Origin of the sequence: Clostridium sp. CF012 (assembly GCF_018861755.1) — a bacterium.
In the GTDB taxonomy this organism is placed as follows: Bacteria; Bacillota; Clostridia; order Clostridiales; family Clostridiaceae; genus Clostridium_AD.
The window spans coordinates 57,672-115,342 of sequence record NZ_JAHLEF010000006.1 but is presented as its reverse complement, the minus strand read 5'-3'; the positions used below and the strand labels follow the sequence as shown (position 1 = coordinate 115,342).

General features: G+C 30.4%; 46 protein-coding genes and 1 riboswitch (2 of these 47 cut by a window edge). Of the genes, 38 read left to right on the top strand and 8 right to left on the bottom strand.

The window, feature by feature from the left end:
- Positions 1 to 217: the 5' portion of a transposase gene (locus KPL50_RS08090; RefSeq protein ID WP_216297956.1), read on the bottom strand. 707 nt of this gene lie to the left of the window's left edge; the window shows 217 of its 924 coding nt (coding positions 1-217); it begins with the start codon at positions 215 to 217; the stop codon falls past the left edge of the window.
- A gap of 297 nt (positions 218 to 514) precedes the next feature.
- On the opposite strand from KPL50_RS08090, the gene KPL50_RS08085 reads away from it, so the two are divergent.
- From KPL50_RS08085 to KPL50_RS08060, 6 genes are all read left to right on the top strand, one after another.
- Positions 515 to 2,065, top strand: coding sequence for a transposase (locus tag KPL50_RS08085; RefSeq protein WP_216297955.1), 1,551 nt, complete (start codon positions 515 to 517; stop codon positions 2,063 to 2,065).
- Positions 2,066 to 2,304: 239 nt separating this feature from the next.
- Positions 2,305 to 2,438, top strand: a riboswitch (cobalamin riboswitch).
- 157 nt (positions 2,439 to 2,595) lie between these two features.
- Complete coding sequence (locus tag KPL50_RS08080; RefSeq protein WP_216297954.1) at positions 2,596 to 3,708, top strand: histidinol-phosphate transaminase; 1,113 nt, start codon at positions 2,596 to 2,598, stop codon at positions 3,706 to 3,708.
- Positions 3,709 to 3,793: 85 nt separating this feature from the next.
- Positions 3,794 to 5,134, top strand: coding sequence for a cobyrinate a,c-diamide synthase (locus KPL50_RS08075; RefSeq protein ID WP_216297953.1), 1,341 nt, complete (start codon positions 3,794 to 3,796; stop codon positions 5,132 to 5,134).
- A 164-nt stretch (positions 5,135 to 5,298) separates the two neighbouring features.
- Positions 5,299 to 5,517: a DUF1450 domain-containing protein gene (locus tag KPL50_RS08070; RefSeq protein ID WP_216297952.1), complete on the top strand. Its 219-nt coding sequence runs from the start codon at positions 5,299 to 5,301 to the stop codon at positions 5,515 to 5,517.
- Positions 5,518 to 5,766: 249 nt separating this feature from the next.
- Positions 5,767 to 6,615, top strand: coding sequence for a DegV family protein (locus KPL50_RS08065; protein WP_216297951.1), 849 nt, complete (start codon positions 5,767 to 5,769; stop codon positions 6,613 to 6,615).
- Between the two features lie 6 nt (positions 6,616 to 6,621).
- A complete protein-coding gene (locus KPL50_RS08060) occupies positions 6,622 to 7,077 on the top strand; it encodes a PadR family transcriptional regulator (RefSeq protein ID WP_216297950.1) in 456 nt (151 codons plus the stop codon).
- Positions 7,078 to 7,230: 153 nt separating this feature from the next.
- Here the strand turns inward: KPL50_RS08060 and KPL50_RS08055 are convergent, their stop codons facing one another.
- Together KPL50_RS08055 and KPL50_RS08050 are read right to left on the bottom strand one after the other, a co-directional pair.
- Entirely contained in the window at positions 7,231 to 7,746 is a 516-nt protein-coding gene (locus tag KPL50_RS08055; protein ID WP_216297949.1) for a DUF3368 domain-containing protein, read from the bottom strand.
- Positions 7,747 to 8,040 (bottom strand): UPF0175 family protein, encoded by a 294-nt coding sequence (locus KPL50_RS08050; RefSeq protein WP_216297948.1) that lies wholly within the window; start codon positions 8,038 to 8,040, stop codon positions 7,747 to 7,749.
- A gap of 442 nt (positions 8,041 to 8,482) precedes the next feature.
- Here KPL50_RS08050 and KPL50_RS08045 point away from each other — a divergent pair, with 442 nt between their 5' ends.
- From KPL50_RS08045 to KPL50_RS08035, 3 genes are all read left to right on the top strand, one after another.
- Positions 8,483 to 8,767: a M domain protein gene (locus tag KPL50_RS08045; protein ID WP_216297947.1), complete on the top strand. Its 285-nt coding sequence runs from the start codon at positions 8,483 to 8,485 to the stop codon at positions 8,765 to 8,767.
- Positions 8,768 to 9,163: 396 nt separating this feature from the next.
- Positions 9,164 to 10,933 (top strand): ABC transporter ATP-binding protein, encoded by a 1,770-nt coding sequence (locus KPL50_RS08040; protein ID WP_216297946.1) that lies wholly within the window; start codon positions 9,164 to 9,166, stop codon positions 10,931 to 10,933.
- Positions 10,920 to 12,953 (top strand): ABC transporter ATP-binding protein, encoded by a 2,034-nt coding sequence (locus KPL50_RS08035; protein ID WP_216297945.1) that lies wholly within the window; start codon positions 10,920 to 10,922, stop codon positions 12,951 to 12,953. Before KPL50_RS08040 ends, KPL50_RS08035 begins: the two co-directional genes overlap by 14 nt.
- Before the next feature lie 299 nt (positions 12,954 to 13,252).
- Here the strand turns inward: KPL50_RS08035 and KPL50_RS08030 are convergent, their stop codons facing one another.
- From KPL50_RS08030 to KPL50_RS08010, 5 genes are all read right to left on the bottom strand, one after another.
- Positions 13,253 to 13,513 (bottom strand): DUF2442 domain-containing protein, encoded by a 261-nt coding sequence (locus KPL50_RS08030; RefSeq protein WP_216297944.1) that lies wholly within the window; start codon positions 13,511 to 13,513, stop codon positions 13,253 to 13,255.
- 13 nt (positions 13,514 to 13,526) lie between these two features.
- The gene (locus tag KPL50_RS08025; RefSeq protein ID WP_216297943.1) at positions 13,527 to 13,775 is read right to left on the bottom strand and encodes a DUF4160 domain-containing protein; all 249 of its coding nucleotides are present in this window, start codon (positions 13,773 to 13,775) and stop codon (positions 13,527 to 13,529) included.
- Between the two features lie 457 nt (positions 13,776 to 14,232).
- On the bottom strand, positions 14,233 to 14,637 hold the full coding sequence (locus KPL50_RS08020) for a hypothetical protein (RefSeq protein ID WP_216297942.1): 405 nt from the start codon (positions 14,635 to 14,637) through the stop codon (positions 14,233 to 14,235).
- A 333-nt stretch (positions 14,638 to 14,970) separates the two neighbouring features.
- A complete protein-coding gene (locus KPL50_RS08015) occupies positions 14,971 to 15,996 on the bottom strand; it encodes a PTS transporter subunit IIC (RefSeq protein ID WP_216297941.1) in 1,026 nt (341 codons plus the stop codon).
- 360 nt (positions 15,997 to 16,356) lie between these two features.
- The gene (locus KPL50_RS08010; RefSeq protein ID WP_216297940.1) at positions 16,357 to 17,043 is read right to left on the bottom strand and encodes a DUF4397 domain-containing protein; all 687 of its coding nucleotides are present in this window, start codon (positions 17,041 to 17,043) and stop codon (positions 16,357 to 16,359) included.
- 825 nt (positions 17,044 to 17,868) lie between these two features.
- Here KPL50_RS08010 and KPL50_RS08005 point away from each other — a divergent pair.
- The 29 genes from KPL50_RS08005 to KPL50_RS07865 all read left to right on the top strand — a co-directional run.
- Complete coding sequence (locus KPL50_RS08005; protein ID WP_216297939.1) at positions 17,869 to 18,861, top strand: cell wall-binding repeat-containing protein; 993 nt, start codon at positions 17,869 to 17,871, stop codon at positions 18,859 to 18,861.
- A 334-nt stretch (positions 18,862 to 19,195) separates the two neighbouring features.
- Complete coding sequence (locus KPL50_RS08000; protein WP_216297938.1) at positions 19,196 to 22,465, top strand: cell wall-binding repeat-containing protein; 3,270 nt, start codon at positions 19,196 to 19,198, stop codon at positions 22,463 to 22,465.
- Between the two features lie 440 nt (positions 22,466 to 22,905).
- Positions 22,906 to 25,167, top strand: coding sequence for a cell wall-binding repeat-containing protein (locus tag KPL50_RS07995; RefSeq protein ID WP_216297937.1), 2,262 nt, complete (start codon positions 22,906 to 22,908; stop codon positions 25,165 to 25,167).
- Positions 25,168 to 25,653: 486 nt separating this feature from the next.
- Positions 25,654 to 28,053, top strand: a complete 2,400-nt coding sequence (locus KPL50_RS07990) for a hypothetical protein (RefSeq protein ID WP_216298030.1) — start codon at positions 25,654 to 25,656, stop codon at positions 28,051 to 28,053.
- Between the two features lie 277 nt (positions 28,054 to 28,330).
- Positions 28,331 to 30,157, top strand: coding sequence for an O-antigen ligase (locus KPL50_RS07985; RefSeq protein ID WP_216297936.1), 1,827 nt, complete (start codon positions 28,331 to 28,333; stop codon positions 30,155 to 30,157).
- A 480-nt stretch (positions 30,158 to 30,637) separates the two neighbouring features.
- Positions 30,638 to 31,555: a glucose-1-phosphate thymidylyltransferase RfbA gene (gene rfbA, locus KPL50_RS07980; protein ID WP_216297935.1), complete on the top strand. Its 918-nt coding sequence runs from the start codon at positions 30,638 to 30,640 to the stop codon at positions 31,553 to 31,555.
- Positions 31,556 to 31,568: 13 nt separating this feature from the next.
- Positions 31,569 to 32,450 (top strand): dTDP-4-dehydrorhamnose reductase, encoded by an 882-nt coding sequence (gene rfbD, locus KPL50_RS07975; RefSeq protein WP_216297934.1) that lies wholly within the window; start codon positions 31,569 to 31,571, stop codon positions 32,448 to 32,450.
- Between the two features lie 79 nt (positions 32,451 to 32,529).
- Complete coding sequence (rfbB, locus tag KPL50_RS07970; RefSeq protein ID WP_216297933.1) at positions 32,530 to 33,588, top strand: dTDP-glucose 4,6-dehydratase; 1,059 nt, start codon at positions 32,530 to 32,532, stop codon at positions 33,586 to 33,588.
- Positions 33,589 to 33,612: 24 nt separating this feature from the next.
- Positions 33,613 to 34,158: a dTDP-4-dehydrorhamnose 3,5-epimerase gene (gene rfbC, locus KPL50_RS07965; RefSeq protein ID WP_216297932.1), complete on the top strand. Its 546-nt coding sequence runs from the start codon at positions 33,613 to 33,615 to the stop codon at positions 34,156 to 34,158.
- A 286-nt stretch (positions 34,159 to 34,444) separates the two neighbouring features.
- Positions 34,445 to 35,515, top strand: coding sequence for a glycosyltransferase (locus tag KPL50_RS07960; RefSeq protein ID WP_216297931.1), 1,071 nt, complete (start codon positions 34,445 to 34,447; stop codon positions 35,513 to 35,515).
- Positions 35,516 to 35,530: 15 nt separating this feature from the next.
- Positions 35,531 to 36,322 (top strand): ABC transporter permease, encoded by a 792-nt coding sequence (locus KPL50_RS07955; RefSeq protein WP_216297930.1) that lies wholly within the window; start codon positions 35,531 to 35,533, stop codon positions 36,320 to 36,322.
- 15 nt (positions 36,323 to 36,337) lie between these two features.
- On the top strand, positions 36,338 to 37,591 hold the full coding sequence (locus KPL50_RS07950) for an ABC transporter ATP-binding protein (protein WP_216297929.1): 1,254 nt from the start codon (positions 36,338 to 36,340) through the stop codon (positions 37,589 to 37,591).
- Between the two features lie 35 nt (positions 37,592 to 37,626).
- A complete protein-coding gene (locus KPL50_RS07945; protein ID WP_216297928.1) occupies positions 37,627 to 40,779 on the top strand; it encodes a glycosyltransferase in 3,153 nt (1,050 codons plus the stop codon).
- A 123-nt stretch (positions 40,780 to 40,902) separates the two neighbouring features.
- Complete coding sequence (locus KPL50_RS07940; RefSeq protein WP_216297927.1) at positions 40,903 to 41,610, top strand: IPT/TIG domain-containing protein; 708 nt, start codon at positions 40,903 to 40,905, stop codon at positions 41,608 to 41,610.
- A 127-nt stretch (positions 41,611 to 41,737) separates the two neighbouring features.
- Positions 41,738 to 43,465, top strand: a complete 1,728-nt coding sequence (locus tag KPL50_RS07935) for a lipopolysaccharide assembly protein LapB (RefSeq protein ID WP_216297926.1) — start codon at positions 41,738 to 41,740, stop codon at positions 43,463 to 43,465.
- Positions 43,466 to 43,722: 257 nt separating this feature from the next.
- Positions 43,723 to 44,820: an acyltransferase family protein gene (locus KPL50_RS07930; protein WP_216297925.1), complete on the top strand. Its 1,098-nt coding sequence runs from the start codon at positions 43,723 to 43,725 to the stop codon at positions 44,818 to 44,820.
- A 112-nt stretch (positions 44,821 to 44,932) separates the two neighbouring features.
- Positions 44,933 to 46,033 carry a DegT/DnrJ/EryC1/StrS aminotransferase family protein gene (locus KPL50_RS07925; RefSeq protein ID WP_216297924.1) on the top strand — a complete coding sequence of 367 codons (1,101 nt, stop codon included), beginning with the start codon at positions 44,933 to 44,935 and terminating at the stop codon, positions 46,031 to 46,033.
- Positions 46,034 to 46,543 carry a GNAT family N-acetyltransferase gene (locus tag KPL50_RS07920; protein WP_216297923.1) on the top strand — a complete coding sequence of 170 codons (510 nt, stop codon included), beginning with the start codon at positions 46,034 to 46,036 and terminating at the stop codon, positions 46,541 to 46,543.
- Entirely contained in the window at positions 46,530 to 46,934 is a 405-nt protein-coding gene (locus KPL50_RS07915) for an FdtA/QdtA family cupin domain-containing protein (protein WP_216297922.1), read from the top strand. The genes KPL50_RS07920 and KPL50_RS07915 overlap by 14 nt, the downstream gene beginning before the upstream one ends.
- A gap of 2 nt (positions 46,935 to 46,936) precedes the next feature.
- Positions 46,937 to 47,887, top strand: coding sequence for a glycosyltransferase family 2 protein (locus KPL50_RS07910; RefSeq protein WP_216297921.1), 951 nt, complete (start codon positions 46,937 to 46,939; stop codon positions 47,885 to 47,887).
- A gap of 72 nt (positions 47,888 to 47,959) precedes the next feature.
- Positions 47,960 to 48,346, top strand: coding sequence for a GtrA family protein (locus tag KPL50_RS07905; protein ID WP_216297920.1), 387 nt, complete (start codon positions 47,960 to 47,962; stop codon positions 48,344 to 48,346).
- A 156-nt stretch (positions 48,347 to 48,502) separates the two neighbouring features.
- Positions 48,503 to 49,627: a non-hydrolyzing UDP-N-acetylglucosamine 2-epimerase gene (wecB, locus tag KPL50_RS07900; protein WP_216297919.1), complete on the top strand. Its 1,125-nt coding sequence runs from the start codon at positions 48,503 to 48,505 to the stop codon at positions 49,625 to 49,627.
- Positions 49,628 to 49,800: 173 nt separating this feature from the next.
- Positions 49,801 to 50,790, top strand: a complete 990-nt coding sequence (locus tag KPL50_RS07895) for a glycosyltransferase family 2 protein (protein ID WP_216297918.1) — start codon at positions 49,801 to 49,803, stop codon at positions 50,788 to 50,790.
- 221 nt (positions 50,791 to 51,011) lie between these two features.
- Positions 51,012 to 52,460, top strand: coding sequence for a DUF6056 family protein (locus KPL50_RS07890; RefSeq protein ID WP_216297917.1), 1,449 nt, complete (start codon positions 51,012 to 51,014; stop codon positions 52,458 to 52,460).
- Positions 52,461 to 52,522: 62 nt separating this feature from the next.
- A complete protein-coding gene (locus KPL50_RS07885) occupies positions 52,523 to 53,428 on the top strand; it encodes a glycosyltransferase family 2 protein (protein ID WP_253200515.1) in 906 nt (301 codons plus the stop codon).
- 111 nt (positions 53,429 to 53,539) lie between these two features.
- The gene (locus tag KPL50_RS07880; protein ID WP_216297916.1) at positions 53,540 to 55,024 is read left to right on the top strand and encodes an undecaprenyl-phosphate glucose phosphotransferase; all 1,485 of its coding nucleotides are present in this window, start codon (positions 53,540 to 53,542) and stop codon (positions 55,022 to 55,024) included.
- Between the two features lie 157 nt (positions 55,025 to 55,181).
- Positions 55,182 to 55,601 carry a hypothetical protein gene (locus tag KPL50_RS07875; protein WP_216297915.1) on the top strand — a complete coding sequence of 140 codons (420 nt, stop codon included), beginning with the start codon at positions 55,182 to 55,184 and terminating at the stop codon, positions 55,599 to 55,601.
- 119 nt (positions 55,602 to 55,720) lie between these two features.
- The gene (locus tag KPL50_RS07870; RefSeq protein ID WP_216297914.1) at positions 55,721 to 56,338 is read left to right on the top strand and encodes an SLAP domain-containing protein; all 618 of its coding nucleotides are present in this window, start codon (positions 55,721 to 55,723) and stop codon (positions 56,336 to 56,338) included.
- 197 nt (positions 56,339 to 56,535) lie between these two features.
- On the top strand, positions 56,536 to 57,671 hold the 5' portion of the coding sequence (locus tag KPL50_RS07865; RefSeq protein WP_216297913.1) for an HlyD family efflux transporter periplasmic adaptor subunit. It continues 574 nt past the right edge of the window; 1,136 of the gene's 1,710 nt are visible here — the first part of the coding sequence; it begins with the start codon at positions 56,536 to 56,538; its stop codon lies beyond the right edge, outside the window.

Sequence of the window (57,671 nt, the reverse complement as noted above, 5' to 3'; positions counted from 1 at the left end):
ATATATCTGCACCATTAGCATCGACCAATAGATGTGAATGGTTATCCATAAGACAGTACCCGTAAATTTTAACATGATAGAGATCTTTATATTTCTTTACAAGGGATAAATACTTTTTCTTATCCTCATCATCCCTGAATAAATCTACTTCACTGATACTTTTACACATAATATGATATATAGCGTCATCTGATTTTAATCTTGCCTTTCTTGCCATAAAAATCACCACTCCAAACAATTTTTTTTATATTATTGCCTTTATCTGGTGAAAATAAACATAGTTTAAAAAGTTGTTAACCGTCCCCAAAGATTTTCTTAACCGTCCCCAAAGATTTTCAAGGATTTATTGATAACTGAAGCACGCACACTCGTGACTTCAGTCGTGAGTTAGTGGTTCTTTACGATAGTAAAAATATTTTCACAATTTACAAATAGAATATAAGTTCGAATTATTTTTGCTATAATAAATGCATATGTAGGACATAATAATGGTAGAAAGCGAGGTGAATATTCATTGGCAAAAAAAACAACTCCTAATTATGTTTTAACTCTTAGTTTAGATACAAATAATAGAGAGGAGATAATCTTAAATAAAAGATTTGAAATATGTAGAAAACTTTACAATGCTATTTTAGGACTAGGGTTAAAGAAATTTAATGCTTTAAGCGAATTAAAGGTATACAAAAAACTAAGAAAAGAATTAGTAGAAATCAATAAATTATATTTTAAAGATGAAGAGAGTAAAAAATCTAAAATAAATGATGAACTAAGAAAAGAAAAATACAAAGAGTTAACTGATTTATTAGGAGAATATGGCATTAATGAATATTCACTTATAAATAAAATGACACCAATGTATAAACCGTTTAATAAAAATATAGATAATAAATCTGCTCAAGCATTAGCAAGTAGGGCGTGGAAAGCTTTAGAAAAATTAATATTTAAGGATGCGCAAAAGGTTAATTTTATTAGATATGATGAATTAAAAAGTGTTGAAGGTAAATGGAATAAAAGTGGGATAACTTATAGAGACGGAATTATTAAATGGAACGGATTAAAGATTCCAGTAATTATAAAATCTAATGATTTTTATGCTCAAAAAGCTATTCAAGATAAAATTAAATATTGTAGATTATTGGGAAAATTTGCTAATGGTAAGTATAAGTACTATGTGCAATTAATAATGGAAGGTATACCACCAGTAAAGTATAATAAAGAAACTGGTGATATAAAAAGAAGTGTTGGACGTGGTAATGTTGGAATAGATATAGGAACTCAAACAATTGCAATATCTAGTAAGTATGATGTTAAATTATTAGAATTATGTCCTGAAATTAATAATATTCAGGGTATAAAAACTAAATTGTCAAGAAAATTAGATAGACAAAGACGTGTTAATAATCCTAATAATTATAATAATGATGGAACTATCAAATTTGGTATTATGATTAATAAAAAGAAAGAGAAATTAACATGGGTTAAGTCTAATAAATATATTAGAACTCAAATGGAATTAAGTGATATTCAGAGGAAACAAACTGATATTAGAAAACAATCTCATGAAAAGTTAGCAAATTATATAATTTCATTAGGTGATAGAATCCTAGTTGAAACAATGAGTTATAAAGGATTGCAAAAAAGAAGTAAAAAAAACACAATTAATGCGAGGACTGGTAAGTTTAATAAGAAAAAAAGATTTGGGAAGTCTTTAGAAAATAAGGCACCTTCTAAATTAATAGAGATAATTAATAGAAAACTTAAATATAATGAACTGGAAATATTAAAAATAAATACACATAAAGTGAAGGCCAGTATGTATAATCATTTTACTGATGAATACATAAAAAAAGAATTGAAGGATAGATGGGATGTTTCTACTGGAATTCAAAGAGACTGTTACTCTGCATTTTTAATAATGAATGTCAGCAATGATTTAGAAAGCATTAATAGGAAATTATGTTTTGGGAGTTATGATAATTTCAAGCAATTACATGATAGAGAAATAAATAGACTTAGAACATTAAAAGAAAGTGGTAATAAATTAATAGCCAGTATGGGTGTATAAATATAAATAAATATGGTTTTGAACCGAGCCATTATGCTATCGTTAATGGGCTAAATGTAGTCTTTGGTAGTAAAAGTCTTATTATAATTAGATGAGTCATAATATATTGTAAGATATAGAAGAAATACAATTCCTATAAATGAGAGTATTATGGAAGTTTAAAGAGATAAGAACCACGTGACTTCAGTCATGTGAGATTCAGATTGACAGTATGGCTTAATTATAATAAACTATAGCTAAAATAGAATAGAATTTTAGGTGCCTTTTAATAGGTGAAAAGGGAATGCGGTTTAAATCCGCAGCAGCCCCCGCTACTGTAATTGAGGATAACTCTTCAAAAGCCAGGAGACCTGCCTAAATGATGTTAACAAAGATTTCGGAGGGAAATAGCTTTTTAATATAGTTAATTTAAATATGGATTAATTAAAAAGTAGTCGCTATCTTAAGCTTACTACTTTTTTTGTGCTTTAAAAATATAGTAGATAAAGGGAGCCCGGGGACTTCTGAAAAGTTAGAAGGGAAGGTATTTAATGATACATGGTGGAGATGTTTATACTGATGGATTACTTAAGGGACGAGAGTTAGTAGATTATAGTTCTAATATAAATCCATTAGGGGTTCCTAAAAGCTTCATTGATAACATTAATGAAGCAGTAATTGCTTTGACGAGATATCCAGATATTCAATATAGGGGTGTTTTAAAAGGTTTGAAAGAATACATTGATTGCAGCTCAGAGTATTTTGTTTTAGGTAATGGAGCTGCAGAAATAATTGACTTAGTCATAGCTTGTCATAAAAGTTTACTGATTGTTGTGCCATCTTTTGTAGAGTATGAAATTGATGCTAAAAAATGGGGGTGTGATATAGAGTATTCATACTTGAAAGAGGATCTTAATTACAAGGACACATTAAAGAATGAATATGCTCAACTTTCCTATGATTATGGAGATATTTTAAATAAATTACAAAAGGTAGAAGCCATGGTTTTAGGTAATCCCAATAATCCTAATGGCAATATCATTGATAGAGGAGAGTTTCAAAAAATTCTTGAATATTGTGAGAGTAATAATAAAGTTATAATAATAGATGAGGCTTTTATTGAATTTACGGGAGACTCGCAGGACAGTTTTGTAGAGGAGGTTAAAAAGTACAAGTGCCTATTTATAATAAGAGCTTTAACCAAATTTTTTGCAATGCCCGGTATAAGGTTTGGGTATGGAATAAGTAGTAATGCCGCTTTAATAAAAAATATTAAAGAGAAACAAAACCCTTGGAACATAAATTGCTTTGCAGAAGTTGCAGCACATCATGTATTAAAGGATAGTGAATACATTGAAAGAAGCAAAGAGTGGATAAGAGATGAAAGACCTAGGTTCCTAAAAGCATTGAAAAGTATTTGTTTTATAGAAAAAGTATTTTTAACCCATGGAAATTATGTGCTTTGCAAGTTAAAAGGACTAGCCTTTGAAAGTGGACTAGACTCAGAGGAGTTATATAAGATTTGCCTAGAGCAAGGCTTTGTCATAAGAAAAGCAGATAACTTTAGAGGGCTTGATAAACAGTATATAAGGCTGGCTATTAAGGATAGGCGTAGTAATGAAAAACTGATAGCAATGCTAGAAAGTTTAAGAAATAAAGTTTAATTAAGTAGGGACAGGTAACATTTACTGCTGCTGAAACACGGGGACAGGTAACAATTATTTGAACTAAAGGATGTGGGTAGTAAAAATGAAGAGTATAGTTATAGCTTCAAATTGCAGTGGTGGAGGTAAAACCACAGTGACGCTGGGAATTATGAAAGCACTAAAAAATAGAGGATTTAAGGTACAAGGATATAAAGTAGGGCCTGATTATATAGACCCAGCTTTTCATACAAAGATAACGGGTAGTGCTTCGAGAAATTTAGATTTATATCTTATGGGTGATGCGGGAGTTAAGGCTAGCTTTTCTAGAGGAGAGGGGGACTTAGGTGTAGTTGAAGGCGTTATGGGTTTGTATGATGGAAAAGGTATAGATACATCCTATTCTACTTATCACATATCAAAGGTTTTAGACTTGCCTATTATACTTGTATTGTCACCAAAGGCTCAGGTAGCAACTCTTTGCGCAGAAATAAATGGAATAGTGAATTTTAAAGCTGCTAATATAAAGGGCGTAATACTAAACAATATAACAGAAGGTTATTTTAATTTACTTAAAGCTGCTATTAATGAAAACTGTAATTTGAAGGTATTAGGTTATCTTCCGAGAGATGAGAGATTAGACTTAAAAAGTAGGCATTTAGGGTTAATTCAAAGCAGTGAAGTAGAGGATTTAGAAGAAAAAATTGAAATATGTGCCCAGTTATTAGAAAAGCATTTGGATATGGATTTATTGTTAGATGGATTTAAAGAAAGTGAAAAGTATGTAGATAATTTTCATGTGGAGAATAAGGGAAAAAAAATAGCTGTGGCCTATGATAAAGCCTTTAGTTTTTATTATAAAGAAAATTTAGAGCTTTTAGAGGAACTGGGAGAAGTAATATACTTTAGTCCACTTGAGGATAGATCGCTGCCAAGTAATATTGATTTCCTTTATATAGGCGGAGGATACCCTGAGGTATTTATAAAGGAGTTGTCCCAAAACACATCTATGCTGGATAGTATAAAAAGAGCGCTCAACAATGGACTACGTTGTTATGCGGAATGTGGAGGATTAATGTACCTCACGCAGGGAGAAAAACCTCAAGGAGAAAATCTCAGAGAGGAAGAACAAATATCACATAATTCAGTTGGCTTTTTTAATGGATATTATACCTTAACAAAAACACTTCAGAATTTTGGATATGCAGAAATCAAGGTAGAGGTAGAAAATAATATTCTATCCAAAAACATGAGTATAAACTGTCATGAGTTTCATAAATCCATTGTTGAGCTCGAGGAAGAAAAGGTATTTAAACTTTCTAAACAGGTATATGATGGAAACCTGAAGAATTGGAAATGTGGATATATTCTAAAAAACACTATAGCAGCATATGGACATGTACACTTTTTTGGAAATTTACAATGGTTTAGGGAGATATCTAAATAGTGGCAGTAGTGAATTAATTATAGTTTCACAAGAAGTTGAATAGGAATACTTAAATTAGTTGTTAACTGTCCCCAACACTTATTCCTTTTATTCAAATTGTTTGGTACAATACCTTAGAAGATAATAATTAGAGCTAGTATAACAGGCAGAGGGAGATTGAACAAATGAAGATTAGTTTTTGTAAGCACAATGAAGGAATAGAAGAGGTTATTGAAGCCGTTAGAAATCAGTACCCAGAATGTACAGTTAGTATAAATAAATGTATAGGGGCCTGTGATAAATGCGGAAATACTTTAATTGCTAGGATAAACGGGAAATTAATTGAGGCAGAAGATTGTGAAGATTTATTAGATATTATAGGAGAGTATATGGAGTTAGAATAGGATTTTCTTTTAATAACCCACTTTAGAGTTATAGATGCTAAAGTGGGTTATTTTTATGTGCTATTTGTAGATTTAACTGGCGCATAAAATTTGCGTATATAGTTGAATTAATTGTTAACCGTCCCCACCTCTCTCTCGCTCCCACCCACCCACAAACCATAAGAAAATCTTTTTTCATATGTATCACTATTGATACATATAATCAATAGTGATATAATGACAATATAATGCGATATAGGAGGAGTTAATTTGAATAAAATAGCTTTGATTACAGACACTACAAGTGATTTAAGTAGAGAAGTCATAGAGAAATATAATATTAATGTATTACCCTTTAGGATTATCTATTCTGATAGAGAATATTTAGATAATGTAGATATTACATCACAAGAGGTTTATAGAAATATGGAAAAAGAAGTACCTACATCCTCATTGCCATCAATGAAGGACATGGAGGAGCTATTTTTAAAATTAGAAGAAGATGGATACACGCATGCTATAACAATAACACTATCCACTGGGTTATCAGGGATATTTAATGCTATAAAACTTACAAGTGAAAATCATCCGAGTATTATTACTCACTTATGTGATTCACAATCCATTGCCCTTGGTGAAGGATTAATAGTAACAGAATGTGGAAGGCTTATAGAAGAAGGAAAGAGCTTTGAAGAAGTTGTTGAAGCTATCCCATCTATTAAAAAGAGAATTCATCTATATTTTGTAGTAGGTACTTTAGAGTATTTAAAAAGAGGTGGAAGAATAGGAAAAGTTTCAGGAACTATAGCAGAGCTTTTGAACATCAAACCTATAATAGCCATTGATACTGATGGTAAGTATATTACCTGTGAAAAGGTAAGAGGTAGAAAGCAATCTCTTAATAAGCTTGTTGAACTTACAAATAATATTTTGGATAAAAAAAGATGTAAAGTTTATATAGTTCACGGTGAGGCAGAAGAAGAGTCTAAAAAAGTAATGGAGAGTATACGTCCTCATCCAAACGTTATTTCTATAGAATTTGCTGGATATATAAGCCCTGTATCAGGAGTTCATAGTGGACCAGGTTTAGTAGGAATGGTATGTATAGAGGAACCTTAAATATAGATGGCTAATATAGAGATTAAAGAAAGTGAGATAAACATTAGGGCTGAAGAAAAAAGACTTTATGAAGAATATAAGAAAAAACTTTTAGAACTTCGAAAAGTTCAAAAGGAAAAAGAAGCGGTGGGGCAAGTATTCACAAAAGGATTACTACCACTGTACGTATTATTTATTCTAAGTTTAGGCGAGACTAATGGAAATGATATATCTCATAAAATTGGCGAAAGAACAAAGAATCTTTGGGTTCCAAGTACAGGCGGAATATATCCTCTTTTAAAAAGATTAGAAAAGGAAAAATTGGTGGTTGGTGAATGGAGTAGCGCGAAGAAAGCACAGAAAATTTATAAAATCACCGAGGTCGGTAAAGGGGAATTAGAAAATAAAAAATACCTATTGCAAGATAAGATTGAAGAAGCTTTGGAGGTATTTAAGATAATTTATAGTGATTTATATAAATAACATATTATAAAATAAAGAGCTGCAGGTGAATTTAGCTTGCAGCTCTTTTGTTCTTTTATATATAATATTACTTGAATTCATTTTATTTGAAATATCTGGTTAATGACTAAATCTCTATTTGAAGATATTGGAAACGAGGTGAAAAATCTATGTTCATATTTCTCCGGCATCCAATAAGATGACATTGTATAATTTTTTAGAAATTCTATAATTATTTTCTATTAACCTATCTAAATATGGTTTTAACGTTAAAATTGCACCAGATAATTTAGCGAATTTCAAAATACCTAAAAGTCCTGTAGGTTCTAACATTAAAGCTTCTGCTAAACTTCTTGCTGATTTCTCATCAATTAATAAGTAATCTAAATTTAGTTCTTTAGCTCCTGCTATTACTTCTAATTCACCTCTATGTAATTTCCCCATAAACCTATTTACAAATAATTCGTCTTTTACATGATAAATTTTAATGAACCCTTTTTCTATGGCATCATGTAATTCTTCTGTTCCAATTCTTTTATTCTTTTGACTTTTAACAACCTCATTATAAACTGCTTCTGGAATAAGTACTTCTTCAAAAATAACCCAGAGTAAATCTAATTTACCTATTCCAGATAAACCAATAATAGGACTGGAATTACATATTACAGTGCTTAATTTCTTTATGTCCATCTAGTGACCTATCTCCTTTAACATCTTTTTTATAACTAAATCGTCTTGTTTTTTATGCTCATCAGTATATTCTCCCCAAGGGACTCCTTGTTCTTGAAGTACATCCATAAAATCTAAAAGTAATAAACCCGAAAGTTCAGCTGCTTTTTCTAATGTTACTGTCTTATTGATAAATAAATTTAGCGCAAGAGCTAGCCTAACCTTTTGGTCTATAGACTCACCAGAAATTTTATCTAAAAAAGGAATAAGCTCTTCTGGTAAAGTTACTTCAAACGTAGTTGGTTGTGTATTCACATTAACACCTCACTTTAAATCACTATTATTATATATTATATCATCTTTCTTATTTTTTAAAACAAAAATAAAACTCACACTATTATTTATAAAGTAAGAAGGAATTAAAAGAAAAATATAGAAGATATTACATATGAAATTTAATTAGAGTGTCTAAACATAATGTCATCGTTTAGGCGAGACTAGGTTGGTGAATGGAGTAGCGCGAAGAAAGCACAGAAAATTTATAAAATCACCGAGGTCGGTAAAGGGCAATTAGAAAATAAAAAATACCTATTGCAAGATAAGATTGAAGAAGCTTTGGAGGTATTTAAGATAATTTATAGTGATTTATATAAATAACATATTATAAAATAAAGAGCAGCAGGTGAATTTAGCTTGCAGCTCTTTTGTATGTTATAATTACTTTACTTGAAAATTAAAATAATGGCGGTGATTTAGAATGGATAATGAAACAAAGAAAATGTTCGAAATGTTGATGAAGAAATTAGATGCTATAGAAGAAAGCCAAAATGGTATGAAAGAAAGCCAAAATAGTATGAAAGAAAGCCAAAAGAATATGGAAATAAGGCAGGATGAAATATTTTCTGTTGTAAAGGCTATTGAGCACAGTAATACTATTATACATAAAGCAGAGATTGATAATATTACTTATAAAATTGCACATACAGAGGGAATAATTAATAAGATAGGCAATGTAATTAATGAAAGCAGAGCCGTAAAATAAATTCTATTTGCAAGGCGAAAATGCTACACTTGATCCGGACTTAGTATATGTAAAGTTTGGGTTGAAAAGCGGGATAAATAGGAAAACAATAAAAACAAAAAAACTTGGCGATAGCCATTAAGTGAAAACTACCGAAAATATTTCGGTAGTTTTCTGTACGTCCAGCATTTGTGCTTTGAAAAAAATCTTTCAAAAACATTAAAAATAAGAAGGAATTAAAAGATAAATATAGAAGATATTACATATGAAATTTAATTAGAGTGTCTAAACATAATGTCATCCTAGTCAACGGTGCCATCCAAGTGCAAGTGGCAAGTGTAAACTTGCCACTTGCCACGTGGATGGCACCAGCCCGGGAGAACCAATCATGGCACCAGTCTAGAAGAGGGGGAAAACATGAAAAAAATCAGAGAGCTTTTTAAATACACCTACGATTATAGAAAAAGGTATTTATTTGGAATTGTATTTTTAATAATAGTTGATATATGTCAGCTAATACCACCGAAATTAATAGGAGTTATAACAGACAATATTTCAAATGGTACAGCAAGTAAAGGTTTACTATTAAAATTCATATTACTTATAGTTTTGGTTGCAGCTCTTATGGCAATAGGTAGATATGTGTGGAGAATTTTCATTGTGGGTAGTTCAAGATATGTGGAATACGATATAAGAAACAAATTTTTCACCCATTTGCAAAGTTTGTCTACTAACTTTTATGATGATAATAAGACAGGAGATCTAATGGCGCTAGCCACTAATGACCTTAATGCGGTGAGAATGGCTCTAGGGCAGGGTGTAATTATGATCATAGATGCCATAGTTCTAACTATAGCAACTATTGTCATTATGCTTAGCATAAATGTACGGCTTACGCTATTATCTCTTTTGCCACTTCCTTTTGTAAGTATAGTATCACTTAAATTTGGTAAGGTAATGCACAGAAAATTCACGGTAGTTCAAGAAGCCTTCTCAAAGCTTACGGATATGGTTCAAGAAAACTTCTCAGGCATTAGAATTATTAAATCCTTTGTACAAGAAGAAAGTGAGTTTCAAAAGTTTGATGTAGAAAACACTAATAATTTTAAAGCTAATATGTCCCTTATTAGAATATGGGGATTATTCTCACCGTTAGTTGAATTTATTGCATCTCTGGGACTTGTATTATTAGTGGCCCTAGGCGGAGTATATGTAATTTACGGAAACATATCACTAGGGGAGTTTATAGCTTTTAATATGTATCTTGCCAATCTAATTTGGCCAATGATGGCTATAGGTTGGGTAATTAATCTTATTCAAAGAGGGTTTGCGTCGCTAGAGCGAATAGAAAAAATTCTAAAAGAAAAACCTGAAATTTTTGATGTGAACACTAATCCGACAGCAACACTTAAAGGCGATATTGTTATAAGTAATCTTAGCTTTAAGTATAAAACTATGGAAAAGCCAGCCTTAACTAATATTAGTTTAACTGTAAAGTCAGGACAAACATTAGGGATAGTAGGCCGCACAGGTAGTAGTAAAACCACCTTGGTGGAATTACTCCTAAGGCTTTATAACGTAGAAGATGGTAAAATTTTTATAAATAATGAAGATATAAATAGGATTCCATTAAATACATTAAGAGAAAATATAGGTTTTGTATCTCAAGACTCCTTCTTATTTTCTAATATAATATCAGAGAATATAAATTTAGCCTTTGAGGAATTAGATATGGATAAAATAACTCAAAGCACTAAAGACGCAGACATTTATGACAATATAATGGATTTCCCTATGGGCTTTGAAACCATTGTTGGAGAAAGGGGAGTAACCTTATCCGGAGGACAGAAACAAAGGACCTCTATAGCAAGGGCTCTTATTAAAAATCCAGACATATTGATTTTAGATGATTGCTTATCTGCAGTAGATGCTAAAACGGAGGTTAAAATACTTCAAAACCTAAAAAGAATAATGAAGGAAAAAACCTCTATTATAATATCTCACAGAATTTCAGCAGTGAAGGATGCAGATACAATAATAGTGATGGAAGAGGGAGAAATAATTCAAAGAGGAACTCACGCAGAGCTTACACACGAAGTTGGTATATACAAAGATATTTATGAAAAACAGCTTATAGAACAGCAAATACAATCGGTGGAGGAGGTGGAAGCTAATGGAAAACTATAATAATGAGGAAGAGAATATTACTAAGGAATATGATTCAAAGCTTATGAGGCGCCTTCTAAAATTTGCAAAACCATACAAGTGGTACATAATACTCGTGATATTTATAATGTTAATAGTAACAGCTATGGATTTAGCTCGCCCCTACCTCATAAAGAATGCTATAGATAATAATCTAATGGGTTACAATAAAGTCTACACCATTGTGTCAAAGCCTCTGAAGAATAGTATCCCTCTGGGCGATAAGTATGTAGTTCAAGGATATTATAGAGTTGGTGAACCCTCCTCTATGGTATATCATAATAACAGTTACTATATAATCCATGCAAAAGTACAAGAAAACACTGAATTTAGTATAAAAGTTGATAGGTTTACGCAAGGAGGCGCTTCCTATAAGGCAGATATTATAAAGCCTGCGGATTTGAAAATACTAAGAAAAACGGATGCCCAGGAGGTTATAAAAACTGCAGTATATATTGTAATAATAGCTATTCTGATTTTTATACTTAATTATATTCAGACATACATATTGCAGTATACGGGGCAAAAGATTGTGTTTAGCATTAGGGAAGCGGTATTTAAGCAGGTAGAGGGCTTATCATTATCCTTCTTTGATAAAAACCCAGTGGGGCGCCTTGTGACTAGGGTAACAAATGATGTGGAAACGCTAAATGAAATGTACACAGCAGTCCTTGTTAATTTATTTAAGGATTTGTTTATGCTAGTGGGAATAGTTATAGCTATGTTCATACTAGATGTCAAGTTAGCACTAATTACTGTAGGGGCACTACCCTTTGTGATATTCACGGCTTACCTGTTCAAAAAATATGACAGGGAAGCTTATAGAAAAGTAAGAGCAAGACTTGCAAGAATAAATTCATCCATATCAGAAAATATATCTGGTATGAAAACTGTTCAGGTCTTTGGAAAAGAAGAGAAAAAGTATAAGGAATTTGCAGAGGTAAATAAAGCTTATAAGCAGGCTACCATGGATCAAATAAAAGTATTTGCAATCTTTAGGCCAACCATGGATTTGTTCTCCTCATTAACCTTAGCAGTACTTTTATGGTTTGGTGGAATAAGAGCAATTGATGGAAATATAAAACTAGGAGTGCTTTTCGTTTTCATAAGTTATTTAATGCAATTTTTCCAGCCTATATTTGACTTAACAGAAAAATACGATATACTCCAATCCTCCATGGCATCCTCAGAAAGAATTTTTATGCTTATGGATAATCAGGAAAAAATTAATAATATTAAAAATCCAGTGGAAGTGGATAGACTTAAAGGGAATATAGAGTTTAAAAATGTTTGGTTTGCATATAAGGATGAAGATTGGGTATTAAAGGATGTTAGTTTCAACATACAAATTGGTGAGAAAATAGCCTTTGTTGGAGCTACAGGTGCGGGAAAAACCTCTATTATAAACCTTATAACTAGGCTATATGATATTCAAAAGGGTGAAATATTGGTGGATGGACATAATATAAAGCATATGAGAAAAGAAGAGCTACGTGAGAACATAGCTACAGTGCTTCAGGATGTATTTCTCTTTGCGGGGGACATAAAAGGCAACGTACGTCTAAATAATCAAAACATTTCTGATGAGGATATAATAAAAGCTTGTAGATATGTGAATGCTGATAAGTTCATTGAAAGATTGCCCGAGAAATATTCTGCCCCTGTTAATGAAAGAGGTTCAACTTTTTCACAAGGTCAAAGGCAGCTAATAGCCTTTGCAAGAGCTATAGCTTTTGATCCACCCATATTAGTATTAGATGAAGCTACTTCTAATATAGATACTGAAACTGAAAGTTTAATTCAAGATGCTTTAAATAAGCTTACGATAAATCGTACTACAATTATTGTGGCCCATAGGTTATCTACTATTAAAAATGCAGATAAGATAATAGTGATGCATAAAGGTAGGATAAAGGAAATAGGAAACCACGCGGAATTAGTTGAAAAACAAGGCTTGTATAGCAATTTATATAAGCTACAGTATATGGAAGGGAAGAATTAGAGGGGAGAGAGAGGCACTGGCGTACCTAAATTAATATCTATGATGGTATTATGCGTTTATGAATGTGGTAAGACTAGAAATGAAGTTATAAGAATATATAGTAATTGGAGTGGAGATGTAAAAGTGAAGTAGGCTAACGCCTAAAAGAATTTTCAAATAAGTATAGCCTATATTAGAAGGAAAAAAACAAAAGCCCCTATAATACATTCATGTATTATAGGGGCTTTCTTAACTTTAAACATGCCACTTGCCACGTGGGTAGCACTAGGGAGGTTGTTAATAGGTGGATATTATAGAAATTACCACTTGTAATCTATTTCATCTCCAATGTTCCAAAGTTCAAATTCACTCATGTCAACATCATCGTTCCAACTAATACCATATCCTCCATTATCAATCTCGACCTGTTCAAATCGATTTTTATCTTTTATGTCAAAATAGAATTCTTCATTTAATTTTTGAAGCATATCTACTTCTTTTGTTATGCCGTCACTAAATAAGATTATAATGCTATATCTTTCTGAATTTGGTTTAATTTTAACTATTTTAGGACTATACATAACCTTCACCTCACTATTCGAGACCTTCTAATTTTTTAAATTGTTTTGTATCCCATATTAGCATAAGTTCATCTTGGTAACTTTCTGCCCACTCTTTTACTAATTTCAACGTCCTATTGGATAAATCTCCCTCTATCATTTCTAAAGTTTTTAGATCTATTAACCCTACATATTCGCCGTAAATCGCATGAAAATGAGGTGGCAAATGGTCATTTGGATACATCTTTATTACTATACCATAAAATCTTGTAATAACTGGCATTCAATCACCTTCCTATGTTAGATTATAAATTATTATAACTATAGTATACCATATTCATAAAAAAATCTCCGCATTAAGCAGAGATTTTTCTGTTTTCACAGAAAAATCTTACAGCGCTTCTTATTGCAAGTCACTGGGTCGAAAATTAATACTAATGCCATTCTTATAATCTAGAAGGCAGAGGGGATAGAGAGGCACTGGCGTACCTAATTTAATATCTATGATGGTAATATGCGTTTATGAATATGGTAAGACTAGAAATGAAGTTATAAGAATATATAGTAATTGGAGTGGAGATGTAAAAGTGAAGTAGGCTAACGCCTAAAAGAATTTTGGACTGTGGTATTAGAAAGAGTGTTAAAAGATACTCCTTTTATTTGAAATGCAAATAAAAAAATCCCTATAAATAAATATAAGGATTTTGCAATGTATAGTTTGAAGTATAAGTCATATATCTTTATTTGTTTTTGATGGCTTTATCTAATATAGTTTGAAAATCCTCTATGGTTGCAACTCTAATGGATTTTCTAAATAATTCAGTTAATATAACTATATCCTTTATTTCTTCAATATTTTCTCTGGTTTTTTTTGGAACTATGTCAAATCTTTCTGCTAACGATTCAATTATAAATTTTTGTGAATTAGTAGCAGTTGCTTCATTTCTTTCCTCTTCCATCCATTCGTTATAAAGTGGAGATTCCATAAGTACTTCCCTCCTTACATATTTTTTAACTAAATGTTCTGAAAACTTATAACCGGCTAGTATAGACATGGCTGCCATAAGATCTGCTTTCAAGGTGGTATCTTCAACAGTATCTATAGCATCTACTGTTTTTTTTATAATATCTTCAGGCATTTCCATTTTTATCTTCTGGTCTTATCTGAATTAATCGTTTTGAAGGAATATCTATTTTGGCATGTACGCTTCATCTCATATTTATATTTTATCACATTTGGATTTAAATAAAACATTCATATAAAATAATTAAATTGTAAGAAACGTATTAATATGTTTTTATTATTTATTATGCCTATATTAAGTTACTTTTAATCTTGCAGGCTACCGCCTAAAATATTTTTGCAAATAAGTATCACATATATTAGAAGGAAAAATAAAAGCTCCTAAAATACATTTATGTATTTTAGGAGCTTTCTTAAATCTAAAGATGCCACTTGCCACGTGGGTGGCACCAGCTTAAAGGTTTAGCTTTAGGTCGCCGTCTCTGATCCACCCTTTTTTTCTCATGAATTCTGAGAAGATTAAGGTTAAGATTGCGGGGGCGATAAAGTGTAGAAGTATTATTTTAAAAACTATTATGGAGGTAGGTTCACTGCCTTGCATAGCAGCTAAGGTTCCGAATTGACCTACAAGGCCACTGGTGCCCATACCTGCACCTAGAGAATTATTTTTCATGGAAAAAATCGTTGTAGAAAAAGGTCCTAGGATTGCACCTGCTAAAGTAGGGGGTATCCAAACTTGAGGACGCCTTATTATGTTAGGTACTTGTAGCATGGAGGTACCTAGCCCTTGAGATATTAGACCACTCATCTTATTTTCTCTATAGCTAGCTACAGCAAAGCCTATCATTTGAGCACTGCAACCTACAGTGGCGGCGCCGGCTGCAAGGCCAGACATATTAAGAGAAATTGCTATGGCGGCACTGCTAATTGGAGCGGTAAGGGCCAGACCCATTAGTGTAGATACTGCAATACCCATTGGGATAGGCATAAGGGTTGTAGCGGAGTTTATTACTGCACCTAAATCTGTCATAAAGACTGAGATGTAAGGTCCAACAAATTTGCCTACTATACTTCCAGTAACAATAGTAACGATGGGAACTATAACAATATCAAGTTTTGTTTTTCCAGACACAAAGTTTCCAAGTTCTGCACCTATTACTGCAGCAACGAAGGCTCCTACAGGGCCGCCCCCCATGTACATATATCCGAAGGCACCAGTGGCAGCTGAGGAAAACATGGCAAGTGGGGTAACTTTTAAGCCCCAAGCTACAGCTACACCAATAGCGCAGCCAACTACAGGGGATTTAGCTGAAATAATTGCTGTAAACTCTTTAAGGAATGCTAGTCCAGGGACTTTTGATAATTGACTTAGGATTAGTCCTATAATTAATGAAGCAAATAATCCTAATGCCATGGCGCTTAAGGCATCTAAAAAATATCGTTTAAGTCCTTTTTTTACAAGAATTTTGAATTTTTCCATGAGATCTCCTCCTAAAATATAATTGCTAAAAATTTTCGGATAATAGATAAGAATAAAAGTATATATCGCTTCAAATACGTTAAAGCAATATATACTTTTGTTATTCCATTAATACTAGTTATGAATCTTGAATATTATCTAATGTCTGCATATGAGTATATACGAGTGTATATACATACGTAACTCACAATATTATAACATCTTCTTATAAACACATCAATATGACTATTAAAAAAATATGGAGCACAGGGAAAATAAAAAAAAGCATAAAGCACCAGGAGGATCCCCTAGAACTTTATGCCTTATAGTATCTACTAAAAATGTTTAAAGCATGTGTAATATAAATAATGTGCTGGTTAACTAATCTTCGCGTACTTCTAAATAAGAACTACCATCAAGAGGAATTAGTGCTTGGAGACCTGGATGACCTTTAAGTAAGCCTATGGCATAAACGGTGTAAAAACGTTGAGATTTTAGTTTTATATTAGGAATGTATAAAATTGTAGTTTTGGTACCAGTAGGTCTAGCTTCTAAGGTATAGGTGCCAGCAGGAACTTGTATATAATCAGTAAAGGCTTTGTAACTAATATTCTTAAATAGAATTTTTCCATCTGGTAATACGATATCCACAGGTCCAGTATTAGGTGATAAGTGAGCAAATTTAATATATACCATATCAGCGGGGTTCATAATTTTAGTTTCTGGAACAGGGAGTAAATCGATGTTAGGTAATAAACCAATGGCTGCGATGGTATAAATTTTTTCAGGGGGAACAAAAAGGTTTTTACTAAGTACTGGTGAGGTAGTGGTTCCAGCTGCATAGATTTTTACATTGTACTCACCGGTGATAACCTCTATATAATCTGTAAAATCAGCGTATGGAAGGTTTTTAAATTTTAAGATATCATTAATATATACATCAACAGCTGGGGATTTGGGTGAGGCATGAAGGATTCTTAAATATGAAGTTTTAGGGGTTACTCTATAGTTAGGAAATTCCCTGTGTCGAGAATAAGGATCATAAACATTTTTTGGACAATAGAACATAAAAGGCTCCCTTCAAATATTTCTACTATATAATATATGAAGAAATAGCATATAAGGTCACTAAAATTTATTGTAATATATCACGGATTTACTCATATACTTATAAGGGATAAAAATAGATTAAAATATAAGTTAGTGTTTTATAATTTAATAATAAAAAAAATTAAAAAAGTGCAACTAAAATATAGCCATAAACGTTATATAAGTGTAAAACATAAAAAGATATGAAATAGAGGTAATTTTAATTGCAAAATGAAAATTAAACCAAATTAAAAAAAAATTATGAAACTTGCAACTAAAATATAACCATAAACGTTATATAAGTGTAAAACATAAAAAAATATGGAATACAGATAATTTTAATTTAAAAATGAATATTAAACCATTAAAAAACCAAAGAATTTTAAAAAAGTGCAACTAAAATATATCCATAAACGTTATATAAGTGTAGCTTGTGAAAATAAATGTAATCATGTTAATTTTTATTAAAATACTTGAAATTTAAACAAAAGTGTTATATACTACATTTAACGTGAAAAATGTGTAAATACGTTATAATGAGTACAAGAAATTTACATTATTTGTTGAGATATAAAGCGAATTACATTGAAAACTTATTACAAACATATTTAAGTCTTTAATTACTATGTTACTTTAAATCATAATCTATTGGTTTTATAGTAACAAAAAAAATAGCTCCGCAGGGGGTGTAACTAAAGAAGAACGAATTATATTCTTTGAAAAAACAATCATAACTTGATGTTAAATAAACAAAAACAATCACATCTGTGATTTGAAGAAAACAGAAAGGGGACGTTCAGAATTATGTACAGAAAGAAAAGGAATTTATTTGTACTGTGCTTAACATTTATTATGTTATTTACAACGGTAGCATTCCCAAAGGTAACGTCAGCATCTACGACACTGGGAGGAAATGACAGATATGCTACTGCGCTAAAAATTGTACAGGCTGGTTGGACAACGTCAGACAGTGCGATTATTGCTAGGGGAGACGATCTAGCAGATGCACTTGCCGCAGCACCCTTAGCATACGCAAAAGGAAAAGCGCCTATATTATTAACAAAACCTGGCGAACTTCCCACAGGAGTTTTGAATCAATTAAAGACACTCGGAGTTAAAAACATTTACATAGTTGGAGGGACTGGAGCTGTTTCAGCGGCTGTAGAAAATGCTTTAAAGGAATTCACAGTAAAGCGATTAACAGGAAAAGATAGAGTTGAAACTTCTTACAACGTAGCAATTGAAGCATTCGGAGTAGCACCAACAGAAGTAGTTCTTGCAAATGGGTTAGCTTATGCAGATGCACTTTCAATCTCAGCAATAGCAGCTGTAAAGGGAATGCCAATACTACTTGTTAATGACAATAAATTATCACCAAAGGAAGAGACCTACATTGCAGGCAAAACAGTTTATGCAGTTGGAGGAACAGGAGTTCTGAGTGAATCAGTTGTTGATACAGCAAAGGCTACGAGGATATCAGGAATAGATAGGTATGAAACAAATGCAGCAATACTTAGTAAGTTCCAACAAAATTATAGTAAGATTTACCTTGCAAAAGGAACAAAGGAGAACTTAGTAGATGCACTTACTGGTTCAGCCCTAGCAGCTCTTGGCAACAATCCTATAGTTTTAGTTAATGCAAAGAGTGAAATTAATGCGAAAATATCGGTTATTATAAAAACTAATATAAGTGTTGATAGTACACAGGTTCTACTTGGAGGAACAGTTGCACCAGCCGCAGCAGTTGCAGTTGAAGCAATGAAACCTCAACCTTTAGAGGTTATATCCATAGAATAATTTAATGTTAGGTTGCGAGTTGTAGTAGTTTAACTTTAATAAGTAGAATATATATGATAAAAATATTTTCGAAAATTAAAGGATTATTATATAAAATGTGGAACATATAACTAATGAATTAAAAAATAAGAAAAAAGAATTAAAGGAGGTGATGCTAATGATAAAAACGTTCCAATAACATGCTTAATTTTTCATAAAGTTGCATTGATTTATATGTTTAATCAGTAAAATTAAGGTGATCTTAAAAAATCCAATGCTACTTGAGAATTTAATATAAGAAAACATTCACATCGACGTTTCACCAAAAAAAAATATGAAGGGGGACATAAAAATTATGTTCAAAAAAACTAAAAGTTCATTAGCAATAACTCTATCAGTAGCAATGCTTGCTACAATGGTAACAATTCCAAGTGTAGCTTCAGCAGCTACAGGTACACAAATATCAGGAAAAGACAGATATGAAACTGCTCTAAAAATCGTTCAAGATGGTTGGGACAAATCAGAAAGTGCAGTTATCGCTAGAGGAGACGATTTAGCAGATGCTCTTGCAGCAGCACCTTTAGCTTATGCAAAGGGAAAAGCACCTATTCTTTTAACAAAAACTAACGAAATTCCAGCAGGAGTTTTACAAGAACTTAAGGATTTAGGAGTTAAAAATGTTTACATCGTTGGAGGAGTTGGAGCTGTTACAAAAAATGTAGCAAATCAATTAGCTAATGCTGGCTTAACAATAACACGTGTAGAAGGAAAAAATAGATTTGAAACTTCTTTAGCAGTAGCAAAAGAAGCATTTGGATCAGCACCAGCAGAAGTAGTTATTGCAAATGGTTTAGCTTATGCAGATGCTCTTTCAGTTTCATCAATAGCAGCTTCAAAAGGAATGCCAATATTACTTGTTGATAACAGTAAATTAACAGCAGAACAATCAGCTTACATAGCAGGCAAAACTGTTTATGCAGTTGGTGGAGAAGGCGTTCTTAATGCAGATGTTGTTAGTGTATCAAAGGCTGTAAGATTAGCAGGCGCAGATAGATATTCAACAAATGCAGCAGTACTTGAAAAATTTGCATTTGACTATAGCAAACTTTATCTTGCAAAAGGTACACCAGCTAACTTAGTAGATTCACTTGCAGGTTCAGCTCTTGCAGCTAAAACAAACAGTCCTATAGTTTTGGTTGATGGAAATAATAAAGTTAACTCAAATTTAGCAACTGTTTTAATAGATAAAATAAAAGATGACAGTAAAATAGTTAGACTTGGTGGAACAGTTTCACAAGCAGCAGCAGATGCTGTTGAAGCATTTAAAACAGCTGTTAATCCAGGAGTTGTGAAAGTTTCTTCAGTAAGTGCTATTAGTGCTAAAAGTTTCAAAGTAGTATTTAACAAAGCTGTAGCAGATACAACAAAGACTGTTTTTACAGTTAAAAGAGGAACTACTCCTATAGTAATGCCAGCTACTTGGAATGCTGCTGGAACAGAAGCAACATTGGCTTATACAGCAAACCTAGCAGAAGATTCTTATACAGTTAATGTAATGAATGGTACAACTGATCTTGGAACAAGTACTGTAGCTATTACAAAACAAAAAGTAACTAAAATAAACGTAATTGGTGATACACTTGGAGTAGCTCCTACTAGTACTTCAACTAGTGGTACTGCAATTATTATGAATAAGCAAGAAGGATTTATTTCATATGAAGTACTTGATCAATATGGAGTAAACATTACAGATGAGTCATTAGCAAGTTCAATTACTTGGAGTAGTTCAATTGGTGAGGTTGTTGGTAAGAAGGGTTTAGTTACAGTAACATCATACACAAATACAGTACCACTTACACAATACACACAAACAATACTTACAGCTATTAATACTGATAGTAATGTAAGCACAAGTGTTAATTTGAAAGTTTCATTATCACAGGGAACATTAAGTGATATTAAACTGAATGCATTAACAAATGTTGATAAGAAAGTATTTACTAATGGAGATACATTTAACAAATTCTATATAGACTATACTGCATTAGACGTAAGTGGAAATGCAACGAAAAACTTTAAATTAGTAGATAAAGGAATTTTAGATAGTGATTCAGTAAATGGTGGTACACAAATATATTCATCAGATCCAACTCATGTTAGAGCTACAATTGTTGCAGATCCAACTGATTCCAATAAGGCTGTAATAGCAGTAGAATCAGTAAGTTTAGATTCTATATACAGAGATACACCAATTATACTTACAGCAATGACAAGAGTAGGAAAATCTTCTTCGATTACTATTAATTTAAAGAAGGCAGCAGCTCTTGATAAATTAAACATTAGCTTACCTTCTCAAGAAATCGCTATTGGAGATAAAAATGTTGTAATTCCATTTGAAGCTTTTGATCAAGATGGAAATGTAATGACAAAGTATAGTGATATTGTTGATTCAGATATTGTTACAAGTTGGGGTGGTTTAGCAAAAAGCAAAAATGCTGATGGTACTTTAAAGCTTACAATACCAGTAGTAACAGAGGCAATGCATATATATCAGGTTCAAACTAAAACAGGTAGCCATAGCATGATTACTGTAAAGGCTGTAGCTGAAGCAAAAGCAGAAAAACTTACTATTGTTGCAAAAGAAGTTAAAAGATATATGCAAATAGGTGCTGTTAAAGAGATAGACTTTATTGATGAATTATTAGTAGAAGATCAATATGGAAGAAAAATTGATCTTAGTAATGGAAGTAATGGGTATTCTGTGCAGGCAACAACTAGTGGCTCTATTGGTGTAACTGGTGAGGCTTCTGATGGTAAAAAAATAAAAGTAGAAGCACTAGCTGTAGGTACACATTCAGTAACTTTCTCATTGTCTAAAGATGGAAAAGATACAGGCATAACTAAGAGCATGGAATTTTCAGCAGTGGCTGATAAAGACATTGTGGGATTTGAATCAGATACTGTTGATTTAATGTATGCAACTAAGACAGGTGGATATACTCAAGATGTACCAGAAATATTTGGTAAACTTTCAAATAGTGCTCTTGTAGCATTAAAAGCTAGTGGAATTAATAAAGCTTATTCAACTGACAATGGTCAATTTACTGTAACTACTGCGGGTGCTATATCTGCAAATGAACTTGCTGCTGGAGTAGCAGAAGGAAATGGTAAATTAGTTACTATTGTAAAAGTTAATGGTACAGCAACTTCTGTTACTACTATATTAAAATCATCAAATGCTGCACCTGCTGCTGCATCAGTTGGAGTTTCAGTTAAAAAAATTGCTACTGGACTATCAGTTGACGGAGATACAATTATTGCAACAGTGGATGCAATGAATGCATTAAGAAATACTTCTCTAGAACAAGACGCTTCAGATACTAGAAAAGTTCAATTCTATGCTAAGGATCAATATGGAAAGAAAGTACAAAGACTTTCATATATGGATGTTGTAAATTCTACTAAAATCGGTACTGGTACTGCAGTTGTTGATAAATACAAGATTGAAGCTGGAGTATTACAATTTACTGATACTGCAGTAGTTAATGATACATTTGATATTACAGTTTCATCAGCTAATGGGATAATGAAGACAATGAAAGTTATTGTTGTTGCTAACCAATAGTAAAATAACATTTTAACCCCTGACTGTTGGTTTGTAAAAACCTTTGGGAGTCATAAATAAAAAAAAGAGAAGGACAGTTGTGGAGCTGTCCTTCTCTTTTTAATACATAATCTAAATAAATGTGGGCAAGTCTGTAACAAGCCTAAGATGGATTAAAATTCGTCTTAGGCTATTTTTGTACTTATAATAATCTTGAATTCAAATAAATATTATTACCTTTGAAAAGAAAAATAAAATTTAATGCAGGAAATAAGCAACTTCTTTTACATAGAAGGTGTATAATTTAGAAACAACCTGGGATAAAACATTATACTCTACAGTAGAAAAGGTACATTTTAAAATAAAATGCTAACAACTAGAACTAAATTAGTTTTACTATGGAATAGTTTGTGTTAATATAGATATTAATGGAATTAATTATTAAATGGGGGCGATTTATTATGAAAAAAAGACGTTCAATTATTATTAGCTGTTTGATAATAGTTTTTTTATTACAAGCTATGAATGTACAGGTATTTGCGGGTCCAGTAGTTAATGTAACATCAATAAGTTTAAATAAGATTACAGCTGTTTTATCAGTTAATGCGGTAGATACTTTAATAGCAACTGTGAGTCCAGCAACTGCAACAAACCAAACTGTTACTTGGACATCCTCTAATACTGATATAGTAAAGGTATTTAATGGAGTGGTTATGGCAGTAAGTCCAGGAACTGCAATGATTACAGTAACTTCAGTAGATGGATTTAAGAATGCAGCTTGTATGGTTGTTGTTAGTAAAGCAGATACCGCAATAAGTTTAAACAAAACTTCAGGTGCATTAACACTTTATGACAGTGAGACTTTAGTAGCCACTGTAAATCAGAGTGTTGGGACAAGTCAAACAGTAACTTGGGCATCTTCAAATAATGCCATAGTACGAGTAGATAATGGATTAATAATTGGAGTTGGAGAGGGAACTGCAGTAATTACAGCAACGGCAGTTAATGGGGGTAATATTGCAAGCTGCGTTGTTAAGGTTAGTAGCCCAGTAATATCAATAAATTTAAATAAATCCTCAGATTATTTAACCGTTGGAGGCTCAGATGTTTTAACGGTATCTGTAAACCCTTCAACCTCAACAAACCAAACCGTAACCTGGGCCTCTTCAGATACAAGTATAGTACAAGTAACTGACGGCATATTAATTGCAGTAAGTGCAGGTTCTGCTACAATTACAGCAACAACTATTGATGGGAGTAAGAAGGCCACCTGTAGTGTTATTGTTAATGGTTTAGGAACAGTAGGTTCAAAAGTAACCTCAATAAGCTTAAATAAAACCTCAGGTATTTTAAACCTTGGATCAACAGATACTTTAATAGCGACTATAAATCCAAATACTGCTTCAAACCAAACTATAACTTGGTCTTCTTCAAATACTGCAGTCGCAAATGTAGTTAATGGAGTGGTAATCCCTATAAGTGCTGGAAGCGCAATTATTACAGCTAAAAGTGTAGATGGAGATAAGACTGCAAGTTGTATAGTTGTTGTTAATGCTTCAGGAACAATAGGTTCAACAGTAACCTCAATAAGCTTAAATAAAACCTCGGGTATTTTAAACCTTGGATCAACAGATACTTTAATAGCGACTATAAATCCAGCTACTGCTTCAAATAAAACTATAATTTGGTCTTCTTCAAATACTGCAGTTGCAAATGTAGTTAATGGAGTGGTAACCCCTATAAGTGCAGGAAGCGCAATTATTACAGCTACAAGTGTAGATGGAAATAAGACTTCAAGTTGTATAGTTGTTGTTAATGCTGCAAGTAAATTAAATCTTGTAAGGCTTGGGGGAGCGAATAGATACCAAACCGCAACAGCTATATCTCAGTCAGGCTGGAAAACAACTTCAAGTTATGCTGTACTTGCCACTGGCAACGATTATCCGGATGCTTTAAGCGCAGCACCACTTGCAAAAAAATATAATGCACCAATTCTTTTGACAGAAAAAAATTCAATACCACAAATCGTAATAACTGAGCTTAAAAGATTAAGTGTAACTCGTATTTTTATAACCGGTGGTACTGGAGTCGTATCTCAAGCTGTTGAAAGTCAACTTAAGACAATGGGTATAACAACAGAAAGACTTGGCGGAACTGATAGGTTTGAAACTTCCATTAAAATAGCTGAAAAATTAGGTGTAGGGTCAGGAGAAATCATGGTAACTAATGGTATGCAATATTCAGATGCTTTATCAGCTTCGTCTATTGCAGCTAAAAAAGGAATTCCTATAATACTAGCTAATAAAGATGCATTACCTGCGTCTACAAATACATTTATAAGTAAAAAGTCTTTTACGAAGACCTATATTTTAGGTGATACTGACTTAATAAGCGATAATGTAGCAAATAAGTTTCCAAGAATAGAAAGAATAGTTGGTAGCGACAAGTACGAAAGAAACATTAATATAATTAAGAGATTTGAGAGTGATATAAGTTTTAGCAATATATGTGTAGCTACAGGAAAAGATTTTCCTGATGCACTTTCAGGCTCAGCAATTGCAGCAATGTATTCTACAGCTATAGTTCTTGTAGATGATAGTGCTTTAAAGGATATAACTACCAAGTATATAAGTGGAAAACTTGCACAAGTTAATAATGTTTATATATTTGGACTACAAGGAGCAGTAAGTGATGCAGTTATAAAGACATTATTTAATAAATAGGGTAAAAGGGGTGTTAAAGCATCCACTATTGATCCTGCAGAAGGTATTTTTATAACTTTAAAAAAAAGAAAAAGATGTTACAGTGAAAGACGCAGAATTAAGTAAATTTAGAGTTGAATTTAAATAAAAAATATTTATAAATAAGGAGCAGATTATTTCTTGTATAATCTGCTCCTTATTTTCGCATCCCAATTTGGTGAAAACTTCAAAGAACCTTTCTGAAAAGCTTCCTCTATTCATACTAAGTAATTGTAATTATGGCTACATAGATGCATTTTTAGAATATCATCACTTACAAGCATTTTTGTAGATTTTGAATATGTTAAATGATATCAACTTTACCATTTATTTAATTACTAGTATAAAGTATAATTACAATTAACCGATAATTTATATGTATAGGGTTTTCAAAAAAAATAATTAAAATGTGATGAAACAATGAATATGATAGTTAAATTAATAAAAGAGTGAGAGGAGATAGAATTTATGAAGAAGTTATTATCAAAAGCACTAAGTATACTAATATTTTTATCAATGGTTTTACCATCAGCAAGTACAGTTTTTGCGCGAGGGATAATTGCTAATAATATAACTCCTGTTAACAATGCAGTAGGAACACCAGACACAGTAACAGTAGCAGGTTTAGAAGTAGGAGATATAGTTAAGGTATATTCGGATGCAACAGTGGCAACAGCCATAGCAACAGTAACAGCAACATCAATAACAAGACAAATAATAATAGCAGGAAAAACAATATCAGGAACAGAAACAATAGCATTAGCAAGTATTCCACAACTTGGGGCAGGAGCAGGAAGTGTATATGTATCAGTAACAAGCAAGGGTTTGGTTGAAAGTGATAGAGTACAAGTATCATATGTGGCAGAAGCAGCAACCATAGTATCACCAATTATGAAAGGAACTACTGTAAATAATTCAGTTGGAACACCAGATACAATAACAATTACAGGTTTAGCATTAGGAGATATAATTAAAGTATACTCAACGGCAACAGTAGATGGAACCGCAGGAATAGGATCAGCCATAGCAACAGCGACAGCATCAGCAGACAGAGTAGGAAATGGTATAACAGCAACAGCAACTATTCCACAACTTGGGGCAGCAGGAGGAAATGTATATGTATCAGTGACAAGCAAGGGTTTGCTTGAAAGTGATAAATTAATAAAAGTACAATATTTCGCAGAACAAAGATCGAGTACACCATTCCTATCTAATATAACATCAAAAAATAATGCGGTAGGAACATCAGATACAGTAACAGTAACAAATTTAGTAGTAGGAGATATAGTTAAAATATACTCAGATGCAACATCAAATGGAGAATACTCAGTAGGAAAAGCCATAGGAACGGCAATAGCAACAGCAGATAAGGTGACAATAGGTACAACCACCACAGGAACAGCAACAGTAAGTATTCCACAACTTGGTGCAGTAGCAGGAAATATCTATGTGTCAGTAATAAGCAAGGGTTTGATTGAAAGTACTATAACAACAGCAGTAGCATATTTGGCAGAGCCAAAATCAACTGCACCATTTGTAGCTGATATAAAGTCTGTTAACAATGCAGCAGGAACAACAGATACAGTAACAATTACAGCTTTAGTAGCAGAAGATATAGTTAAGGCATACCAACCGGTAGTAGGTTTAGTAGCAGGAGATATAGTTAAGGTGTACCAAGCGGCAACGGGTGGAATAGCCATAGGAACAGCAACAGCAGCATCAAGAGTAATAACAATAGGATCACAACCAATAAAAATAAAAGAAGTCACAGCAATAGCAAATATTCCACAACTTGGAGTAGTAGCAGGAAATGTATATGTAACAGTAACAAGCAAGGGTTTGCTTGAAAGTGATAGAACACAAGTGGCATATGCTGCAGAAGCAGCAACTATAATATCACCACTTACAAAAGGAACTACTGTAAACAATGCAGTAGGAACACCAGACACAGTAACAATTACAGGCTTAGCAGTAGGGGATATAGTTAAAGTATACCCAGCGGCAATAATAGATGGAACAGCTATAGGAACAGCAACAGCAACGGGAACGTCAGACAAAGGATGGAATGGTGCAATAGCAACAGCCAGTATTGCACAATTTGGCACAGGTGCAGGAAATGTATATGTAACAGTAACCAGCAAGGGTTTTCTTGAAAGTGACAAATTAATAAAAGTACCATATTTTGGAGAAAAAAGATCGAATACACCATTCGTATCTAACATAACACCAAAAAACAATGCAGTAGGGACACCAGATACAGTAATAGTTACAAATTTGCAAGTAGGAGATATAGTTAAAATATACTCAACGGCAACAGCAAATGGAGAATCGGCCGTAGGAGAAGCAATGGGAACGGCAATAGCAACAGCAGACAAAGTGGCAACAGGAATAGCCAAAGTAAGTATTCCACAACTTGGGACAGCCAGAGGATATATCTATGTTTCAGTAATAAGCAAGGGTCTGCTTGAAAGTACCATAACAACACCAGTAGCATATTTGGCAGAATCAAAATCACCTACACCATTTGCAGGTAATATAACAACAAAAAACAATGCATATGGAACATCAGACACAGTAATAGTTACAGGTTTAGCAGTAGGAGATATAGTCAAAGTATACTCAGCGGCAACAATAGATGGAACAAGGGGTGTAGGAACAGCCATAGGAACAGCTACAGGAGTAGCAAACATAGTAGTGAAAGGCATGGTAGCAACATCAACTGCAACAGTAGTTATTCCACAAATTGGAGTAGCAAAAGGAAAAATATATATATCAGTAACAAGTAAGGATTGTCTTGAAAGTGATATAACAACAGCAGTAGAATATGATGCAGAAGTAAAATCAAAAACACCTATTGTAGTGCATTAGAAAATAGATAAATTAAATTTGTGACAGATAGTGGTTATCTTGTTACTTTTATATGTAATTATTAATGTAAGGAGTTAATAATAATTAGAATATGTTAGTAAGTTAATGCCTAGGAGGAAAGTTTTGCTCCTAGGCTTTAATTTAATTTATTAATGCCTTTAATTTTAGCTAATTTGTAATGGCTTAAACAGCTCCTTTTTTAAAAAGCCAATATATTGATATATAATAAAATTGTGGTATAATAGTTAAAGAAATTAATAGTAACTAGGGGGAAGAAATGAATAAATATTATAAAAGAGATGAAGCATATCATTTAATACCGTTAATGATTATGATTTTTATGGTTCCACTTATTGTAAGGCTAAAATTTATTCCATTAACTGGTGCTCAATTTGAATTTTGGACTGGGGGAAAAGAAGTTAGTGATTTTTTCTCTTATTATAAGATGACTTGGATTCTGGGTCTTACTACACTTTCCATAATTATGCTTATGGTAAAAGGTTATCAAGAGCAGTTTAAGATTTTTAAGAAATCCTATTATTTTATACCTGTTGCAGTATATAGTATTGCTGTTATTACATCCATGCTACTTTCAGAGTATAAGGATATAGCTATTTGGGGATTTGTAGATAGATATGAAGGCATGTTTGTACTACTAGCTTATATGGCCATTGTAGTTGTTACTATGATATTAGTGGATTGCGAGTATCATGTGAAGTTCATATTTACAGTTTTAATTTTCTCGGCTATTATTATTGGAACCATAGGGGTATTTCAGTACATAGGAATAGATATATTTCAAACTAATTTTGGTAAAAGTTTCATTCTGCCAAGTGAGTATATGAAAATGGCTGATACACTTAAATTTGCATTTGGAAAGAATGTAATATACTCAACTTTATATCATTATAATTATGTGGGAAGTTATATGGCAATGTTATTTCCATTAACACTTACTATGTTTATATTAATAAAAAATCAAATAGTGAAAGTATTTATGGGGATAGTTACTACACTTATGGCTATAAATTGGATTGGTTCTAATTCTCGTGCAGGTCTTATTGGGGGAGTATTAGCCATAATTATATTGCTAATAATGTTGCGTAAGTATATAAAAGAAAAAAAGAAATATTTTGGTATAGCGGCTATAGCGCTTATAGTTGTATTTATAGCTCTTAACATTGTATCAAAGGGAGCACTTAGTTCAAGAATAAAAACATTATCTAGTGAAATGAAAACAGTATTTATATCAGATAAAAAAAGTGAAGACTTTAAAAATCTTATACAATTAAAAGATGTAAAGACTGATGGTAGTACTGCTTATATTAATATCGATAGTGAAATTTTAAACCTTGCAATAAAAGAAGCAGATATAGTTTTCTTTGATGAGAATAAAAAAAGTATTACTACAGAATTTAGGAGTGATACTGGAAAAATAAAATTAAATGATGAAAGATATAAAAAATATGATGTTGGATTAGTAAATATAAATGGGAAACAGATTCTGAATATTAATAAAGATAATATAAAGCTGTTTTTTGAATATGATTCTAAGTCTATAGGAATTGTTGACTATAAAGGGAAAAGTATAGATATAGATAATATCAAAAGTTTTGGGTTTAAAGGTAAGGAAAAACTAGCATCATCTAGAGGGTATATATGGTCAAGAAGTTTACCTTTATTAAAAAATACAGTGCTAATAGGTCATGGTCCAGATACCTTTTCGGCGTATTTCCCACAGAACGACATAAAGGGGAAGATGTTCGCCTACGATGGGGATATGTGGCAACAAGTAGATAAGCCACATAATTTATACCTACAAATAGCTCTTAACACAGGAATATTATCTTTATTAGCTATATTAGCATTATTTATAATGTACCTTATAAAAAGCTTTAAAATTTATTATAACAGCAGCTTTAACGATTTTATTTCTATTGCTGGACTAGGAATTTTTGTAGCAGTAGTGGGGTACTTAGGAGCTGCTATATTTAACGATAGTGTAGTATCAGTAGCACCAGTATTCTGGATATTGTTAGGAATGGGGATAAGTATTAATAATATTTTAGCGCCTAAGAAAAAACCTGAAATAGCTACAAAATAAATGTGAATATAAGAAATTGAAAATAGAAGTCCTTACTAATTAAAATAGTGTGACTTTTATTTTTTTCAATGAAAAATATAACATATATGTTTATAAAACGGTAGAATGTTTATGAATAATGTGTTAAAATTAAAATGAAAATTGTAGAAATATAATGTAATATTGGTAAATATAAAATTATAGTGTATATACAGTATTTATAAATAATTAGTGTAATAATGGAAAATCTTTAATAATTAAATTTTATAAAGAAATATAGGATATTGTGAAACTATAATGGTTGTTAATCGTATTTTAAATGTAATGCTTTATTAAAAAACAATGTATAAATTGACTAAAAGGTAGAACATCAATACAAATATTTATAAATCCATTAAATATTTAGTCGGTTTTTAGATAGTGGCATTTGCACATTACTTGTAATATGAAAATAGTATTTAATGTAAAAATAAATTATGAAACAAGAAAGGAATTTAAATTATGAAGGGAATTATTTTAGCAGGTGGCTCAGGCACTAGACTTTATCCAGTTACTAAATCTATATCAAAACAAATCGTACCAATATATGACAAGCCAATGATATACTATCCACTATCTGTATTAATGCTCGCAGGTATAAAGGAAGTATTAATAATATCAACAGAAAGAGACCTACCAGCATTTGAGGAGCTTTTTAAAGATGGAAGCGAGTTAGGTATGAAATTTGAATATGCTGTTCAGAAAGCACCAAATGGACTAGCTGAGGCATTTATAATAGGTGAAGAATTTATTGGTGATGACAATGTGGCTTTGGTTTTAGGAGACAATATATTCTGGGGTCAAAGCCTTACAAATCATTTAAAAAGTGCAGCGTCAATTGAAAGTGGAGCAATTATATTTGGATATTATGTTCAAGACCCAACTGCATATGGTGTTGCTGAGTTTGATAAAAATGGAAAGGTTATTTCATTAGAAGAAAAACCACAAAATCCGAAATCAAACTATGCAATTCCAGGGTTATATTTTTATGATAATACAGTAGTAGAAAAGGCGAAAAATTTAAAGCCATCTGCACGTGGGGAATTAGAAATAACTGATTTAAATAAAGTATATATGAATGAAGGAAAGTTAAAAGTAAACCTTTTAGGCAGAGGAATGGCATGGCTTGATACAGGAACCCATGATTCTATGTTAGATGCATCTAACTTTGTAGCAGCGGTACAAAATAGACAAGGAACTTATATTGCTTGCCTTGAAGAAATTGCTTACAGGAATGGATGGATAAGCAGTGAAGAACTTAGAATACTCGCAGAACCATTGATCAAAACAAATTATGGTAGATATCTTATTGACTTAATAAAACATGAAGAAAGTGTAGCGGGTCAATTAGCCTATGATGAAGTGGCTACAACAGAGTAATAGGGGTGAGGATATGAAAATTCTAATTACAGGGGCTAAGGGGCAGCTTGGCAGTCAAGTAATGCACATGATAACCAGTGGTAAAAGTGAACTTGGAGAGATATCTTCACAATATAAATCAGCAGAAGTATTTGATGTAGGTCTGGAAGAGTTAGATATAACAAATTTAAATCAAGTACAGAATTTTGTGTACAAGTTAAGGCCAGATATAATAATAAATGCAGCAGCTTATACCAATGTAGACGCTTGTGAAGGTAATGAAGATATAGCTTTTAAAGTAAATGCTCTTGGAGCACGAAATTTAGCCATAGCTTCTGAAAATGTAGGTGCAAAGATAATTCATATATCTACTGACTATGTATTCAAGGGTGATGGAAATATGCCCTATAGAGAATACGATATTACTAATCCAGTGGGTGTATATGGAAAAACAAAACTTGCAGGAGAAAACTTTGTACGAGAACTGTGTAGTAGATATTTCATAGTAAGAACATCTTGGCTTTACGGTTATAATGGAAATAATTTTGTGAAAACTATATTAAAAGCCGGCAAAGAAAAAGGGCATTTAGATGTAGTAGATGATCAAAGAGGCAATCCGACGAATGCAGAAGACTTAACTCATCATATTTTAAAACTAGCATTAAGTGAAGAATATGGCACATATCACTGTACTGGAACTGGCGAATGTAGTTGGTATGATTTTGCTTGCAAAATTATTGAATATGCAGGTATTAAATGCACAGTAAGTGCAACAACATCAAATCAGCTTACAAGGGCAGCTAAGAGGCCAGCTTATTCAGCTTTGGATAATATGATGCTTAGATGTACTGTTGGAGATGAAATGAGACAGTGGAAAGATGCACTTAAGATATTTATTGATAAAATAGAGGATTAGTAGAAGGATGTAAATATCAGGTAATAAATAGAGAATGTATATAAATTTTTGTTATTTAAGAAAAGGGAGTTGGATTTCGATGAAAACTTACTTAGTAACTGGTGGAGCTGGATTTATTGGCTCGAATTTTATAGAGTATATGTTTAACAAATACAAGAATATAAAAATTATTAATTTGGATAAGTTAACTTATGCAGGAAACTTAGAAAACCTAAAAGTAGTAGAAAGTAATTCGAATTATAAATTTGTACAAGCTGATATCTGCGATAAAGAAGCAGTAGAAAAGATATTTAAGGATAATGATATAGACTATGTAGTTAATTTTGCAGCTGAATCTCATGTGGATCGAAGTATAAAGGAGCCAGAGATTTTTGTAATAACAAACGTACTAGGAACTGTGAATTTATTGAATGCTACTAAAAATGCATGGGAAACGGAAGACGGATTTAAAGAAGGAAAAAAGTATATTCAGGTTTCTACAGATGAAGTATACGGTTCTTTAGGAGAAACGGGGTACTTTATGGAAACTACACCATTAGACCCTCACAGTCCATATGCTTCTAGTAAAACTGGAGCAGATTTAATGGTTAAAGCTTACTTTGATACATATAAAATGCCAATGAATATTACAAGGTGTTCAAATAATTATGGTCCTTATCAATTCCCAGAAAAGCTTATTCCACTTTTAATAAACAATAGTTTAAATCATAAAGATTTACCTGTATATGGAGACGGAATGAATGTTCGAGACTGGCTTTATGTTGAGGATCATTGCAAAGCTATTGATATGGTTATAAATGATGGAAAAGTGGGAGAAGTGTACAATATTGGTGGGCACAATGAAAGAACCAATATTCACATTGTAAAAACTGTACTTCAATATTTAAATGAAAATGTAGATAGTACAATAACTGAACAACTTATAAAATATGTAGAAGATAGAATGGGTCATGATAAAAGATATGGGATTGATCCAACTAAAATTAAAGATGAATTAGGTTGGGAACCAGAAGCTTCTTTTGAATTGGGAATAAAGAAAACTATACAATGGTATTTGGATAATAAGGCGTGGATGGAGAATGTGACTTCTGGTGAGTATCAGAGGTATTATGAGAAAATGTACAATACGATGGAATAGAGGAAAGTAAAGGAGTTTTTTTTAGTGGGACAATTTAAATTTACGGAAACAGAAATAAGAGGAGTTTATATTATAGAGCCTAAGGTCTTTGGAGATGAAAGAGGCTATTTTATGGAAACTTATAATTACGAAGATTTTAAAAGTGCAGGGCTAGATATGGTTTTCGTACAGGATAATCAGTCGATGTCTAAAAAAAACGTGCTTAGGGGACTTCATTTTCAAAAAAAATATCCACAAGGAAAACTAGTTAGGGTGATAAAAGGTGAAGTATTTGATGTGGCTGTGGATTTAAGAAAAGATTCAGAAACCTATGGAAAATGGGTTGGCGCCATATTAAATGAAGAAAATAAAAAGCAGTTTTATGTACCAGGAGGATTTGCACATGGGTTTTTAGTATTATCTGAAGAAGCGGAGTTTGTTTATAAGTGTACTGAAGTGTATCATCCTGAGGATGAAGGTGGGATTAGATGGGACGATCCTGAAATAAATGTGGACTGGAAAATAAAAAATCCAATCATTTCGGAGAAAGATTCGAAAGCACCACTATTTAAGGATATTAATTTTGCATAAATTAGGAAAATTAAAAATCTTATTAAATTTGTTGGAGAACGTGCAGGAAATGATATGTGTTACACTATAGATTCTGCAAGTGAGCAAAAAGACTAAAGCTTAAGACCTCTAAATTCTAGACTTTCTAAGAAAAGCCTTGTAATAGCGGACTTGAGCTTTAACTTAGATGGGAAGATGCTTTGGAAAGATATTTAGTCTAAGTAAGAAGATGTACGGATTCACTAAAATGGGATCATAGAAAGTTTAAATTGTAGCAATTTTAGTCATATTAATATAAGGGGGAAGTATGAAAATTTTATATTTTTCAACAGTAAATTGGAAATGGATAAAACAAAGACCACATTTTATTTGTGAGTATCTAAGTAAAAAAGAAATAGACGTAACATATTTTTCAATAACTCCTCTGTTCAAGCAGAAAATTCTTTGTAAAAAATTAAGCAAATATTTATATGTAAAAGATAAATTTGTATTGCCTTATGCAACTAAAATGGGAATGATAAAAAAAATTAATATTATATATATTAAATATTTTTTGAATAAGGAATATGAGATAGTAATACTTACACACCCTGAACAATATGATTACTTACCTGAAAAATTAAAGAATAATTCAAAAATAATATATGAATGTATGGATAATATCCCTTATTTTTATGAAGGAAGCAGAATAATTAAACTTGAGAAACAAGAAAAAAAGCTATGTCAATACGCTTACCAAATTATTACAAGTTCTGACTATTTAAAAAATAAAATCCAAAACAAATATGGTATAGCTGGTAAAAAAATTGAAATAGTGAAAAATGCTTTAGATGAATCGTTTAAAGTTGATTGTGAAGAGGTAATAAATTTAAAATCACCAAATCTCATGTATATAGGAACAATTGGTGGATGGTTGGATATAAATGTTTTAAATGAATATGCACATAACAATCCTAATTATACTATTTATCTCATAGGACCAATGGATAGTAAAATTATGAGCAAAATAGATAATAAAAATATAGTTATATTAGGAACCATTAAACATGAGGATGTAAGAAAGTACATAAAATTTGGAGAAATAATGCTTATACCATTTAGAGTTAATGAACTTATAAGAGGAGTAGATCCAGTTAAAATATATGAATATTTGGCATTGAGTAAACCAGTTGTAACGTCTTATTGGCAAGAATTAGAACGATATAAAAATAATAATCTAGTGTATACGTATAAAAATTATGAGGAATTTAGTTCAGCAATAAATAGAATAAAAATTGAGCATGACCTTTCTTATAAAATTAATATTAATTTCATAGATGAAAATAATTGGAGAAAAAGAGTAGAGAGTTATGTGAAGATTATAAAAAAAGTATGTTAGTTGATAGGAGAAAATATGAATTTAATTAGAGAGCTGTATAATAATCGAAACTTAATTTTAGATTTGGCAAAGAATGATTTTAAAACTAAATATGCAGGATCGTATTTAGGAATAGTGTGGGCATTCATCCAACCAATAATAACTATATTAATCTACTGGTTTGTTTTTGAATTTGGGTTAAAATCATCTTCACCTACAAAAAATACGCCGTTCGTATTATGGTTTACAGCAGGACTAATACCATGGTTTTTCTTTCAAGAGGCATTATTAAATGCAACTAATAGTTTAGTAGAATATAGTTATTTAGTTAAAAAAGTTGTATTTAAAATAAGTATACTTCCTATTGTGAAAATTATTTCTGCATTATTTGTACATTTGGTATTTATATTATTTATTCTTCTCTTATTTATTGGATATGGATATCCAATAGATATACATATTTTACAAGTGATATATTATTCATTTTGCACATTTATATTAGTATTAGCTATATCATATTCAACAGCTGCTATTATTATATTTTTCAAAGATTTAGGACAGATAATTACAATCGTATTACAACTTGGGATGTGGATGACACCTATTATGTGGAGTTATAAGATAGTGCCAGAAAATTTACAATGGATACTAAAATTGAATCCATTGTATTATGTTGTTGAAGGGTACAGAGATACTTTTATTAATAAAGTATGGTTCTGGGAAAGGTATAATCAAACAGTATATTTTTGGATACTGTGTATTATAATATTTATTTTTTCAGCAAGAACCTTTAAGAAGCTCAAACCACATTTTTCAGATGTACTATAATAGGAGAGATGTTATATGAAAGATATAGTTGTTAAAATAAACAATATAAATAAGATCTATAAATTGTATGATAAACCTATAGATAGATTAAAAGAATCTTTAAGTGTAACCAAGAAAATATATCACCGAGAATACTTTGCACTAAAAGAAATTTCTTTAGAGGTAAAACGGGGGGAAACCCTTGGGATAATAGGAACTAATGGCTCAGGGAAATCTACCTTATTAAAGATATTAACAGGAGTATTAAGTGCTACAAGTGGAGAAATTAACATAAAAGGAAGAATATCAGCGCTGTTAGAACTTGGAGCAGGATTTAACATGGAATATACTGGAATTGAAAATATATACTTAAATGGAGCAATATCAGGTTATAGCAAAGAGGAAACGAGTAAGAAAATATCTTCTATATTAGAATTTGCAGATATAGGTGATTTTATAAATCAACCTGTAAAAACTTATTCAAGTGGGATGTTCGTAAGATTAGCATTTGCTGTTGCTATAAATGTAGATCCAGATATATTAATTATAGATGAAGCTTTATCAGTGGGTGACAATATATTCCAATCAAAATGTTATAGAAAATTTGAGGAACTAAAAGATAAAGGTAAGACAATTTTATTAGTCACACATGATGTAGATTCAGTAAGAAAATTTTGTGATAGATGTATATGGATAGAAAGAGGACATCTAAAAGAAGAAGGCGATGTAAAAAAAGTAACTTCACAATATATTGCATATACAACTAAAAGAGCAATGAATATAGAAAAAGAAAAAATATCTGTAAATAACAATGTAAATATAAAAAGAGAAAAGAAATTTACACCTATATCTAGATGGGGTAGTAGTGTAGGCTTAATAAAATATGTAACAATATACAATGATGAAAATGAAGTGGAGTATCTAGATAAGGGGAGTGGTTTTAACTTATTAATAGAGGTTCAGATAACACAAGAGATACTTGAAGGTAGTCCAGTTGGAATAGCTTTTTCAATAAAAAATAAAAAAGGACAAGATCTTATTGTAGGGGCTACTTTCGATCAAAATAAATTTTTGCTTAAAGAAGGGTTCTATAAAGTAAGCTTTAATATGGAGAATTATTTAGTTCCAGGTGAATATTATATAGTTGCTAGCCTAGAAACTAGAGAAACTCAGACACCAAGTTATATTGATTATATTGAGGGAGCACATTATTTTAAAGTAGGAAGTAATGAGATATATTATGGTATGTTAGATGTTCCAATGAAAATTAGTATAGATGGAATTTCTTGAAGGCTTTAATGAGAAGTGGAAGAGAGGACTAGAGTATGTTAAATTCAAAGAAATATTGGGAAGAGCGTTTTGAAAGTGGAAGTTGGGATGAATTTGAGGGTGTCAAACAAACAGAATTTTTTACTCATGTAGCACTTAAATATCTGCCAAACTGGTTAATTGAAGATATAGATATAAATGATTATAGAATTTTAGATGCTGGATGTGCAAAAGGCGAAGGAACTAGCATTTTAAAACAATGTTTTAGTAAATCAGATGTAATTGGAATAGATTTTTCAGAAAGTGCTATTAATGATGCTAAGAATAATTATCCGGCGTGCGATTTTTTTTGCTATGATATAAAAGATATTAAAGAAAAATATGATGTGGTATTTTGTTCTAATGTTTTAGAACATTTTAAAAATCCATTTAGGGAATTAGACAAGTTAATAGATATTACTGAAAAATATTTATTATTATTACTTCCTTTTCAGGAAGAACATTTACATAAAGAACATTTCATAAGATTTGATTATAATAGTTTTATGTATCAAATTAAGGATTTTTATCAATGCTATTACAAAGTAATTAATACATCAAATATTGAAAATACTTTCTGGCCAGGAAAGCAAATATTATTAGTTTATGTAAATAAAAACTATATAGACCCAACAAAGATGAAATTATCTAGAGGTCATAATGGAGACTTTGAAGAAAAAGAAAATATTTATAAAGATTTAATACAAATTGATGAAGAAACTAAAGAAAAAGAAAAAAGGTTGCAAGGTAATGTGGAAGAAATTTTAATTTTAACAGAACAAATTAGGAACTATGAAAAAGAAAATGATCTATCATCGAAACTAATTATAGAACTTAAAAAAGGTAGACAACAAGCAGAAATAGAAATTCAAAATGTTAAGCAACAAATAGAAATAGAACAACAAAAAAGCTTAACTTTATTAACGGAGTTAGATAAGTTTAGAAATAATGAAGCCTTTCTCAAAAATAATATTAATGATTATATCGATGTTATTAGAACAACTAAAGAAAATACTTTAGCATTGATCAATACAAAAGCTTTCCAATTAGTACACTTATTATATCGAATAAAACATCAATTAATTAAGGGCAAATATACTGAAAAAAAAGAATTTGCAAAGTGGCTAACTAAAAGAAGTAATAAGCGAATCCTAATTAATAACCATAGTTTCAACCCTATGTTTCAAATAATTGATCAATTAGATAAAATTAGTCATATTTCAGATAAACCTGACCCTATAGGTGATTTAATCAATAAAACAAATACATATGAAGTAGAAAAAATAAATGCATTGCTTGAAAAAAAATATGATAAATTTGATATTTTATTTTTAGCAGTTATTGACTATGATTTTAGATATCAAAGACCACAGCATTTAGCCAACAGTTTTTCAAAACAAGATCATAAGGTATTTTATATTAATGCAAATTATAATAATAATCAGACGAAAACAATTAAACAAGTTGATAATATTAATATATTTTCGGTAGAAAGTAAAAGATATTCAGCAATTCATATAGCTGATTATACAAAGGATAGCAGTGATATTATTATAGAATTAGAAAAAATAGTTATTGAAAATGCTATTAGAGATTGCGTAATTGTAGTAGAATATCCAACATGGGTGCAGGCAGCAAAATATTTTAAAGATAAATATGGATTTAAAATTGTAACAGACTATTTAGATGACTATACAGGATTTGAAGATACAAATATTGAGTGTTTAGCTCCATGTTGTTATGAACTATTAGAATCTAGCGACCAAGTTATAGCAAGTTCTAACTATCTAGCTGAATGTGCGTATAAATATAATAAAAATATTAAAATTATACGAAATGGAACAGAGTTTCAGCATTTTAATAAAGCATATAAGAAATCAAAAAAAATAGTTAATGAAAGAAAAATAATAGGTTATTATGGTGCAATTGCTCATTGGTTTGATTTTGAAAAAATTCTATATATTGCAGAACAAATGCCAGATGTAGATATAGTCCTTATTGGGGAAGTCACTGAAGGTGCTAAATTACTTAGTAAATATGTTAATATTAAATTGTTAGGTGAAAAAGATTATAATACATTACCTGGATATTTAGAAGAATTTGATGTATGCCTAATACCTTTTGATACATCTACGGATCTAATTAAAGCAACAAATCCTGTTAAATTTTATGAGTATCTTAGTGCAGGGAAAAAAATAGTTGCAACTGAAATACCTGAATTAATCCCTTTTAAAGATAAATATGTATATATGGCTAATGATAATAAGGAATTCGTGAATTGTGTAAGGCTATGTTTGGATGAAAAAGATATATTAGCAGATTCTCAAGAATGTATGGAATTTGCAAAACAAAATGATTGGAAAGAACGAGGAAAAGCTTTTATTGATTTTGCTAAAGAAATTTTTCCGAAAGTATCTATTATACTATTAACTTATAATCAATTAGAGTATACAAAAGAGTGTTTTAATAGCATTATAGATAAAACCGCTTATCCTAATTATGAAATAATCATAGTTGATAACAAATCAGGTGATAATACACCAAATTATTTGAGAGAAATTAGTAGTAAGTATGAACATGTAAAAATCATTTTAAATCCAGAGAATTATGGATTTGCAAAAGGAAATAATATAGGAATTAAAGCATGTGATGGAGAGTATATTGTTTTATTGAATAATGATACTGTTATCACAAGAGGCTGGCTGAGTGGCTTGACTAAACATTTTGAAAAAGATGAAAAACTAGGTATACTAGGGCCTGTAACAAATTCAATTGGAAATGAGGCTAAAATTGATGTTTCTTATGTAGAAATTTCAGATATGGAACACTTTGCATATGAATATACAACCAAGCATATGGGAGAAACATATGCTCAGATAGATGTATTAGCAATGTTTTGTTTAATTATATCCAGACCAGCATTTAATAAGATAGGTAATCTAGAAGAACTTTATGGGATAGGAATGTTTGAAGATGATGATTATTCCTATAGGACTAAATCATTAGGATATGAAATTAAATGTGCAGAAGACGTATTTATACATCATTATGGTAATGTATCTTTCAAAAAGTTAGAAGATAAAACTTATATGGATATTTTTAATAAGAATAAAAAACTTTTCGAAGAGCGTTGGGGGATTACATGGAAACAACATAGGTATAGACTATAACAACAGATGCGGATGAGATGAGATGAGAAATAACAATGGCACTAAGCGTGTAATGATTTACAAAATATTCAGTATGATATGATGTTTAGAAAAAATTATTCTAAATGAGGAGTTAAAGTGAATATGAGCAAATTGGAAAAGATATATGCAATAACAATTATAGTATTTCCACTAATATTAATAAGTACACTTACATTTTTTTTGCATGAAGATATTACTATAGATTCTTTATCTCAGGAAACTATTTTCAGAAAACATGAGACAAACTTAATAAATGATCAAGTTTCACTAGAGATAAAAGGAACAGGTTTTAAAGAAAATGATAAGATATATCTTAATGGTGAAGAACAAACAACTGCATTTGGAGGTGAAGATATTTTAACATGTCTTATTCCAAAAGTAGCTTATAGTGAAGTAGAAAAAATAGAAGTTACAGTTAAAAGATTTAATACTTCTAATAAGGTGATAGCTAAATCTAATCTTAAAAAGATAAAAATTGCTGATGTAAAAGAAAAAACTACCAAAGTTATAGAGGAAATATCTCCAAAACAAATAGAGGTAATGCAAAAGGAAAATCTTATAGATGGAAAGGTTGCTATAAGTGTAATAGGTTCTGGTTTTAAAGAAGATGATAAAATATATATTAATAATGAGATGCAAATAACTTCATTTGGTGGAGAAAAATTAGTAACATGTCTAGTTCCTAAAAAGTTTTATGTTAAACCACAGGAGTTAGATATACAAATTAAACAAACTCTTAAAGTTGAGCAAGTTGAAGTAAGCAATTATTTGAAAATTGAAGTGGTAGAAAAAGATACAGAAAACAAGTGACAACCATCTTGTGGCAAAACATGACTGGTAAAATCAATTATTAAATGGGTTAAACCAAGGTGGAAATTTAAATAGTGTGTATATGTACTAACAAATATTAAATAATAGTTAGAATTTAGGAGAGAAAATGATGGAAATAAAAAAGAAAAAATATGAGAAAATTTTTATTAATATTATGATTATATCCATTTCATACTACATGGTATTAAGATTTATTTTTCCGAAATATTTCATGCCCTTAATAGCTCATCATTCAGATATGATAGATTATGCATATGATAGCAATGGAATGGGAATTATTGACTTTATTAAAGTCCCTCGAGGAGTAGGACAATTTATAATAAGTCTATTTTCATTTTCAAACTATCAGATAACTACATTTTTTTCAGTAATAATTACACTAATAAATATATATTTATTATTCATAGTAGCAAAGAAAATATTTAATCTTGAGAAGAGCAACTATTTTTATAAGATAGTATATAGCATATTAGTATTTTCGCATCCAGGGTTTTATATAAATTATACTTTTGATATATATAGTAGTATAAGTCTTACATTTTTATTGCTTTTATTATTAAACCATTACTATAACAGTAATAGTAATAAAATGCTAATTACTATTATTTTAATTTTATTATGTGGACTATCTAAAGAAACATATTTGGTTTCTATTATTGTATTTTTCTTTTTCAATGGATTATTTATTGAGAAAACAAAAGAAAATAAGATTATGATAATTTTAAGTACTGTAATGGCTGGATTAATCGTGTATTGGAATAAGAATATAGGAAGTGCATTTGTATCGCTATCTAGCAATCAGGATAGTGCGTATTTCACTAGTTTTAAAATTAAGTCAATTATAAAAACATTTTTATACTATGTAAAGGATTGGGGGAATATTGTAACATTAGTACTATTCGTAGTAGTTGTTATAACTGTTTTAAAAAATAGAGATAAATTATTTAAAATAGTTATGCTGATAGCAATGAATTTGTCAGCCTATATACCATATGCTATATTACCCAATCATGTAGTACCACATTATAGATGGCTAGGAATTGCATTTGGATATCTTATTATCTTTGCAATAGCAGATATAGATTACAACAAAAAAAAGCAAAAGATAGTAAAAGGTATAATTACAGTAGCTATATTACTTATACTAGGCATCAATATAGTATATGTATATAAGGATTACTATTGGGCAGTGAAACCAGAAACTATCAATTATAATGTACTAAAGGGATTTGATTATGTAGAAAAGAATATAGATCCAGGAGACAATGTATTAATTACAGGATTGTATGACACAGAAGAGACTATATATAAATCAATGTACTATCTGAAAAATAGAATAAATTATGAGTGTAATATAAATGTACTTACAACTAGAAACACTAATATAAATAATTGGGTTAAATTTACTAATGTAAAAGAGATACCACAAGATACTCTTAAAAGCTTTGATCATATATTTTTATACTCATCAGATGGTAATATAAAAAAACATATCAATTTGAAGAAAGAAAAGTTAGACATATCTAAACTTGATGAAATAATTTATCCTAAATTAGCAGAATATAAGAAAGAAAATATGACATTAGTTGAAGTTTTAGATTTAGGAAATATATATCAATCAATTGGAAAAAGTACTATGGCAATTAATACATTTAAGCAAGGCATTGATATGAGCCAAGGAAAGAACGCTTATCCATATTATTTCACAGGAAATGTATTTGAAGCAAATGGTGATTATACAAAAGCTAGTGAATATTATAAAAAAGCAGTAGAGATTGATAATACTAATGCTATCTTTTCAGATGCAGTGGAACGTATAAGTGAATCTCAATAATTTGATAAGGAGTGGCTTTAAAGGATAGATGTAAAAAAAACGTTTAAAGAAAATATTGAATAATCCGGAAGAAATAATTTGTACGTTTTACAAGGCTATTAGATTGGTTTGGCTGTTGGATTGTAGTATTAAAATCAGATAATTAAGATATAGATAATATAATAATCAAACAACCTACTTATAATGCAGGTAATGACTTAACTACAAAATAATAAATATAATTAATGTTAAGAAAATGGATGAAATGAGGTGTTAATTTGGAGGAAATTAAGAGAGATGTTTATTGGGATATAATAAAGGGTCTTGGTATAATAGCTGTCGTACTTGGACATTCAGGATTTAAATATGGTATAATTTTAAATTATTATCACCTAGCAATATTCTTTTTTGTTGCAGGTTTTTTCTATAAGGATAAATATTCTTATGATTTAGTGGATTATATAATAAAAAAGGTTAAGGACTTATGGTGGCCTCTTATTAAATATGGAATTGTATTTATAATACTTCATAATATTTTTATAAGAATGAATATTTACAGTACAATTACAGGTGAACCTATGATTTATCCTAAGGTAGTTTACAGTTTATATGAAACTGTAAATAATATATTATTACTAATATTAACAGGTAATCAACTAGAAGAAGTAATGGGGGCTTCTTGGTTTGTATTTCCTTTATTTTGTGCAATGATAATATTTTGTTTTATTAGGAATATAGCTATAAAACTAAGCGATACTCAAACAAAAAGAGAAATATATATATATATATTGTGTTGGTTAATAGGTGGAGTTGGTATGATATTATCAGCAAAAAAACTCCAATTAGTATGGAGAATTGATGTATCGTTAATTGCAATACCTATTATATCGTGTGGATATGTGTGTAAAACATATTGGAGTAAGATTAAGTTAAATTGGATAATGGCAATTATGGGTGTATTTGTAATAGTATATTTTTATAGAAATGGTCTTGTTATAAGTTTTGCAGCAGGACAAATCGGTAATCCTATTGCATTTACTTTAGTGACTTTTGCAGGAATTTATATTAATTTATATATTGGTAAAATACTACTTAAGACAAATAAGCTAAAATGTATTTTTGCATGTTTAGGCAGGGAATCATTTCACATAATGGTACTACAGTTCTTAGCTATGAAACTAATAAATTTAATAGCTGTATTATTTTATCATAAGGAACTATATAATATTGCTAAATTCCCATACTCAAATATTAATTTGTGGATTCTAAATACATTAGCTGGATTATTTATACCAGTATTGGGAGTGTGGTTGTTTAATAAGATAGTCAATAAACTAAAAAATGTTTATTATAATAAAAAGTATATAGGTGCTTAGTTAAAATATCTTTAATTGTATTTAACTTTAGTATTTTAGTCGGGAATCAGATTAATAAATAAAAGTAAAAGTTAAATTTAATAATTTAAAAGTGAAATAAAGGGGTGATTTTATGAGAATAATGTCTAATAGACTTGATAGAGGATTTTTACAATATCAAAAAGAATTTGAAGACAAGGCACTTGAAGTATTACGTTCTGGTTGGTATGTTCTTGGAAAAGAGGTTTCTTCTTTTGAAAAAGAATTTGCTACTTATACAGGAGCTAAACATTGTATCGGTCTCGGAAATGGACTTGATGCACTTTGGATTGCTTTTAGAGTATTAGAGGTAGGTAAAGGTGATGAGGTTATTGTTCAAGGTAATACATATATAGCAAGTGTTATGGGAATTACGATTAATGGTGCTATTCCAGTCTTTGTAGAACCCAATATTTATAAAAATATTGATGTTGATAAAATTGAAGAAAAAATTACTAAAAACACAAAAGCTATTTTGGTAGTACATTTATATGGTCAATGCTCTGAAATGTCTAAAATTATGGCAATTGCTAAAAAACATAATTTATTTGTAGTTGAAGACTGTGCCCAATCACATGGGTCAATGGAAGATGGTAAGCAATGTGGAACATTTGGTGATATAGGATGCTTTAGCTTTTATCCATCCAAAAATTTAGGTGCTTTTGGGGATGGTGGCGCGATAACTACTAATGATGATGGTTTAGCTAAAAAAGTTAAAATATTTAGAAATTATGGTAGTGAAGAACGTTATTATAATATGGTTGTAGGAACTAATTCAAGACTTGATGAAATACAAGCAGGATTTTTAAGAGTTAGATTACCACATCTAGATGAAGTCACTATAGAACGTCATAATATTTGCAATAGATATTTAAATGAACTTAAAAATGAAAGTATAGTATTGCCGCAAATTTGCAATGGTGTTACAACTGTTTGGCATCAATTTGTTATAAAAGCAAAAAATAGACAAGCATTGATTGACTATTTAAATGAAAGAGAAATAGGTACAATTATTCATTATCCGATACCTCCACATTTAGCAGAGGCATATAAATACTTAAATATACCAAAAGGAAGTCTCCCTATAACTGAAAGATATGCTGATGAGGTATTATCATTACCACTATATAATGGGATGACACAAGAAGAATTAAATTATGTTATAGATGCAATTAATTCATGGGAGGCGAAATAAATGATATTGCGTCCATTAAAAAGAAATGATAGTATACCAATGTTAGAATGGATGAAAGATTCTAGAGTAAATTGTTTTTTTAGATTTGATTCTCAAAATGTTACAATAAAAAGTGTTACGGAATTTATAAATAGTTGTGTTGAAGATAATAATAACTATCATTTTGCAATTGCTGACGATAATGATATATATCAAGGTACAATTAGTTTGAAAAATATTGATATTGATGCCGGTACAGGAGAATATGCTATTGCTTTACATTATGAAGCACAAGGTAAAGGTATAGGAACATTCGCGACTAAACAATTATTAAAATATGCTTTTGAAACTTTAAACTTGAATAGAGTCTATCTTAATGTTTTAGAAGATAATATTAATGCAATTAAATTATATAAAAAATGTGGATTTATTTTTGAAGGTGAATTCAAACAACACATTAAAATACAAGGACAATTTAAAAATTTAAAATGGTATGGGATTTTAAAGGAGAATTATTATGCAAATAGATAGACATAAGATGATAGAATTTAAACAAAATGGTGATTATAGGGGAAAGCTCGTTGTAGTAGAGGGAATGAAAGATATTCCTTTTGATATTAAAAGAATATTTTACATTTATGGTTCTGATTCTACAGTTATTCGTGGTCAACATGCAAATAGGAGAAGTGAATTTGTATTAATTAATGTGTGTGGATCATCTAAAGTAAGAATAAGGGATGGTAAAAAAGATGAAGTATTCGTATTAGATAAACCTCATACAGGAATATATCTTCCTAAAATGCTATGGAAAGACATGTATGATTTTTCTGAAGATAGTATACTTTTAGTATTGGCAAGTGAGGGGTATGATAGCTCGGAATATATAAGAGATTTCGATGAATACATAAAAGGAAGTAAATAAAAATGGCTAAATTATCTATAATAATACCGGTATACTACAATGAACTTAATTTGAAGCCTTTATATGAAGATTTAAAAGAGCAAGTACTGTGTAAGGTTGATGAATATGAAATTATAATGATTGATGATGGATCAGGAGATAATTCATGGGGAGAAATGAAGAAATTATCAAAAATAGATAACAATATTAAATTAATTAAACTATCTAGAAACTTTGGATCACATTCAGCTATATTGGCAGGCTATTTAAATTGTAGTGGGGATTGTGCAGTAATTAAAGCAGCTGATTTGCAAGAACCATCAGAATTAATTATTGACATGTTTGAAAGTTGGAAAAAAGGGAATAAAGTAGTTTTAGCAGTACGATCTGATAGAGAAGAGGGCTTTTCTCAAAAAATGTTTTCTAATATATATTATTGGCTAATTAGAAGATTTGCAGTTAAAACTATGCCGAAAGGTGGTTTCGATTGTTTTTTAATAGATAGAAAAGTAATTGAAGTTTTACGTTTATTTGATGAAAAAAATTCTGCTATAACCTTACAAATTTTGTGGGCTGGTTTCAAGACTGATAAAATTTATTATGTAAGAAAAGCAAGGGAGATTGGTAAGTCACGTTGGACATTATCTAAGAAGATAAAGCTAGTAATAGATTCGATGATGGGATTTTCATATTTCCCTATTAAATTTATTTCGGGTGTAGGTGCAATTATTTTTATAGGTACAAGTATATATGCTACTTACTTATTGATATCAAGTTTAATATTTGGAATAGCTGTGCCAGGATTTGCAACACTTGCAATACTAATTTTAATTGCTTTTGGAACAAATATGCTAACACTTGGTATCTTGGGCGAATATATATGGAGAGGATTCGATGCAACTAGAAATAGACCACCATATATAATCGATGAAAAACAGGGGATAATTAATGAAAAAAATGAGTTATCTGACTAGATATTCAATAACAAGTAATTTAACTTTAAAAAATAAAATGAATATAGTTTATCTTAAGAGAAGGAAGTAATTATGTATAAAGAAATATTGCAATTTATAAAATTTGGGTTTGTTGGTGCAAGTAATACTTTAATATCTTTAGCTATTTACTATACATTAGTTTACATTAATATTAACTATATTGTAGCAAATGCACTGGGTTATATTACCAGCTCAATTTGTGGTTATTTCCTTAATAGAAAATGGGTATTTAAAGAAAGTAAAGAAAAGACATCTAAATCAGTAATTAAATATTACATTGTGTATGCTTCTAGCTTTTTAATCAATATTTTATGTATGTATATTTGGGTTGATGTTTTAGAAATTTCTAAAATTATTGCTCCTATTTTAACTATGGGTATTACCGTTCCATATAATTTTATTTTTAATAAAATTTGGGTTTTCAAGAACAATTCCTAATTTCTAAATTATTAAAATACATAGATTAATGGACAATACATAATATACTCTTAAAAGAATAAAATAAGAAATAGATTATTTGGAAAAGTAAGAGGATTTAAGTATATTAAATAAGAGAATTATGATAATAAAAGCAAGTACGGAGGGTGAATTAGTGTGAAACGTATAAAAGTATTGTCAATTTTTGGTACAAGGCCTGAGGGGATAAAAATGTGTCCATTAGTTAAGGCACTTGTAGAAGATGATAGATTTGATTCAGTGGTTTGTGATACAGCACAACATAGAGAAATGCTAGACGAGGTTTTAAAGATATTTAATATTAATCCCAATTACGATTTAGATATAATGAAACATGGACAAACATTAGTAGATGTTTCAATTAAAGTATTAAGTGGAGTAACTAATGTACTTGAAGAATGTAAGCCAGATATTGTTTTAGTGCATGGAGATACATCAACAACATTCAATTCTGCATTAGCTTCATTTTATAAAAAAATTCCAGTAGGGCATGTTGAAGCTGGACTTAGAACCTATGATATATATTCACCATTCCCAGAAGAAATAAACAGAAAACTTACAGGAAGTATAGCTACTCTTAATTTTGCACCAACAGAAGTAAATTTGAACAATCTCTTAAGAGAAGGAGTAAATATAGATAGTATATTTGTTACAGGAAATACTGTAATAGACGCTATTTTAAGTGTAATAGATGATAAATTAGTATTTGAACAACAAATGTTAAATGATATAAAATACAAAAATAAAGATGTAATTTTACTTACAACACACAGAAGAGAAAATTGGGGAGAGCCAATGAAAAATATATTTAAAGCAATTATAAAATTAATGAAAGATAATGAAAAAATTGAAGTTATATTCCCAATGCATAAAAATCCTAGTATAAGAGAGTTAGCACATAATTATTTTGATGAATACACGGGAAGAATTCATTTAATAGAACCACTTGAGTACGTGGAATTCGCAAATCTTATGTCAAAAGTAAAATTAATAATGACAGATTCAGGAGGAATACAAGAGGAAGCACCAACACTAGGCAAACCAGTTCTGGTATTAAGAACAGAAACAGAAAGACCAGAGGCAGTTCAAGCGGGTACAATAAAGCTTGTAGGGGTAGATACTGATAAAATATATAATGAAACAAAAGAACTGCTAACAAACAAAGCATTATATAATAAAATGGCTCAGGCTACAAATCCATATGGCGATGGAAAAGCTTGTGAGAGAATATTAAATCAAATATATAAATACTTCTATAATTAAAAGTGAATTATAGGTTTTTCGTCCCAATATTAGGTTAGTCAGTAAAAAACTCAGTTGTTTCATTTCCTGGAAAGGGTGTCTTAATGCAATAAAATACTTAGGAGAGGTTATACTTTTATGTGAAGAGTGACCGTTATCTTAATATGAATTTATGAAAGAGATGTAATAAAGATATGAAAATAAATCAATTAATTAAGGTATCAATAATAATTCCAAACTATAACGGCTTGAAATATATTAAAGGCTGTCTGGATTCGTTAGCTATACAGTGTTTTCAAAACGTTGAAATTATAATTGTGGACAACGATTCACAAGATGGAAGCTGTGAATTTATTTCTGAAAATTACCCTCAAATTAAACTTTTATCCTTAAAAGAAAATTACGGTTTTAGTAAAGCTGTAAACGAAGGGATTAAAGCTTCTAATTGTGAATATGTAGTCTTATTAAATAATGACACAGAAGTAGAGGAAGTTTGGCTTGAAAATTTAGTAAACTGTATCGAACAAGATGAAAAAATATTTTCTTGCTGTAGTAAGATGGTACGATTTTCAGAAAGAGATAAAATTGATGATGCAGGCGATGAATATACTATTTTAGGCTGGGCTTATAAACGTGGAGATGGAGCTGTTCTAAATAAATATAATAAATCAGAAAGAATTTTTAGCAGCTGTGCTGGGGCTGCAATTTATCGGAAAAAGTTGTTTGAGGAGATAGGTTATTTTGACGAAGATTTCTTTGCATATATGGAAGATGTAGATATTAGTTATAGAGCCAATATTCAAGGCTATAAGAATATTTATTGCAGTGAGGCTTTAGTATATCATATCGGTAGTGCGACCAGTGGGAGCAAATACAATAGCTTTAAGGTAAGGCTTGCAGCAAGGAACAATATATATGTATTTTTAAAAAATATGCCTATTTATCAAATGTTAATAAATTCTCCTTTTTTATTTATAGGGTGGATTATCAAAGTTCTATTTTTTTATAAAAAAGGTTTTTATAAGGAGTTTTTAAAGGGTAGTAAGGATGCTTTTAGTAATTTAAATACAATTGATAGGGTGAAGTATAAAAACAAAAACTTAAAAAATTATCTTCTAATTGAAATATTTCTGATATGTAATACATTAAAATATATTTTTTCAAAGATAAAAATCGGTAAATGATAGAAAACAACGTAATCCAACAATTCCAATAATGAGCTACTTTAAAATACTAAAAAAACATTTATAAGAACAAAAATACATATTTAAAAAATACAAGTTAATATGAAAAAGTGTACAATGGACCGGAATGTATTAACTTGGTCATTTGGGAATAAGGGATTAGGAAGAAGAGTGGGTAAATAAACTATAGACATTTAAGTAATTAGAGGAGGTAGAAAACAATGAATAATAAAATAAACATAAAAAAATATGTTGACATATATTTTAATGTTTTATTATCATTAGTACTAATTGGTACAGGTGCAATTGGTATGCTTCAACCCATAATGGCAGATGATTATTCAAATATTGGAGACATAAAAGCAAGAGGATTTGTTGAATTTTTTAAATCCATATATTTAAATTGGAGTGGTAGAATTACAGATTCATTATTTTTGGGTTTGAATAGTATTAATAATGATTACTTCATTTTAGCTGGTCTTTTTCTTGGAATAGTGTTTATATTACTTATAGTTTTTGTTGTTACTTGCGCACTGGGGAAATTCCCTAAACTTTTCTCCGAAGATAGATTAGTATTTATATTAGGGTTTGCTATTATTTGGTTTGGTACGCCTGGATTAGGTGAAGTTGTTTTTTGGAGAACAGGTGCGGGGGTATATCTTATACCTATGTTTTTAGGGATTTCTTTTATATTGCCATATACACTTTGGTATAGAAATAAAAACGTTAACAGCAATATAATTTTTAGTATATTAATGCTACTCCTAGGATTTATGGGTGGGTCATCTCAAGAACAAGTATTTTCAGCTATTTTTTTATTTATATCTTTATGGTTTATATATATAAAGAAGAATAAAGTGGAAGTTCCCAAATACCTATATTGGGGGTTAGTAGGCTTGATAATAGGAGGCATGGTGTTAATACTCGCTCCAGGAAATTTTGTAAGATTCGATTTTGCTGAACATAGTTCCTTACCTTATAAAATAGCCTCTTTACTTGCATATTTCTTAATTTATTATTTTGTTGTACCAGTTCAGCAATTATGGATATGGATAGTATTTGTTTTATTAATTATTACTGTTTTAAAATTAAGTGACAAAAAAGTAGAAGATAGTATTTTTAAATTTAGAATTTTAAATAAAAAATTTTATTTTTGGTTATTCATAGGAGTGACTTCTGTTTTACCTATGATAGCTTTTCCATCCTCAGTTTCAGCAAGAACATGTTTTTTCTTTATTGTATTTATATCAATTGCGTTAATTTCTCTATTTGATGGATATAGAGCATCTTTATTAAAATTCAATGAAAGTAAAATAGCTATTGTTATTACTTTCATAGTATTAAATATTATTCTTGTTGATGTAGGTATAGGAGTTGGAAATGGTTATTTACTTTCAAAAGAAGTAAAACATAGAGAAACAATAATTCTTGAAAACAAAGCAAAAGGAATAACTAATATTTTGGTTGATCCACTTGATATTATGCCTTTTCACACTACTTACATTTACGATGTTAAAATTGATAATCAGCATGCAGTGAACAAGGTAACAAGTTCATATTATAATATAAAATCCATTACATTAAATCGCAAATTTAAAGGCTATAGAGTTGAAGAAGATTTGGATGCTGTTGATTCTATTAAAAATCGTTTGAAAGAGAAGTTGAAATAATAGCAAGTAGGTCTAGGTAGGCCTCACACCACAAAAGTATGTCATGCATTGTGCCATTTATAATGAATAAAATTAAAACAAATTTAGGAATGAAGGTTTTAGAAATGATAGATTTATCAATAATTATAGTTAATTATAATACAAAAAAATTATTAGCGGACACTATACAATCTGTAATAGATACAGTGGGTTTAATTAAATATGAAATTATTGTCGTTGATAATGCTTCCGCTGATGGTAGTATTGAAATGGTTAATGCACAATACCCTCAAGCTAACTTAATAGAAAATAAAGACAACCTAGGTTTTCCAAAAGCAAATAATATAGGTATTAAAGAAGCTTCTGGACGGTACATCTTACTTCTAAATTCTGATACAAAAGTTCTTAATAGCTGTGTACAAAAATGTTTGGAGTATATGGATAGCAATATTAAAGTTGGTGCCCTTGGTTGTAAGCTACTACTTGCAAATGGAAAACTTGATCATGCCTGTAAACGAGGATTTCCAACTCCAGAAGCTTCTTTATACTATATCTTGAATCTTCATAAGTTATTTCCAACTAGTAAGAAATTTGGGGAATACACTTTGAACTACCTCCCTATTGATGAAATAAATGAAGTGGATGCACTAACAGGAGCATTTATGATGGTGAGAAAAGAGGTTATTAATAAGGTAGGCCTTTTGGATGAGACCTTCTTTATGTATGGAGAAGATCTGGACTGGTGTTTTAGAATAAAGGAAGCAGGTTACAAGGTTATTTATTATCCTGAAGCTGTAACAATCCACTATAAGGGTGGTAGCAGCAAAAGGAAAAGATATAAGACTATTTATGAGTTTCATAGAGCCATGTTCATATTTTATAATAAGCATTACCGTAATAAATATAATTTTATAATTACTGGCATTGTGTTTTGTGCAATAGCAGTAAAAATGACAGTAGCTTTTATTATTAATTTCTTTAAATTATGATGGAGTTGGTTCTTCACTAATTAGTATAAGTAAACTTTAGTTTAAATAAATCTAAGTTTTGAATAAAGTAATGAATCTTAGGTAGTATTTTGTTGAGGGGGATTTTTTAATATGATTAGGGAAAATCAAAAATATCTAAATAGAGCTCTTGTACTTATTGACGCTATTTCTATTATATTGGCATTAGTTTTATCTTGGATTATTAGATTTAAGAGTGGAATTATTAATATAAATGATGGGCATTTAACCTTTCAGCAATATCTTTTTCCTTTAATATTTATAATACCCTTATACCTTTTTATTTACAGTCTATTTAATTTATATACACCTCAAAGAGTGAAAAAGTCCTTTGAAGAATTTAGTAGTATTATCAAGTCTAACGTTATAGGAATTTTAATATTTATTTTAGCACTTTATTTATTTAAGGTTGTGGATTATTCTCGTTATCTAATAGTTATTTTCGGTGTTTTATGCATTGCATTTACCTTTATTGAAAGACTTGTAATGCGCTTATTACTTAGAAAGCTAAGAAAAAGTGGTTATAATCTTAAGCATATACTTATAGTAGGACTTAGTGAAATGACCTATGAACTTATGAGTAAGCTAGTTTTTAACGCCCAGTGGGGATACAATATCGTAGGTATTCTTGATGACAATGTAGTACCCGGAGATTTAAAGATTAATAATAATTTAAAGGCTGAGTTAAATAATTTTGATCAAGAAACTTATGAACAAGCAGCAGCTACAGTGGAGTATTTTCAAGATACAAAAATTTTGGGAGAAATAGATAGCCTACAGACAGTTTTAAATGAATTTAATGTGGATGAGATATTTATAACTCTTAATTTAAATGAATACGAGAAAATAGGTAATGTAATTGGCGTTTGTGAAAAGATGGGAATCAGAGTTCAGATTATTCCAGGGTATTATAAATATATCCCTTCCAAACCTTATCTTGAGGATATGGACGGGCTTCCAATGATAAATTTAAGATATGTACCACTTGATAATTTTTTAAATAATTTTATTAAGAGGGCTTTTGATATTCTACTTTCAACTATTAGTATTATTTTGTTTTCTCCTGTAATGATTGTTACTTCATTGATAATGAAACTGACTTCACCAGGTCCTCTTATATTCAAACAAGAAAGAATAGGACAAAATAGAAAACCCTTTAATATGTATAAGTTTCGTTCTATGAAAATACAGTCAAATGAAGATGAAATTAACCAGTGGACTACAAAGGAAGACTCTAGGAAAACAAAATTTGGCGGATTTATAAGAAAGACAAGTATTGATGAACTTCCACAGTTGTTTAATGTTCTAAAGGGGGATATGAGCCTTATTGGTCCACGACCTGAGCGTCCTTTTTTTGTAGAAAAATTTAAGGAAGAAATACCAAAATATATGATTAAGCATCATGTTAGGCCGGGGATGACAGGTTGGGCTCAGGTTCATGGCTGGAGAGGGGACACCTCCATAGATAAGCGGATAGAATATGACATATATTATATTGAAAACTGGAGTTTTAGTATAGATATAAAAATTCTTTGGCTTACTGTATTTAAGGGATTTATGAATAAAAACGCTTATTAAGAACGTATAGACAGATGGTGACAGCAATTTCATTTTTCGCTTAATGCTAAGTTAATAGCTTTAAAGTACATGTAGAAATCTATGTGATGCTTGACATCCCATCAAAATGAGTTAAAATTATAGGTGACATAAAAATATTACAGAGGAGGGTGATTTTATGAAAAAAATGATATCAGTTGTATTAATTATTCTTTTGGTGCTTCCGTTATCTGCATGTCGTGCAAAGAAAAATGACAATTCAAGTAACAATAAGGTAAGCAGTACTGAAACCCAAAAGTCAAATATACCCTATTCTAAGGAGATAGAATATCTTCCTGCATATGATAGCACTATAAAAGCCAAAACCTTTATTGCAGCAAATGAAAACAATAAGTCAAGTGTAGGTGTATATACTGTCAAAAGCACTACAAGTGATAAGGTATTCATAAATTATGAAAAGCTTTTAAAAGATGATGGATGGAAGATTTATCAGAGCGTAAAAGACCATTCCATTTCAGCAAAAAAAGGTACTCATGATACAACTATAATGATTCAACAATTAAAAGAAGATGTAAATTTAACTATTTCGGCTAAATAAAGATAGAAATGTAGTAGCCTTTTATGTTTTTTAATAGGAAGTTTATGCTATAATATCATAGTATAGAAAAGCTATTTTAAAACTAAAAAATACTATTGTTGAGGAAAGGAAAGTACAATATGAGTAATATTCATAAACAAACGATTGGAACTGACACTATTGTTATAAAAGATAAATTAACAGGATTAGTTACTATTACTACCGAGGATTTATCAGCGAAAAATTCATCTAATAGTTTTATTTATAAGATTTGTCCAGATGGTAAAATACTAAATATAGGTGAAGAGAATAACATAGATGAAAAATTAAAGGAAGCTTCAGTAAAAAATCCTAAAGAAATTCTCATTGAAAGATTGATAAAGGGTGGATTCGAACAGATTCCAGAAGATTTAACTGAAATAGAGCTTGTTAAAATGTTAGATTTTTCAGAAAGAGAAATTGTTAAAAATAATGACTACTCAAGGATGTTTCCTTTTAGTGTTGAAACAACCAATAGTGGTGATTTAAAGGTAATACTATTAATGTATAATGGAAGTACGATTGAAGTGAATATAGATAAGTTTCCTTTTAAGTTAAAAGATTCAAAGGATAAAGTTCTAATAGCTGGTCTTATTGACATAAATAAGACTATAAGTTCTTCTAAAATAGCAATATGTGAAGTGCAAATAGAAAAATCACTTCTTAGTGAACAAGCGGCAGATTTAACAACTTGGACTGTTACCTTTGAAATGGAATAGATAACAAGTAAATAATCTTATAAAATGTATGAAAACAGACAAATATTGTTTGCTTTCATACATTTTTTCATTGTATAATTAGGATGATTAAGCAAATTGTGTTAATTGATGAATATATTACTGAGATATATGAATTGTTATTATGAATAAGCTTATAAATATATAATTATAATTATATGAATGGAAGGTGAAATTAATTGAAATTAGATTTAAGGGCAAAGGTTAAAGGGTTTAAGTTTAATGGTTTTAAGGTTAAAGAACAATTGAAAAAAATAACTGTTAAAAAGGTGATTACCACTGTAGTTATTGTGGCTGCTTTGGTTGGAGTATTTAAAAGTAGTTTTATACAAAATAAATTTTTTGCTTCAAAAACTGTAATAGAGCAAAACAAAACTACTGTAAAAAAAGGAAATCTAAAAGTGTTAGTACCGGGTTCAGGCCCTATATACTTTACAAACAGCAGTAAAATTTTCTCTAAAATAGGCGCCACAGTCACTAAGGTTAATTATAAAGAGGGAGATAGGGTAAAAGCCGGGGATGTAATATATGAATTAGATGATACTGATGCACAGACTTCAGCTAATGCGGACATTAATACTTTTAAACAAAATCAAATATCTGCAAACGCAAGTGATGATGCAATAAATGATCTATCAATTAAAGCTCCTTTTACAGGTATTGTTAGTGATATTTTAGTAAAGCAAGGAGATACAGTTTCAAAGGGAGGAACAGTCTTTACCATAGCTGATACCACAAAGCTTAAAGTATTGTTAACCTATAATGCTTCAGCTTTAGGTAAAATAGAAATAGGACAATCAGCTAAGGTGAATTTAACTTCGTTAATGCAGTCAGTAAATGGAAAAGTTACTTATATCAGTAACCAAACAACTTCAACTATCGCAGGTGGAAAGTTATACACCGTGGAGATTCAAATTAATAATCCAGGGGCTGTTATGGAAGGAATGACTGCAAATGCGGATATTTTAGCTCCAAAGGGTTCGATATCAAGCACTGGAATAGCAGAACTTAATTACATAAAAAAGCAACTCGTTACCAACTTAACTGGTGGAACAGTCCAAAATATATCAGTTAAGCAAAACCAAAAGGTTAGTTCAGGACAAGTGCTCATAACAATGAGCAATGATGAGATTGCTAGAGCTAAACAAAACTCAGATTTACAATTAGAAAATGCTCAGACGCAGATGACTTTAAAGGGAAAACAACTTAATGATTATAAAATAATCGCCCCTATTAATGGAGTAATTACAAAAATGACTAATAAAGTTGGCGATACTGTTAAACCAGGAGATGAGATTGCTGATCTTTCAGATCC

Bases quoted from the DNA above. Each gene is read 5' to 3' on its own strand.
- KPL50_RS08080 (WP_216297954.1), top strand. From the start codon at position 2,596: ATGATACATGGTGGAGATGTTTATACTGATGGATTACTTAAGGGACGA.
- KPL50_RS08075 (WP_216297953.1), top strand. From the start codon at position 3,794: ATGAAGAGTATAGTTATAGCTTCAAATTGCAGTGGTGGAGGTAAAACC.
- KPL50_RS08070 (WP_216297952.1), top strand. From the start codon at position 5,299: ATGAAGATTAGTTTTTGTAAGCACAATGAAGGAATAGAAGAGGTTATT.
- KPL50_RS08060 (WP_216297950.1), top strand. From the start codon at position 6,622: ATGGCTAATATAGAGATTAAAGAAAGTGAGATAAACATTAGGGCTGAA.
- KPL50_RS08055 (WP_216297949.1), bottom strand. From the start codon at position 7,746: ATGGACATAAAGAAATTAAGCACTGTAATATGTAATTCCAGTCCTATT.
- KPL50_RS08045 (WP_216297947.1), top strand. From the start codon at position 8,483: ATGGATAATGAAACAAAGAAAATGTTCGAAATGTTGATGAAGAAATTA.
- KPL50_RS08040 (WP_216297946.1), top strand. From the start codon at position 9,164: ATGAAAAAAATCAGAGAGCTTTTTAAATACACCTACGATTATAGAAAA.
- KPL50_RS08035 (WP_216297945.1), top strand. From the start codon at position 10,920: ATGGAAAACTATAATAATGAGGAAGAGAATATTACTAAGGAATATGAT.
- KPL50_RS08030 (WP_216297944.1), bottom strand. From the start codon at position 13,513: ATGTATAGTCCTAAAATAGTTAAAATTAAACCAAATTCAGAAAGATAT.
- KPL50_RS08025 (WP_216297943.1), bottom strand. From the start codon at position 13,775: ATGCCAGTTATTACAAGATTTTATGGTATAGTAATAAAGATGTATCCA.
- KPL50_RS08020 (WP_216297942.1), bottom strand. From the start codon at position 14,637: ATGGAAATGCCTGAAGATATTATAAAAAAAACAGTAGATGCTATAGAT.
- KPL50_RS08015 (WP_216297941.1), bottom strand. From the start codon at position 15,996: ATGGAAAAATTCAAAATTCTTGTAAAAAAAGGACTTAAACGATATTTT.
- KPL50_RS08010 (WP_216297940.1), bottom strand. From the start codon at position 17,043: ATGTTCTATTGTCCAAAAAATGTTTATGATCCTTATTCTCGACACAGG.
- KPL50_RS08005 (WP_216297939.1), top strand. From the start codon at position 17,869: ATGTACAGAAAGAAAAGGAATTTATTTGTACTGTGCTTAACATTTATT.
- KPL50_RS08000 (WP_216297938.1), top strand. From the start codon at position 19,196: ATGTTCAAAAAAACTAAAAGTTCATTAGCAATAACTCTATCAGTAGCA.
- KPL50_RS07995 (WP_216297937.1), top strand. From the start codon at position 22,906: ATGAAAAAAAGACGTTCAATTATTATTAGCTGTTTGATAATAGTTTTT.
- KPL50_RS07990 (WP_216298030.1), top strand. From the start codon at position 25,654: ATGAAGAAGTTATTATCAAAAGCACTAAGTATACTAATATTTTTATCA.
- KPL50_RS07985 (WP_216297936.1), top strand. From the start codon at position 28,331: ATGAATAAATATTATAAAAGAGATGAAGCATATCATTTAATACCGTTA.
- rfbA (WP_216297935.1), top strand. From the start codon at position 30,638: ATGAAGGGAATTATTTTAGCAGGTGGCTCAGGCACTAGACTTTATCCA.
- rfbD (WP_216297934.1), top strand. From the start codon at position 31,569: ATGAAAATTCTAATTACAGGGGCTAAGGGGCAGCTTGGCAGTCAAGTA.
- rfbB (WP_216297933.1), top strand. From the start codon at position 32,530: ATGAAAACTTACTTAGTAACTGGTGGAGCTGGATTTATTGGCTCGAAT.
- KPL50_RS07960 (WP_216297931.1), top strand. From the start codon at position 34,445: ATGAAAATTTTATATTTTTCAACAGTAAATTGGAAATGGATAAAACAA.
- KPL50_RS07955 (WP_216297930.1), top strand. From the start codon at position 35,531: ATGAATTTAATTAGAGAGCTGTATAATAATCGAAACTTAATTTTAGAT.
- KPL50_RS07950 (WP_216297929.1), top strand. From the start codon at position 36,338: ATGAAAGATATAGTTGTTAAAATAAACAATATAAATAAGATCTATAAA.
- KPL50_RS07945 (WP_216297928.1), top strand. From the start codon at position 37,627: ATGTTAAATTCAAAGAAATATTGGGAAGAGCGTTTTGAAAGTGGAAGT.
- KPL50_RS07940 (WP_216297927.1), top strand. From the start codon at position 40,903: ATGAGCAAATTGGAAAAGATATATGCAATAACAATTATAGTATTTCCA.
- KPL50_RS07935 (WP_216297926.1), top strand. From the start codon at position 41,738: ATGATGGAAATAAAAAAGAAAAAATATGAGAAAATTTTTATTAATATT.
- KPL50_RS07925 (WP_216297924.1), top strand. From the start codon at position 44,933: ATGAGAATAATGTCTAATAGACTTGATAGAGGATTTTTACAATATCAA.
- KPL50_RS07920 (WP_216297923.1), top strand. From the start codon at position 46,034: ATGATATTGCGTCCATTAAAAAGAAATGATAGTATACCAATGTTAGAA.
- KPL50_RS07915 (WP_216297922.1), top strand. From the start codon at position 46,530: ATGCAAATAGATAGACATAAGATGATAGAATTTAAACAAAATGGTGAT.
- KPL50_RS07910 (WP_216297921.1), top strand. From the start codon at position 46,937: ATGGCTAAATTATCTATAATAATACCGGTATACTACAATGAACTTAAT.
- KPL50_RS07905 (WP_216297920.1), top strand. From the start codon at position 47,960: ATGTATAAAGAAATATTGCAATTTATAAAATTTGGGTTTGTTGGTGCA.
- KPL50_RS07895 (WP_216297918.1), top strand. From the start codon at position 49,801: ATGAAAATAAATCAATTAATTAAGGTATCAATAATAATTCCAAACTAT.
- KPL50_RS07890 (WP_216297917.1), top strand. From the start codon at position 51,012: ATGAATAATAAAATAAACATAAAAAAATATGTTGACATATATTTTAAT.
- KPL50_RS07885 (WP_253200515.1), top strand. From the start codon at position 52,523: ATGAATAAAATTAAAACAAATTTAGGAATGAAGGTTTTAGAAATGATA.
- KPL50_RS07880 (WP_216297916.1), top strand. From the start codon at position 53,540: ATGATTAGGGAAAATCAAAAATATCTAAATAGAGCTCTTGTACTTATT.
- KPL50_RS07875 (WP_216297915.1), top strand. From the start codon at position 55,182: ATGAAAAAAATGATATCAGTTGTATTAATTATTCTTTTGGTGCTTCCG.
- KPL50_RS07870 (WP_216297914.1), top strand. From the start codon at position 55,721: ATGAGTAATATTCATAAACAAACGATTGGAACTGACACTATTGTTATA.